General features: G+C 52.4%; 31 protein-coding genes, 1 tRNA gene and 1 riboswitch. Of the genes, 14 read left to right on the forward strand and 18 right to left on the reverse strand.

Translation table 11 applies throughout. From position 1 onward, the window contains the following. Positions 1–197 precede the first annotated feature (197 nt). The 8 genes from ACG2F4_RS12965 to ACG2F4_RS13000 form a co-directional block, all read right to left on the reverse strand. On the reverse strand, positions 198–8,873 hold the full coding sequence (locus ACG2F4_RS12965) for a GH36-type glycosyl hydrolase domain-containing protein (RefSeq protein WP_395261303.1): 8,676 nt from the start codon (positions 8,871–8,873) through the stop codon (positions 198–200). An 89-nt stretch (positions 8,874–8,962) separates the two neighbouring features. Continuing rightward, positions 8,963–9,289: a DUF5335 family protein gene (locus ACG2F4_RS12970; RefSeq protein WP_395261304.1), complete on the reverse strand. Its 327-nt coding sequence runs from the start codon at positions 9,287–9,289 to the stop codon at positions 8,963–8,965. A 76-nt stretch (positions 9,290–9,365) separates the two neighbouring features. After that, on the reverse strand, positions 9,366–9,620 hold the full coding sequence (locus ACG2F4_RS12975; protein WP_395261305.1) for a hypothetical protein: 255 nt from the start codon (positions 9,618–9,620) through the stop codon (positions 9,366–9,368). 704 nt (positions 9,621–10,324) lie between these two features. After that, positions 10,325–12,823: a heavy metal translocating P-type ATPase gene (locus ACG2F4_RS12980; RefSeq protein WP_395261306.1), complete on the reverse strand. Its 2,499-nt coding sequence runs from the start codon at positions 12,821–12,823 to the stop codon at positions 10,325–10,327. 295 nt (positions 12,824–13,118) lie between these two features. Continuing rightward, positions 13,119–13,694 carry an AraC family transcriptional regulator gene (locus tag ACG2F4_RS12985; RefSeq protein ID WP_395261307.1) on the reverse strand — a complete coding sequence of 192 codons (576 nt, stop codon included), beginning with the start codon at positions 13,692–13,694 and terminating at the stop codon, positions 13,119–13,121. 127 nt (positions 13,695–13,821) lie between these two features. Next, positions 13,822–14,451: a hypothetical protein gene (locus ACG2F4_RS12990; RefSeq protein WP_395261308.1), complete on the reverse strand. Its 630-nt coding sequence runs from the start codon at positions 14,449–14,451 to the stop codon at positions 13,822–13,824. Between the two features lie 565 nt (positions 14,452–15,016). Then, positions 15,017–16,567, reverse strand: coding sequence for an acyl-CoA carboxylase subunit beta (locus ACG2F4_RS12995; protein WP_395261309.1), 1,551 nt, complete (start codon positions 16,565–16,567; stop codon positions 15,017–15,019). Positions 16,568–16,579: 12 nt separating this feature from the next. Further along, the gene (locus tag ACG2F4_RS13000) at positions 16,580–18,244 is read right to left on the reverse strand and encodes a hypothetical protein (protein WP_395261310.1); all 1,665 of its coding nucleotides are present in this window, start codon (positions 18,242–18,244) and stop codon (positions 16,580–16,582) included. A gap of 157 nt (positions 18,245–18,401) precedes the next feature. Between ACG2F4_RS13000 and ACG2F4_RS13005 the strand changes: the two genes are divergently transcribed. Continuing rightward, positions 18,402–19,016, forward strand: coding sequence for an ATP-binding cassette domain-containing protein (locus ACG2F4_RS13005; protein ID WP_395261311.1), 615 nt, complete (start codon positions 18,402–18,404; stop codon positions 19,014–19,016). 414 nt (positions 19,017–19,430) lie between these two features. Here ACG2F4_RS13005 and ACG2F4_RS13010 read toward each other — a convergent pair whose 3' ends face one another. After that, on the reverse strand, positions 19,431–19,808 hold the full coding sequence (locus ACG2F4_RS13010) for a co-chaperone GroES (protein ID WP_395261312.1): 378 nt from the start codon (positions 19,806–19,808) through the stop codon (positions 19,431–19,433). A gap of 149 nt (positions 19,809–19,957) precedes the next feature. Here ACG2F4_RS13010 and ACG2F4_RS13015 point away from each other — a divergent pair, with 149 nt between their 5' ends. Beyond that, on the forward strand, positions 19,958–20,818 hold the full coding sequence (locus ACG2F4_RS13015) for an SDR family oxidoreductase (protein ID WP_395261313.1): 861 nt from the start codon (positions 19,958–19,960) through the stop codon (positions 20,816–20,818). Positions 20,819–20,838: 20 nt separating this feature from the next. Here the strand turns inward: ACG2F4_RS13015 and ACG2F4_RS13020 are convergent, their stop codons facing one another. The 3 genes from ACG2F4_RS13020 to ACG2F4_RS13030 form a co-directional block, all read right to left on the reverse strand. Beyond that, positions 20,839–21,339, reverse strand: a complete 501-nt coding sequence (locus ACG2F4_RS13020) for a hypothetical protein (RefSeq protein ID WP_395261314.1) — start codon at positions 21,337–21,339, stop codon at positions 20,839–20,841. A gap of 190 nt (positions 21,340–21,529) precedes the next feature. Next, entirely contained in the window at positions 21,530–21,694 is a 165-nt protein-coding gene (locus ACG2F4_RS13025; protein WP_395261315.1) for a DUF1328 domain-containing protein, read from the reverse strand. 49 nt (positions 21,695–21,743) lie between these two features. Beyond that, a complete protein-coding gene (locus tag ACG2F4_RS13030) occupies positions 21,744–21,941 on the reverse strand; it encodes a hypothetical protein (protein WP_395261316.1) in 198 nt (65 codons plus the stop codon). A 314-nt stretch (positions 21,942–22,255) separates the two neighbouring features. Here ACG2F4_RS13030 and ACG2F4_RS13035 point away from each other — a divergent pair, with 314 nt between their 5' ends. From ACG2F4_RS13035 to ACG2F4_RS13045, 3 genes are all read left to right on the forward strand, one after another. Next, complete coding sequence (locus tag ACG2F4_RS13035) at positions 22,256–22,411, forward strand: zinc ribbon domain-containing protein (RefSeq protein ID WP_395261317.1); 156 nt, start codon at positions 22,256–22,258, stop codon at positions 22,409–22,411. A gap of 409 nt (positions 22,412–22,820) precedes the next feature. Further along, positions 22,821–23,915: a Gfo/Idh/MocA family protein gene (locus tag ACG2F4_RS13040; RefSeq protein ID WP_395261318.1), complete on the forward strand. Its 1,095-nt coding sequence runs from the start codon at positions 22,821–22,823 to the stop codon at positions 23,913–23,915. Positions 23,916–24,037: 122 nt separating this feature from the next. Next, positions 24,038–24,925 carry a sensor histidine kinase gene (locus ACG2F4_RS13045; protein ID WP_395261319.1) on the forward strand — a complete coding sequence of 296 codons (888 nt, stop codon included), beginning with the start codon at positions 24,038–24,040 and terminating at the stop codon, positions 24,923–24,925. A 144-nt stretch (positions 24,926–25,069) separates the two neighbouring features. Here the strand turns inward: ACG2F4_RS13045 and ACG2F4_RS13050 are convergent. The 6 genes from ACG2F4_RS13050 to egtD all read right to left on the reverse strand — a co-directional run bounded on the left by ACG2F4_RS13050 (position 25,070) and on the right by egtD (position 30,650). Then, a tRNA-Pro gene (locus ACG2F4_RS13050) sits at positions 25,070–25,143 on the reverse strand. A gap of 102 nt (positions 25,144–25,245) precedes the next feature. After that, positions 25,246–25,644, reverse strand: a complete 399-nt coding sequence (mce, locus tag ACG2F4_RS13055; protein ID WP_395261320.1) for a methylmalonyl-CoA epimerase — start codon at positions 25,642–25,644, stop codon at positions 25,246–25,248. A 15-nt stretch (positions 25,645–25,659) separates the two neighbouring features. Beyond that, complete coding sequence (gene serA / locus ACG2F4_RS13060) at positions 25,660–27,249, reverse strand: phosphoglycerate dehydrogenase (protein WP_395261321.1); 1,590 nt, start codon at positions 27,247–27,249, stop codon at positions 25,660–25,662. 21 nt (positions 27,250–27,270) lie between these two features. Further along, a complete protein-coding gene (gene yihA, locus ACG2F4_RS13065) occupies positions 27,271–27,861 on the reverse strand; it encodes a ribosome biogenesis GTP-binding protein YihA/YsxC (protein WP_395261322.1) in 591 nt (196 codons plus the stop codon). Next, entirely contained in the window at positions 27,861–29,363 is a 1,503-nt protein-coding gene (gene purF / locus ACG2F4_RS13070) for an amidophosphoribosyltransferase (protein WP_395261323.1), read from the reverse strand. Before purF ends, yihA begins: the two co-directional genes overlap by 1 nt. Positions 29,364–29,705: 342 nt before the next feature. Next, entirely contained in the window at positions 29,706–30,650 is a 945-nt protein-coding gene (gene egtD / locus ACG2F4_RS13075) for an L-histidine N(alpha)-methyltransferase (protein ID WP_395261324.1), read from the reverse strand. A 486-nt stretch (positions 30,651–31,136) separates the two neighbouring features. Between egtD and ACG2F4_RS13080 the strand changes: the two genes are divergently transcribed. From ACG2F4_RS13080 to ACG2F4_RS13120, 9 genes are all read left to right on the forward strand, one after another. Further along, positions 31,137–31,895, forward strand: coding sequence for an alpha/beta hydrolase family protein (locus tag ACG2F4_RS13080; RefSeq protein WP_395261325.1), 759 nt, complete (start codon positions 31,137–31,139; stop codon positions 31,893–31,895). A 98-nt stretch (positions 31,896–31,993) separates the two neighbouring features. After that, complete coding sequence (locus tag ACG2F4_RS13085) at positions 31,994–32,827, forward strand: TIGR02757 family protein (RefSeq protein WP_395261326.1); 834 nt, start codon at positions 31,994–31,996, stop codon at positions 32,825–32,827. Between the two features lie 40 nt (positions 32,828–32,867). Beyond that, entirely contained in the window at positions 32,868–33,125 is a 258-nt protein-coding gene (locus ACG2F4_RS13090) for a hypothetical protein (protein WP_395261327.1), read from the forward strand. Positions 33,126–33,178: 53 nt separating this feature from the next. Continuing rightward, positions 33,179–33,338, forward strand: a riboswitch (SAM riboswitch). Between the two features lie 140 nt (positions 33,339–33,478). Next, positions 33,479–33,976: a CoA-binding protein gene (locus tag ACG2F4_RS13095; protein WP_395261328.1), complete on the forward strand. Its 498-nt coding sequence runs from the start codon at positions 33,479–33,481 to the stop codon at positions 33,974–33,976. A 22-nt stretch (positions 33,977–33,998) separates the two neighbouring features. Continuing rightward, entirely contained in the window at positions 33,999–35,333 is a 1,335-nt protein-coding gene (locus ACG2F4_RS13100; RefSeq protein WP_395261329.1) for an O-acetylhomoserine aminocarboxypropyltransferase/cysteine synthase family protein, read from the forward strand. 161 nt (positions 35,334–35,494) lie between these two features. Continuing rightward, positions 35,495–36,547 (forward strand): homoserine O-acetyltransferase, encoded by a 1,053-nt coding sequence (gene metX, locus ACG2F4_RS13105; RefSeq protein WP_395261330.1) that lies wholly within the window; start codon positions 35,495–35,497, stop codon positions 36,545–36,547. A gap of 9 nt (positions 36,548–36,556) precedes the next feature. After that, entirely contained in the window at positions 36,557–37,780 is a 1,224-nt protein-coding gene (locus ACG2F4_RS13110) for a hypothetical protein (RefSeq protein ID WP_395261331.1), read from the forward strand. A 156-nt stretch (positions 37,781–37,936) separates the two neighbouring features. Then, entirely contained in the window at positions 37,937–42,544 is a 4,608-nt protein-coding gene (gene gltB, locus ACG2F4_RS13115; RefSeq protein ID WP_395261332.1) for a glutamate synthase large subunit, read from the forward strand. A 131-nt stretch (positions 42,545–42,675) separates the two neighbouring features. Further along, a complete protein-coding gene (locus tag ACG2F4_RS13120; protein WP_395261333.1) occupies positions 42,676–44,160 on the forward strand; it encodes a glutamate synthase subunit beta in 1,485 nt (494 codons plus the stop codon). The last annotated feature ends 239 nt before the right edge of the window (positions 44,161–44,399 follow it).

The following is a 44,399-nucleotide window of genomic DNA, read 5'->3' on the forward strand; positions in this document are numbered from 1 at the left end:
TTTCGAACGTATCGAAGGGGAAGGTCATATTAACGAGCTACAGCAACATTCCGAGACCGGAAAAGTTTCAGCTTGACGAAGGAGGGGATAAAAATATAAATCAGTCTTTTCCGGTCTTCAATGGGGCGGGGATGGCAGTACGCTGCGCCCTTTCTTTTTTCACTTTATGCCCTGCCTCCATCGGCGGACCTGTCGGCTCAGGAATCCCGATCACCCGGAATAATTTTAAGCTTCACTTCGTGGTTCTTTCCATCCTTCCGCATTCGGAAGGAGAAAGAGTCTGACGGCGGCTCCCCCGGAGCGCCGTCCACGCTGCCGACAACGTTACCCTTTTCGAGGCCTTTTTTATTCAGGACATGAACCCGGTAACATGTTTCTCCATCCAGCTCTCTAATTCGAACCGAATACTCCCTCCACCCGGATGAAATTCGGGGAACGATCCTCACCCTGTTGCCATCACGGATATCGATTCCAAGTATCGATTCCACCAGTACCCGGTACATCCATCCCGCCGACCCGGTATACCAGGTCCAACCGCCCATCCCCGTAAGTGGCGGCTCGCCGTAGATATCCGCTGCAACCGCAAACGGTTCCACTTTATAACGCCTGGCCAGCTCATTGGATGAGGCGTGCCGCACCGGCGTCAGCATCCGCAGCAGTTCCACCGCCCGCTCTCCCCGGCCCAGCTCCGCCATCGCCCTGATCAGCCAGAGCGCCCCGTGCGTATATTGGCCGCCATTTTCCCTCACTCCGGGGATATAGCCCTTGATATATCCCGGATCCCGGCTCGTCTTGTCGAACGGCGGAGTCAGCAGCCGGATGATTCCCTCCTGTTGGGAGACCAGCAGCCGATCTGCCGCATCGATCGCCTGTTCAGCCTGCGTTCCGGGCGCTGCTCCAGATATCACCGACCACGCCTGAGCAATGGCATCGATCCTGCACTCCTCATTTTCAGAGGAGCCCAATGGCGTTCCGTCATCATAAAAAGCGCGCCGGTACCACTCCCCGTCCCACCCGTTGGTGTTGAGGTTGGTCTTCAATTCTCGCCGGTAGGAACGGTACCGTTCCGTGCGATCGCGATCTTTCATCATCCTGGTGACGGGTATAAAATCACCCAAAATTTTATAGAGAAAAAATCCCAGCCACACGCTCTCTCCCCTGCCCTCTTCACCAACGCGGTTCATCCCGTCGTTCCAGTCACCGGTACCGATCAGGGGAAGCCCGTTTTTACCGGCTGTCAGCGACCGATCGACTGCACGGCAGCAGTGCTCATACAGACTGCCGGTGCTTCCCGACGATTCCGGCACCAGGTAGGCTTCATCTTCACCCTCTTCGAGCCCCCGCGCTTTAAGAAACGGTACCTCCTCCTCAAGGATGGATCGATCACCGGTTCTTTGGAGATAGAGGGCTGTGATAAAGGGCAGCCACAGCAGGTCATCGGTGATACGGGACCGAATACCGCGGTCGGTGGGCGGGTGCCACCAGTGCAGCACATCCCCCTCGACAAACTGGTGGGCGGCATGCAGCAAAATCTGGTTGCGCGTCAACTCCGGATCCAGGTAGAGGGCCGCGCCGGAATCCTGCAGCTGATCCCGGAATCCAAAGGCGCCGCCCGACTGATAGAAGCCGGAGCGCGCCCATATCCGGCAGGCGATATTCTGGTACTGCAGCCAGCCGTTGGCCAGCAGATTCAGCTCCGGCACCGGCGTTTGAACCTGGATTCGGTCCAGCTTCTGCTGCCAGTATCCGCGGATCTCCTGCAAACTCGACTCCAGCACCGCTTTATCCCGGTATTTGTTAATCAGCGCTTTGGCCTGCTCTTCCGATTCCGCCTCTCCCACCAGGTAGCAGATCTCGACAGTGCTGCCGGACTCCAGAAAGAAGGTGGATTGCAGGGCTGCGCAGGGGTCTCCGGCCATCCCCTCACTCTCCCGCAGGCGCTCCCGGTTCGTTACGGCCAGCGGTTTGCACAAGTCGCCGTTGCGCCCGATAAACGCCTCCCGGTCCGCGGTATAGCTGTCATCGGCACTCTGCCCGAGGTACTGGGCAGCAAACGCCACGCGCCCGGCAAACTCGTTGTTATAGTAATTTTGAGCAAACACCGCCTGCAGCTCCCGGTCAATTCTGGTGAGTACATGTTTTGCCGACTGCTCCCGCTGTACCCCGAGCACCCAGTCCTGGTAGCGGAACAGCGAAAGGTGCCGCCTTGCCAGGTCTGAATTGTGCAGCCGCACCTTCACGATTTTTACCGGATCGTCCAGGGCAACCCACTTTGTTACCTGCTGGGAAAGGTTCATCACCCGGCTGTCCGTCGCCGTATACCCGAACCCGTGGCGGACGGTGTACTGCCGGCTGCCCGGCACCGGTCCCGGGGTCGGGCTCCAGAATAGCCTGTGCTCCTCATCCCTGATATAGATCGCCTCCCCCGGCGGATCAGTGACTGCATCATTTGACCACGGGGTAAGGCGGTTTTCCCGGCTGTTTTGGCTCCAGGTATAGTCGGAGCCTCTCTCGGAGGTGATAAATCCAAATTCCGGGTTGGCGATGACGTTGATCCAGGGAGCCGGCGGGTACTGCAAGCGGCCAGTCTGCTCATCCGCGTTCAGTGTGATAACGTACGTTTTCCCATCCTCTGCAAACCCTCCGAACCCGTTATAAAACTGCAGCTCCTGTTCCAGAGGCTGCCCGGCACGTTCCTCTCCCTGGAGGTCTACCGGCCGGTAGTACTCCGCCCCCGATTTTTCGGCAACCGTATCGCTGGCCGAAAAATCAAGGTTTGCCAATTTCCCGGTCAATACCGCCCCGGCTACGCTCTCCAGCAGTATCCGGTCCTGGTCCGGCAGGTCATCGCCGCGGAGCAGGAAGACGCCTCCCCGTTCATGCTGCCACTGGTTTGCCGCGGACGACTGAATGTGCTGCTGTATCGCCTGCTGCAGCTCATCCACGTAGGAGGGCGGGTGGTCGTTGATAATAACCAGGTCTACCTTGAACTGCTTGAGACGCCACAGGGAGTGTGCCTTCAGGAGCTGATCGATATACTTGAGATAATCGGTATCCGCGATGCTGTAGACGAGGATCGGCAGATCGCCCGAAATGCCATAGGTCCAGAGCCCGGACTGGGTTTTGCGATTTTTGCGGAGGACCTGCTCCGGCGCTCTCAGACTCGGCTCGCCGTAGAGGAGTCCCCCGGCCAGCTTTTGAAAATAGTGGGCCCGCTGCCCGTCCAGCCCGATATGTTCGAGTTCCACACGGCCGTAAATGGAGGCCAGCTCAAACACCCGATCGGTGGCATAGGGGTTGTCGTAACGGTCGGCCATCGATACCGCTTCTTCGTGACTATCCACTTTGCCGAGCCCGAAGGTGACGCTTTTTTTCTCCCCGGGACCCAGTTCAATAACGCGCCGCATGCTCACGATGGGATCGGGCACGTTCCCGGTGGACCCACTCAGGCGGGCACCAGGGTCCATCACCTCCGGTTCAGCAAGATTTCGTCCCCGTCCCACAAATTTACCGCGGTCAGTCTCATACTGCAGCGGCTCCGGCAGGTTGTTGAGATCGTCGCTGGCCAGGGTGTGTACAAGCCAGGTCTCATTCTCCTCCTTACTCCGGGGCCGGCGCCTGGCAATGAGGGCGTGATGTTCAGGTACGTGGTCGGTCTGGACAAAAAGGTTCGAAAAGGCGGGATGTGCTTCATCCGCCTGCCGGGTGTTGAGCACGACCTCTGCATAGCTCGTCAGCTCCAGCCGGCGGGACCGGTCCGAATAGTTGGTCAACGTAATTTTACGGAGCTCAATATCGTCATCCGGCGAAACGCAGACCTCCATAAACGATTCGATCCACTCGTCAACGCGGGCCGTCTGGACCTTTCCCTCGTGGAACCAGCTGTCATACCGGTCGGCCTCGCGCCTTACGGGCTGGTGTCCCATCGACCAGAAGTTGTTTGTTTCCAGGTCCTTAATATAAAAGAAAAAGCCGCAGGGATCCTGTACCCTGTCTGCTCTCCACCGGGTCAGGGCGGTATCCTGGTACGTCGAATACCCCGTGCCGGCATGGGTGATAACCGTGCTGTGCCTGCCGTTGGAGAGGATATGCGTTCGGGGGGTGGTGTCGCCAAGCGCGTCCTGTCCGGCATGGTCCACCGCCGCCTCCAGCTTCTGTTCCTCTCCCGGCTCCAGTTCCACGTCGATCGGCCTGGGCTCCTTGATCGGCACTCCTTTGGGAATGCGCTCCTGCAGCAGCAGTTCACAGGACTGCACAAGCGGATCGCGGTGAAAAAGCTTCTGTATGGCGTTGCCGTCCAGGGCGTTGGTGATGGCCAGAATCCCCATGCCCTGGTGATGAGCCATATACATTTTGATCACCAGCTGCTCCTCTCCCTGCTCCAGGCGCGAGGGGGTGTAGTCAACCGCCTCATAGAACCCGTTCATCCCGTAGGCCCCCTTTTGGCGGAGTAGTTCAAGGTTATCCAGCGCCTCCCGCGGCCGCACCATCAGCGCCAGCATACTGGCGTAGGGAGCCACCACGTAGTCCTCTGCAAGTCCCCTGCGCAGGCCCAGTCCCGGGGCCCCGAATGCCCGGTATTGGTAATGCATCTCCAGGTTCAGCAGCCCGTAGGCACTTTCGGAGACGCCCCACGGGTAGCCACGGTCGCGGTTTTCGCCATACTCCCTCTGCCACCGCACCACATTATCATAGGTAAGGCTGAGAAGCGTGTCATCATACCGGCTCATAAAAAGGAGGGGCATCAGGTATTCAAACATCGTGCCTCCCCAGGAGAGAAGAATCTCGTTTCGGTCGATACTGGTCAGGCGGCGGCTCAACCGGAACCAGTGCTCGGGCGGCACCTCCCCCTTGGCGATGGCAATATAGGAGGCCAGCCGCGCCTCGCTGGAAAGAAGGTCGTAGGTCCCCTTGTCGTTGGCAGCACGATCTGCATTGTAACCGATACTGAACAACCCTCGTTTTTTGTTGTAGAGGATGCCAAAATCCATCTGCCGTACCATAGCCTCGCACCAACCGGCCAACTCATTAGCCCTCTCAAGCCAGCGGTCAACAGGCTCCACGCCTGCCAGATCCCGTAAAAGGGGTCGTTCCCCGTCGTCAAACAGACCGGGGTTGCGCTCCCCTTCTTGCCACAGGGCCGCCCGTACTGCACGGACCTCCCGGAGCTGGCTTTCAATTTGGACCAGGGGCCGGCCAAACCAGTCACGGATCTCATCAAACTCGATATCCTTTACCCTGTCAGAAAGGCTGTCGAGGTTCATCCCATGCAGCTTTTGTGCGGGCCTGAGGAGCTCCACCAGCTTCTTTTCCCAGGCCTCCGGGGTGCTGGGAACCGGTCTCTCCAGCGCTTGTTCAACCGTGCCGAGCAATCTCGTTATTTTCTGGTATGTATCGCTTTCCGCCTTGTTATGGCTGCAGCACTCCTCCGTGAGATCGGAGAGCGTGTCGATCGTGTCTTTCAGCCCCTGCCAGAACGTCTCATTCGGCCATCGCCTGTCGGGCAGATCCAGGAGCGCCTGTTTCAGTACCAGCAGCGAACCAGCCAGGTTCCCGGAATCCACCGTCGAGATATAGCGCGGGTTGAGCACCTCTCCCAGCCTGGTGCTGTACCAGTTGTAGAAATGACCGTTATAGGTATCCAGCATCTTCATCGATCCCAGCGTATTGCCGACCCGGTCCAGGAAAGAAGAGACGTTCAGGTATCCAAACCCTAGGGCCGAAACCGTTGCGGCCAGGCCCAGGCCCATATTTGTGGGAGACGTCCGCCCCACTGCTCCTATGTAGGGATCCTCCTGCACGTTGTCAGGCGGCAGCCAGGAGTGTTCTGCGGTCATGTACCGCTCAAAAAAGTGCCAGGTCCGACGAAGATAGCCGCGCAACTGCTGCTCGTCAGCCGCACTCAGCTGCCGTTTTACCGGTTCAAAGTCGTGACTTATATACCATCCCAGCATAGGCGCCAGCAGCCACCCAACTCCAAAAGGGGCCGCCAGCAGCAGTATAGTCGGCTTAAAAAACCAGGCGGCGGCGATCACCAGCAGGGCCCACACCAGATTTGGCATCATGGTCAGGTAGTAGCCCCGCAGTCCGCTGCCGGCCTGCTGTTCGGCATGCGAAGCGGAGGTCCACTCCAGCAGGTTTTTGTGGGAGACCGCCATTCTCCACAGGGTCCGCAGCACGGCATCCAGCGACAGGTAGGCCTGGTGCGGCATAAACAGCAGTGTAGTGACCGCCTGCACCGTATTTATTTTCAGGTCATCCCGAATCTTCTCAAGGTACAGTTTCCAGGCCACCCGCGGGGGACGGTTGAAGATTTCAGTGGAAAAGCTGGAGTAGATCGGAAACGCCATGATCCCGAGTACGGCCGCCGTCCACGCCAGGGCCGCTCCCGGCAGGATAGTCCACCCGAGCAGCAGAAACAGGAGCAGCGCCGCCGGGTTGAGAGAGCGGCGCAGGTTGTCAAAAATCTTCCACTTTGATACGACGTTGATCGGATTGTGGTCTTTGCCGCTCTCGCCGGAAGAGGGGACCTTCCGAAACAGCCACTGCAAAATCTGCCAGTCGCCCCTTATCCAGCGGTGGTTCCGCTTCGAATAACTCAGGTAGGTCGTCGGGTAGTCGTCAAAAAACTCGATGTCGCTCAACAGTGCCGCCCGCAGGTAGGTGCTCTCCAGCAGGTCGTGCGACAGCACTTTATTATCGGGAAACCGGCCGCCGAGCACCTCGTCAAACACCTCCACGTCATACAGCCCCTTGCCGGTAAAAACTCCTTCCCCAAAAAGGTCTTGGTACACATCGGAGACGGCGGTGGTATAGGGATCAAGCCCGACGTTGCCGGAATAGATCTTTGCGAACCAGGTCTTGTTGGCCGACTTCGGGGGGATCGATATCCGCGGCTGGAAGATTCCATATCCCTTGACGACCCGTTCCCCCGACTCGTCCAGCCGGGCGTGGTTGAGCGGATGAGCCGCCGTGCGAATCATATCGACGGCACTGCCGGGCGGCAGCTTCGTGTCGGCATCCAGGGTGATGACATACCTCACAGGCGTCCCGGCAATCGACTCTTCAAACGTTTCCCCGATATGGGTATAGGTCGACTCCGCCCCGGGATTCAGCAGCAGTCGGTTAAACTCCTCCAGCTTTCCCCGCTTCCGCTCCCAGCCCATCCACGCATCCTCCTTTTCATTCCAGCACCGGCGGCGGTGCAGCAGGAAAAAACGGTCGCCGTACCGGCTGCCGGTGTGGCGTTCGTTAAGCTCACGGACCTCCCGGCGTGCCGCCTCCAAAATTGCGTCATCACCCGGCATCTTCTCCTGGGGAGCATCGGTAAAATCAGAAAGGATGGCGTACTGCAGTCCCTTGTTGGGATTGGCCAGCGCCCGAATTTCGAGCAATTCAAACTGCTCGCACACATCCTCGGGGGAGCTGAAGAGGGTCGGGACCACCACGATGGTCCGGTACTCGTCCGGCACGGTACCCTTGATATCCAGTTTGGGCAGGATGCGCGGCGGCAGCAGCAGCGTGAGAATCCGGTGGGTTGAGACGATCGACATATCCAGGGCGGGCAGTAGAGCCGCGGCAAGCGTAAGCAGCAGCAGCCAGAGCGGGGCCTGCAGGAAGCCGGTCACCCAGGTGGCGATTCCAAGCAGCACCAAAAAATGACCACCGATCATCATAAAATAGGCTGAGGCGTGCCGCCTCGCCCAGTCCCGCGCCCACTCATCGAACGGGGCCCGGTAGCCGATGCGCCGGGCGAGCTCACCGTACCCCTCATCCATCAGGTAGTAGCCGATATGGTTTTCTACCGGGTCTTCCTCCTCTTGCCCGTTCTCCTGATTTCGTTCTTCGGCCATCTCCAGCACCTTCTCCGCCACCTGCTGTTCCGAGAGTGAAGTGTGGGTGCTCAGCTTTTCGATCTTCTTGCGGTAGGTGTCGCGCGTCTGAAAATCCATCTGCCCGTAAAAGCCGGAGGGATCCAGCCGCAGGATGCGCTCCACGACGGCGTTCTCCTCCACAAAGTCAGACCAGTCGGCCTCGGCAACCTCCCGCAACGAGCTTATCGCATTCTGGATGCTGAGGTGCATGCGCGAGGTCTCCTGCGCCTCGGTGCGGAGCTCCTCTTCAAGAGTGGTATTCCACCTGCCAAGCTTATAGTCGAACCAGCCCCGTTCCATGTCGGTAAGCATGCCGCTGTTTTGCAGCCGGCGGGCCAGGGCGATCAACAGGGGCTTGCCATCCCTGCCGTCCACAAAGAGGGAGGCCAGCTTCCGCAGCAGGTAGCCGGGTTCCTCGGTCTCCTCCCCGCGAATCGCCTCTATTTCCTGGTCGGCCCGATTCTTTATCGCCCTCATTCGGAGCAGCTCTTCGGCCCGGTCGGAGAGGCGCAAAATGAGCGCCAGCCGTATCATGATCGGAACCGCCCACAGCTCTCCCAGCTTCAGGGTTTCCACCCTCTGAAATGCCTGGACCACGGTCTTCGCATTTTCCTGGTCTATCGTATTGTCACTGAGGACCGCCAGCTTGAATACCGGCTCATAGATCCTGGCAAATCCAGCGTACTCCCCGCTCTGCAGACGCGGCAATTTCTTGTAGTAGGAGACCGGCAGATCTTCCTTTAACTGGACAATCTGTTCCTGGATGATATAAAAATTATCAATCAGCCATTCCCCGGCTACCGACAGATCACGATTTTTGCGGGCGGCCCGCGCCAGCGCCCGGTAGGTTTTGGTAAGCGTCTCCCTGGATGATTTGAGCAGGGGAGCGATCGGCTGGAGCGGTCGTGCCTTGAGCGTTACGCGCTGTCCCCGGGCGATATTTTCAATTTCGTGCTCCAGGTGCAGCTTATTGTAATGCACCTGTGTTTCTTCGGGCATAGCTTGTCTCTTTCGTTTGCTTTAATCGCATTTGCGTTCTCGTTGCGCTTCTCCTGTTTCCCGTCTGTTATTCGATGCGCCGGCCGGAGCTACCGTATCTCAATGATATCTTTCGTTCCGTCGGCCTCGATAACTTCTATGGAAGTTACCCATCCGTCTTCTTCCTGGTCTACGTAGATCTCTTTGGGATGCAGGATCATCCGGTTCAGCCGCTCTACATTGATATCCAGAATATCATCCTTGGGATCGTAGCTGATCCCCTTTAGCGGCGACCAGCGGGTCTCCTGCTGCACCCCGATATCATTGGACATGACCCGAATTTCAGCATATTCAGGTTGCTTGTCTTTGAGGAATTTTTTGGAAAAGGTATCGAAGTAGACCATCCATTCTTTTTTGTCGATTTTTTTTACTGCCATCGTTGATCTCCGTTTTCTTTAAAGAGGGCTTTAGGTGAATTGATCCTTGGATTAACCATAAACCGGTACACGGGGACTACCTTTTGATCCTGATACCCAGGTCTACGTGACCGTGCAGGTCTTCCTGGTGGTGCTGGTGAAACGCGTTGGCGATGAAAAGCACGCACAGGCTGCCCACAAAGGAAAACAGCAGCCCGTCCCCGAATCCCAGTCCGATGGCGATGGATCCGACTGCCACTGCCCCCACGGTTCCCCATGTCAGGTTCGCGACGAGGCTACGCCCTTCTCGCTTTATGAAGTATGCGAAAATGTATCCGACTGTCAGTCCCATGGCTATGAACCAAAATATTGCTGTTGCACTGAGTGTCACCATAACTGCCTCCTGCTGCCGGGTTGAGGTTTATTTCATTACAAATGCCTGGCTTTTACGTCTCCTGCCTATTCCTTGTATGCTTAACGTAATGATAGCTATTCTTGTATAAACTGAAGTAGGGGATTTACCTATTTCTGCTGCCGGGGATTTGGAATAGTCTCCTGTTTCATGTTGGGATTTCTTTACGCCCGGTTCTGGGAACTCGAGTCCTTAAATTTCAAATTTCTATAGGGCAGAAAGTGAATTATAAATTTAGAATAAGGAGCAAGAGGACGGGGGGAAGTGCGGACCGTCCCCCTTTGTGGCGTTGTTTATTTGAAGAGCTTGAAGTGAAGTTTGGAGGAGATCCAGGGAAATGATTTTTTTCAGTCCTGAAACTACAAACCTGAGGCGAATTACCTCACCAAGATTTTTTTAGTCATTGTGCGGGCTAACCCGGATTTCTCGCCAAAAAATTGGTTTTTCAGCAAGGCGAAGGGCAAAGGGCCGCGCAGACGTACGTTGGTACGTTGAGCCAATGATTTGTCCTTCAACGCAGCTGAAAGGCCAATTTCGCAGCCTATTACAGGCTGTAATGATAATTTGGCAGTAAAAGATGGCGTAAGTTACTGCCATCCATGAAGTCACATGATTTTATCCAACATACTCGTGAGAAATCCGGGCTAATACTCCGGCTGGAGATCCACGTTGTTCAAGCGCCGTGAGTTGGTAACCACGTTGATGGAGCTAAACGCCATCGCGATCTCCGCCAGTACCGGGTGCAGCATGCCGAAGATGGCGAGTGGAATCATCACCACGTTGTAGAAAAACGCCCAGAACAGGTTCTGTTTGATTTTGGTAAACGTAGCGCGACTCAGTTTTATAGCCTTCACCACCGCGCTCAGGTCGCCCTGCACCAGCACAATGTCGCCCGCCTCAATCGCCACATCCGTTCCGGTTCCTATGGCGATCCCTACATGGGCGCGTGTCAGCGCCGGGGCATCGTTAATGCCGTCGCCGACCATCGCCACGACCTTGCCCTGTTGTTCAAGCTCAGCTATTCTATCGGATTTCTGATCGGGCAGCACCCCGGCAATCACCTTGTCAATGCCCACTTCTTTAGCTACTGCGCGGGCCGTTCGCTCGTTGTCGCCCGTAATCATCACCGGCGTCAGGCCGTACTTCTTGAACGTGGCAATCGCTTTCTTGCTGTCCCCTTTTATTTGGTCGGCCACCGCTATAATGCCGGCAAGCTGATCACCGACGCCGACCATCATGGCTGTCTTGGCCTGCTCTTCAAGGGATCTCATTTCCTCGCGTGCCGATTCACTCAATGTTATCCCGGATTCCTCCATCAATCCGGGAGTTCCGATCCACACCTGCTTTCCGTCAACCAACGCTTTAATGCCCTTACCGGTCACAGCCTCGAACCGCTCCGCATGCTCCAGCTGGCCGTTGTGCTGCCTGGCGTATTCCACAATCGCCTGGCCCAGCGGGTGCTCGGATCCGGTTTCCGCCGAACCGGCCATGTGAATCAGCTCATCTTTCCCCATTCCATTCAGTGAGATTACATCCGTAACACCGGGCTTGCCCTCAGTGATGGTGCCGGTTTTATCGAGCACAATGGTATCAACGTCCTTCATCATCTGGATCGCCTCCCCTTTGCGGATGAGCACGCCATTTTGAGCGCCCATGCCGGAACCGACCATCAGGGCCGTGGGCGTAGCCAGACCCAGCGCGCAGGGACAGGCAATCACCAGCACCGCGATAGCCGCGTAGAACGCCAGTGCCACCGCCCCCATTTCGGGATTAATCCACGGGATAAAGTCTGCCGCCCACGTGGCGATTTCCCCGAAAAAGCCGGGAAATACCAGCCAGGCTGCAAGGGTCAGCAGCGCCGTCCCGATCACCACGGGCACAAACACACCGGTAATGCGGTCGGCAAACTGCTGGATCGGTACCTTGGAACCCTGGGCTTCTTCCACCATGCGAATCACCTGGTTCAGGAAGGTGTCCTGCCCCAGCTTGGTGGCTCTCACTTTCAGCACGCCGTTCTTGTTGATGGTGGCGCCGATCACTTCATCGCCCGTACTCTTGTTGACCGGCATCGATTCGCCGGTGGCCAGCGACTCATCCACGCTGCTTTCACCCTCCACAACTTCTCCATCGGTCGGGATTTTTTCTCCAGGACGAATCACCATCAGGTCGCCGATCTGAAGTTCATTGACCGGTACCTTAACTTCTTCACCATCGCGCTCTATGGTTGCCTCTTTGGCTTCGAGCGTCAACAGCTTCTGTATCGCCTCAGAAGCGCGTCCCTTGGCTTTGGTCTCCACATAGCGACCGGTCAGGTGAAACGCCATGATCATGCCGGCAATTCCGGCAAAGCTGTGGAACCGGGGCGCCAGCCCAAATTGATGCAGCAAGGTTACCACTCCCGTTGAGAGCGCGGCCAGCGTACCCATCGCAATGAGCACGTCCATGTTGGGCGTCCGGTTGCTGGCCGACTTCCACGCGCTTTTCATCGTTTCCCGGCCGGGTCCAAACATCACAAATGCCGAAAGCCCCAGCATGCCGATCTCCATGCCCAGGTGTCCCAGGAAGGCGTATCCCCAGATCATCTCGGGCAGCATCCACAGGATGATCGGGATCGTCGCCGCCCACGACCACCACATACGGGACTGGGCCTCGTCCACCTTCTTCTGCTCGCGCTCCAGCTTTGAATCGGCTTTATCCTGAGGAGACTCTGCCTCTTCCCTGAGCAACGTATAGCCGGCCCGCTCAACGGCCTCTGCGAAATCGTCCAACGTTACTGAGGCCTTTCGATATGTCACCTTGGCGCTTTCGGTAGCCAGGTTTACATTCGCCTCTTCCACTCCCTCCAGCGCCGCCAGCTGCGTCCCCACCGAATTTACACAGCTGGCGCAGTGCATGCCGTCGATTTTCAGGGTCTGGGTGACCAGGTCCGGCTCTACCACCTCATAACCCGCATCGGCGACCGCCTTTTTCAGATCATCACGGCTCACCCTTTCGGCGTCATATTCCACCGCAGCCGATTCACTGGCCAGGTTAACGGTGGCACCTTCTACGCCATCCAGCTTGTTAAGATTGGTTTCCACATTGTTCACGCAGCTGGCACAGTGCATGCCTTCAATTTGAAGGGTCTCTTTGGTCGTTGTCATATCGTAATCTCTTTCAGTTGAGCATTTTTCAAAATCTGTTCCAGTATAAAAAAGAGACGGAGCTGATCCGTTATAATTTTGTTGGGGATGGTTACAGAATTTTTACTGGTAAGCAGTACCATTGCAGAACAGCGGGGTAATACAATTTATTAATCATACTAAAAATCCGGGGAACAACTTTCTTCAATGTTCTTTTCATGCTTGGAAGCGCAGCAGAAATCCGGCTCCTATCTTCAATTGCTAATTTGTACCGCTGGTCCGATATATTTACCAGGTAGCATTGCCACCCAGGATTTCATTCAATAGAATCCAGAGATTTTCGGAAACTATTACTGGCTTTTTTGTAGTCGGTGACTGACATTCCGGTGACTTGCCGGAACTGGTTGGAGAGGTACTGCACGCTGCTGTAGTTAAGCCGCCAGGCGATCTCGCTGAGGGTGTGTTCATCATACGAGAGCAGTTCCTTGACGCGCTCAATCTTCAGGTGGATCAGGTACTTTTCAATGGTAGTATCCTCCTCCCCGGAAAACAGCTTGCTCAGGGATGCGTAATTCCGGTGTATCTTTTCCGACAGGTACTCCGAAATTTTGGGGACCTCCTGCTCGGCTTCCAGCTCTTTTACGTAGTTGATCAGGTGAGTTTTGATCTGTTCCACCTTCTGCTGTTCCCGTCCCTTGAGGAGTTCAAACCCCAACTTATTGAGTGCCTTTTCCACCTCTTGCTCGTCAATGTCCTCATTCTGCTCAACCACTGCTTTCCCCAGTTCGACATTCCGTACCTCAATGCCCAGGTTTTCAAATGCATTCTGCACCGCCATCACGCAACGGGGGCACACCATGTTTTTGATGTAATATTGATTTGTACTTGCCATAGGTAATTTTCTGTGCGCTAGTCAGTGCTATGAATCTCAAAATATATTAATGAAGCAATCGCTTATTCTGTTCCCAAGCAACCGTTAAATAGGTATGTTTTTCATTTTTTTTCCACCGGGGGGATGACTAAAACAGGGGTTTATTCCGTATAATTTTCAGGATCAGTTTGTAGAGCTGCTCCTTGTGATTGTTGTATCGAAATTCGCACTCCTTGAGATGCAGGCGGTAGGTGGAAAGGTGAAGCCCCTTAAACTTTTCCAGACGCGACTGGGCAAATCCCCAGAATCCCTCCATGCGCCGGAATTTTCGCGCCTGCTGTTGATGGCGGGTTTCACTGCAAAGGTATATTCTGCGTTTTTGGATTGGGTCAATCACCATTTTAAATTCCTGGATCGAAACGCCGGATAAATACCACTTGAGGGAAGCGTGATCAATCCCGGACCGGATCTTTTGCACTTCCTCCGGCTTCAATATATCCGCAAACACCTGCCGCTCATGTTCTCTGAGTCCGACCAGTTTAAACTTGGGGGTTGCACTGTTCAAATCGCTCCGGGATGAAAATACAAGGGGCTCCGTAACGGAACAATACTCCGCGATTCGCTGCCGGATCCCTTTCAAATATCGGTTTACGGTATTCCGGTTCAGCTCCGTCAATTCCGCAATCTGTATTGCCGTTAAATCCATTGAAAAAAGGCGGACTATTTCTCTGAATTTGGCTTCTGAAATTTTTGAACGGTTTACGTACTTGTTATTCATTGATGCACAAACAGTTATAGACTTTTCCTTATTGTTAACTAGTCAAGACCCTCTGATTCCGCCTCACGCCGAAGCAGAAGGCAGCCACAATCCTTCTATTTAGAACAAGTCTAAATTATATGGTCGCCATCTATTTAAACACAGTCTAAATTAAAATCAAATTCTGTATGTGCGTTTTTTTCCTCTTTTCCGGGCTTATCTCGGCAGTCTCACTGCAGGTGCAAGGATCAATGGTTCAACAGTGTTTACAACTGAGCAAGTAAGAGATTCAGCGTAACCCGGGGCTGGGATAGGCAATTTGGGCTGGATGTACTGGTGAAACGCCCGGCACTTTCCGGGCGGTGATTATGAGGTGGGTCGTCACACGGCCAAAATGTCCTGGTAGTCCCTTCCTTCAGCATAGACGTACTTTTAAAAAGGGACCTTTGCAGAACCTACTATCTTGTTGGGGGGGGGGTATACCACCGACCGTATTGATCTTTAATCGGGAGTACAACTCCCTCAGAAGAGGAATTGAGTGTTTTGAAAAGCCCTCTAAAAAATACCGTTAAATTACAGGCGGATGCTATAACGGCAGGTTGTCATGTTTTTTCTGGGGAATGGAATCGACCTTGTTTTCCGAAAATTCCATCGCCCTGATCAATCGTTTACGTGTCTCGCGGGGAAGTATCACATCATCCAGGTAGCCCCGTTCGGCAGCTTTATAGGGATGGGCAAACTGCTCCTTGTAATAGTCAACCAGTTCCTTTTCTTTGGTTTCCGGATCATCGGCATTCTTTATCTCTCTGCGAAAAATTATTTCCACTGCTCCCTTGGGTCCCATAACTGCAATCTCGGCCGTTGGCCAGGCTACATTAAAGTCGGCCCGGATATGTTTTGAATTCATCACATCGTACGCTCCCCCATAGCCTTTACGCGTGATAACCGTCATCTTGGGGACCGTCGCCTCACAAAAAGCATATAACAGCTTGGCCCCGTGTTTGATAATGCCTCCCCACTCCTGGTCGGTTCCCGGAAGAAATCCCGGGACATCTTCAAACACCAGCAATGGGATATTGAATGCGTCGCAAAAACGGACAAAGCGAGCACCTTTCAGGGAAGCATCGATATCGAGCACGCCGGCCAGTGACAGCGGCTGGTTGGCTACCACCCCGATACTGCGCCCGTCTAGGTGGGCAAAACCTACGACAATGTTGTCGGCGTAGTGTTGATGGACCTCCATGAATGAGTCGCGATCCACAATCCCCTCGATCACCTCTTTTATATCGTACGGTTTGTTCGGGTTGTCGGGGACGATTGTATCCAGCTTCTTTTCTTTTGCCGGGTCCGGTTCCCTGGACTTTTGGCGGGGTGGTTTCTCCTCGCAATTCAGCGGTACATAATCCATGATGCTGCGGATATTCTTCAGGCACACGGCATCGTTTTCCTCTGAAAAATGGGCGACACCCGATTTTGTGCTGTGGGCACTGGCTCCCCCCAGCTCTTCGGAGCTAACCTCTTCGTGCGTTACGGTCTTCACCACATTCGGACCGGTGACGAACATGTAACTGGTGTTTTTCACCATAAACACAAAGTCGGTGAGCGCAGGGCTGTAGACCGCTCCACCGGCGCAGGGTCCCATAACGGCCGAAATCTGTGGAATGACCCCGGAAGCCATGCTGTTGCGCCAAAACACTTCCGCATATCCCCCGAGTGAAGACACGCCCTCCTGGATACGCGCCCCTCCCGAGTCATTGAGCCCGATGACCGGAATCCCGTTCTTCATCGCAAGGTCCATCACTTTGCAGATCTTCTCGGCATGTGTCTCAGAAAGTGAGCCTCCAAAAACCGTGAAATCCTGGCTAAACACGTAGACAGGCCGCCCCTTGATTTTTCCCTGGCCGGTCACAACTCCATCGCCCGGTATCTTCTTTTTGTCCAGGCCGAACTCGGTACTGCGGTGCGTGACAAAGGCGTCGATCTCGTCAAACGAATCCTCGTCGAGCAGCAAGTCGATCCGTTCGCGGGCGGTCAGCTTTCCCTTGTCGTGCTGTTTTTGTATCCGCTTTTCGCCGCCCCCCTTTTTTGCCTCTTTGCGTCGTTGATTCAGCTCTTCGACTTTTTCGTGTTTGCCCATTACATCCGTCTGCTAATTCTGATTCAAGATTTCAATAAAATAGTTGTGCAGGCTGTCGGTGAAGTCAACCGCCACCTCGGAGTACATATCCACCAGGTTCCGATTAAAAATCTCTTTTTCAATAAACTGGCTGGCGTTTCGCCAGTTGTCCTTTCTCGACAACTCTTTCAACGCCTCTTCATACGCTTTTTCCGATCCCCTGAAAATCTCCTCTACAAACCGTGAGCGGTCGGGGCGGAGCATCCTTTTCAGCTGTTTAAGCTCCTCGGTGTCCATCTCATTATCGGTGGTAAAATCGACGAGGGGTTCACTCTGTACCCGGCCCGTATCATCTTCAGAATTCTCTTTTCCGCGTTCCAAATACACCTCGGACTGCTCCTCTTCAGGATCCAGGAAACGGAGCCACATCGGTTGTTCCTCCTCTTCCTCATCAAGGTGCTCCTCCCTTTCTTCTGCCGGTTTGCCGGACTCCGCGGGTTCTTTCGGAACTTCTGGTTCTTCCGGTTTTTCTGCCGTACCGGTCGGTTCGTCCTGCTGCTCTTTTTTCTCGCGCTCTTCCGGTTGAAATACCCGGGGTGCCGGCTCATTCTCTTCTTCTGCGGGAGGCTCGCTCCATACAAGCTTCACAGGTTCGCTCCCGGCATCTTCATCCGGGTCTCCCGCATCAGCAAACAGCTGGTTCAGGGCGTTCTCCGCTTCTTCATCCTCCTCTTCCTCCATCTCCTCAAACTCTACATCGGTCTCCTCTTCACGATACAGTGTATTGATGGATGCAGCAGCATTATCATCCTCGCCTGTCTCCTCCTGCTCTATACCTGATTCAGCCGGGCGATAATCCTCTTGTTCGCCGGCCTCTTGATTGTCTTTCTCCACCGGTTTCACCAGTCCCTCCCACCCCGTTGATATATTCGATTTCCTGGAAATCTGAAGGAAAAATTCATTTTGCTCATCCTCTCCCGGGAGATCGGGCGTGGAAAGCTGTTCGATAAGCTCCGAACGGTTCAGGGATCGGTTCATATTATCAAATTGACGTGCAATGCGCGGCATGCGTTTATCCTCGAAAAACATCCGCAACAGGCTGGAATCGATCTCCTCTCCCATCAGTAAAAAGAGCGGCTCCAGCATCTGGGCCCAATTCAGCGACGTGTACCGGGCGGTCAGCTTTTCATCGGCCTGGATTATCAGTTTCCGGCACTGTTCTTTGGAGAGCTCAATATATCCCTTCCGCTCCATATACCGGGGAATAAGCGATGCGAAATGGCGGTAAACCACGATACTGTCCATTCTCTCTGCCACTTCTTCGTAATCAAGCATTTCAGCAGCTCCAAAAATCACATCCGGCAAGTTTCTTCGGGGCTGGACCAGGATCTCCAGGATATCGCTTATCGCCGTTTCCAGCACCGGGCTGGCGTAGCTGGCGGGCAACCGCGCCTGTGTCCTGATGACCTCAACAAACTGTTTCCATGCGTGCTGTACGGTATCGGATTCCATCTCGGCCCATTCCGTTTCGGGCAGAACAATAGATTCAGCAAGGTTGCGCTGCAGCTCCACCTCCACCCGCTTTACGACGAACCGGGGCCAGCCGCTCTCGCGCAGATCACTCAGGCTGTAGGAATCCGCCTCTTCAGGGAGCAGGTTGACAAGCCGTTGGGTAATATGTTTTATCGTTTGATCCATAAAACCAAGTTTGAAATATATAGTCTCAACAGAGGTAACACAACCATATTTACCTCTCATCTACCAGGATATCCAGCTGTTGAAAACGAGCACATACACCGCCGGATTTTCAATATTTGTGATTTGGGATTTATCTCTGCCTTGTTACCTTTGATGCATGTTTTCAGTAGAAGTACATAACCTGTCCAAGCGTTACGGGGCCACGAGAGTGCTCGAGAATCTTTCGTTCTCATTCGAACCAGGTATAACAGGCATTGGGGGCTCCAACGGGTCCGGCAAATCCACGTTGCTGAAGTGCCTGGCCGGGCTGCTGAATCCCACTACCGGAACCATTACCTGGAAAAATGGAACGACTCCACTTGCCAATGATGTCTTCCGATCTCATCTCGGTTACGTTGCGCCGTATATCAATCTCTACCACGAGCTGAGCGTCCGGGAAAATATGGAGCTCATTTTAAAGCTTCGGAAAAAAAACTATTCCCCGGCACAGCAAAAAGAGCTCTGGGAACGGTTGCAACTTGCGGGTTTGACTGACAAGCCGTTCGGAGATCTTTCAACCGGCCAGCAGCAACGGGCACGGCTGGCATCTACTCTCAGCTATCACCCCTCCATCCTTTTCCTGGATGAACCCGGGGCTAATCTTGACAAGCAGGGCCGGGCAACCATCCGGCAGATCCTGGACAACTTCCGGGACGAACAAAAAATCGTGTTACTGGCGTCAAATAATCCCTCCGAGCTGGACCTTGCAGATCAAATTTTTTCCGTAGAATAAGCGCGGCAAACCCGTTACGAACCATCTCGTTTTACCTGCTCTCCCCTGCAGCATTCTTCTACGTTAATACCGCAGTTCGCACACTGTCCGTGGCCGTGCACCCAGATCAACGGTGCCTCAGATCCACAATATGTACATCTTCCACGCCCTGCAGGTCTACAGCTGTTTGTGCCCACTCGCTGTTTTCTGTTTGGTTGCTCTGGCCTATTCAACGATTTCCACTTCCATTTCTTATTCAAAATTCAGGCCCAACATTGTGCAGTGGTACTACCGCCACAACCTGCTTCCACCAATTCCAAATCTGTAAGCCTCTCCGCGTAATGCTTTGCTCCCCAAAATGGACAACAAAAACACAGCCAAGTTTAATATAATCAGCAACTTAACAACTTCTTCATCAAAAACAATACCCATGGATCACCGGATCTCCATATCCTCCCTGATCAACAGCAGGATCGCCCCGTGGGGCACAATAATATATTTCTCATTTTCGAACTCAATTTCATGAGACTGCCCCTTTAAATAGATCGCCAGGTCTCCCTCCGCCGCCTGCATACCGATATAGCGGGTTTCGCTGTTATCCTCTTTCCAGGGTTCGTCCAGTTCCTGTGAAGGGATGGGATATCCCGGTCCCGTTTTTATCACGTACCCGCTCTGGATATCCTCTTTCTCCTGTACCGTTGCCGGCAGTACGAGACCGCTCTTGGTCCGCGCTTCCATCTCACGAGGCTTGATTAATACTCTGTCGCCAACTACAATAAATTTATCTACCGAATTGAGATAATCCTGAATCATATTGATGATTGCTCTTTTAGATCTTACTTAAAAACGTATTTTGATTAAACTTGTATATGTTATTTTCCGTTTCATATAACCCAGGGTATCGTTCCTGGCATATATAATCTTGTCCGGTTAGAAACAGAATGCGAATATAGATTCTTTTTATGGAGAACACCAACCTCGATAATAAAGTATGCCTCATTACGGGGGCCAATTCAGGTATTGGAAAAGCCACGGCCATAGAACTGGCCGAAAGGGGAGCCTATATTGTCATGCTGTGCAGGAACGAGAAAAAGGCGGAGCAGGCGCGGGAAGAGATTATTAACAAAACCGGGCAAACGGGGATCGAAATTCTGCTGGCCGATCTTGCCGTTCAGCACGATATCAGGAACGCTGCCCAGACATTTCTCAACACGTTTGATCAGCTCGATCTGCTAGTCAATAATGCCGGAATTATTGCATCCGGGCGACAGGAAACGGTCGACGGTATTGAGAAAACGCTTGCCGTGAACCATCTCGCTCCTTTTCTTCTTACCCATTTGCTGATGGATTCCCTCAAAGCAGCACCCTCCGCGCGGGTCATCAATGTTTCTTCGGAAGCACACCGGACCGCTGCCCACGCTTTTGACCTCAATAACCTTCAGTTGAAAGAGGGATTCAGCCCGATGAAAGCCTATGGTGTTTCCAAGCTTTGCAACATCATGTTTACCCATGAGCTGGCGAAACGGACTTTGGGCACTCCCGTGACCACCAACGCTCTCCATCCCGGGGTCGTGCGGTCCCGGCTCACCAGCGAAGCCAGCTGGTTTATGTATCTGCTGTTTGCAATCGGACGGCCATTTATGAAATCTCCCCAAAAGGGGGCGGAGACCACCGTCTATCTGGCCACCTCTCCCAAGGTCGAGAATACAAGTGGAAAATATTTCAAAAACAAAAAAGAGACCCAGCCGGCGGATATCGCTTATAATGATGAACTGACGGAAAAACTGTGGGAGATCAGTTGCCAACTAACAGGAATAGAATAGATTACCGGGCTGGGGATTTCTTACCAAAAAATGATACGCTTTTTGAACAGCACTTTGCGGATTCGCCATACCATGCTCTTTAACTGCTTCTCGTCGAATCCAAAATCCTGAAACTCGTAACCCAAATTTTTAAACGTTTTTTCATACTCCCTGATGCCTATCTCGCTCAAAAAAATCTGAAGCTGCGACCGCTCATACTCCCGGTACTGTTTTTCAATAATGCCAAGAACATGATCCCACTTGTGCAGATCCACTGAAAGTTCCACGCCCAGCCCCCTTGCGTCATCTTTGTTATCGCTTTTAAGGCACACATCCAGGCGCTCCTCCAGCTTTTCAGGAACCGGTTCTATGCGCATGACTTTCGGTCCCCGTTTTTCGCCGTTGGCCTGCGGGAAAAAACTTTTCCACATCTCGTTGGTCGAAGGATGGTGATAATAGGCCTCCCATTTTTCATCATCCTTCCGCAGCTGAACCATCTCTTTTATGAGCGCCAGCTGCCTGTGATAGTCTAACACATACATGACATTAACGGTTGGGTTCAATATTGTTGATCATTTCTCCAGTGCAGATTACTGCAGTTTGTACTCCAATAACTACCTCCTGGTCAAATTCGTACCCGGCGTTTATATCCCCGCAATGAGAATTTCCTATTCCAGAAAATCCAGAAATTTAGCAAAACAACAGGGTTACAAAAGCCCTATTATAATCGCCTTACACGCTCGGGCGCCTGCCAAAAATCAACGAAACCACAAACAGCACCAGGAATATGTAAAAGAGTATTTCGGCGATTCCGGCCGCAGTTCCTGCAATGCCTCCAAAACCGAGTACGGCGGCAATGATGGCAATAATTAAAAATGTAATACTCCAGCGCAGCATCTAACCTCCCGTATTTATGTCACTGTCATGTTCATTTTGTACCGCTGTGTTATTTGCCACGCAGCAGCACCACACCCACCACAAGTACAACGGCGGATACCACCACCGGCACAATATTTCCCTGGCTCACCACCACATCCATCCCGAAAACGCCAAAGCTCTCGGACTCATTAAGATAGTTGACTCCGGTGTAAATAAGAGAGGCCAGGCCACCGACCGTTAGTATAGCTCCTATTGCTTTTCCCATTGTTCAACAATCTTGTTATCGTTTTGATACCTTATAACGGTTATCGACAGATTTGTTCCCCGCTTCCGGGGATACTCAGCACCGGTTACCGTTCCTGCATGCTCATGGCACCATAGAAATCGCGTTCATGAAAATTATAAAATCATATAAACTAAACTACTGTTTTTATTGATTATAAAACAAATGAAATAAGATCTGTACGATACATTTTTTTGGTTGCAGTTTTTGGCAGGTACCATTTACTTGTAATTTTAAAACCAGGAACCACGTGGTGTTGAGTCCAATCTCCGACACCCCGCCAACAATTCAGCATTATGGATAAAAGAGAATGCCCCGGTTGCGCAATGAAAGTAGACGCTGATGCAGAAGCATGCCCTGTCTGCGGATACGAATTCCCGCGTCAGCCTCTCAGCGTACAGATTGCGGCCTGGGTTATGATTGTGCTTCTTATTTTGTGGATGGTTCTGTAGTGCAGCTTATCGTGGTGTGAAGGTCATGCGATCGGTTTTGGTAATTCTCTAAACCCCACCTTTTGTTTTCACGAATCCCTTTGAAAAGCGATTAACATTTCTATTTTATTTAACAATGGGCTTTAAAAAGCCGGGATGTTGCCTGAAGTCAATCCACAGGCGTATTCGAAATCCCGGGGTAATATCGATGATTGAGGATTTCGAAGTGAACATATGTTTGAAATCGGGCAAACATCACATCCAGAGACCTTTGCAGAACCTGCTATTTTGTTGGGAAGTGGTTGTACCACCAACCCTTATTGACCTTTAAACGGGAGTACTACTCCCTCAAAACAAGGAATTGAGGTTATTACAACACCCTCTTTTATACAGTCTACTTAAAATCTTTTTATACAAATCCAGATCAATTATGAGTGAGAACATTTCCAGAAAAAGATTCCTAAAACGAGCCGGTTCCGCCCTGGCCCTTTCCACTATCGGGTTTCCCTCCGTTATACTCTCAAACAACCAGGAAAAACTTGGAGTGGCGCTGGTCGGCCTGGGAAACTACAGTACGACACGGCTGGCTCCCGGACTTCAAAAAACCGATCACTGCGAACTTCGTGGCATTGTAACCGGCTCGCCGTCAAAAATACCGACATGGCAGGAAAAGTATGGAATCCCCGACAGCAATGTTTACAGCTATGAAACGATGCACGAGTTGGCCAATAATGATGACATTGACGTGGTATATGTTGTGGTTCCCACCGGTTTGCACGCCAGGTATTCCATCATCGCGGCCGAGGCAGGCAAGCATGTATGGTGTGAAAAACCGATGGCCATGAACGTCAAGGAGTGCCAGGCCATTATCGATGCCACGAATAAAAACGGGGTGCAGCTGGCAATCGGCTACCGTATGCAGCATGAACCAAACACCAGGACCATCATTCGATATGGCAAAGAAGAAACATATGGAGCCGTCACAGGGGTGAAAACCGGGGCCGGTTACGACGGGAGTCATCCGGAGGGCAACTGGCGAAGAGATGCGGAATTGGGAGGCGGCGCCCTGTATGACATGGGGGTGTACCCGATCAACGCCGCCCGTTACTCTACCAGCATGGAACCGATTGCCGCAAGCGGCATTCAAAGCTCTGAGCGCAAAGATATGTATGACGAGGTGGATGAAACCACCGTCTTCCAGCTCGAATTTCCCGGAGGGGTTATTGCCGACGGGGAAACCAGCTTCGGTAAATCGATGAACTACCTGGACGTGGACTGCACCGACGGCTGGTACTATTTGCGCCCGTTTCAGTCTTATTCCGGCGTCAAGGGAAAGACCAGCGACGGAAAGATACTGCCGCCGGACCCCCATCACCAGCAGGCGCGCCAGATGGACAATGAAGCCCTGGCCATTAAGGAAGGCCGAAAACCGATTGTACCGGGATCAGAGGGGCTGAAAGATATCCGCATTGTGCAGGCCATTATGGAATCTTCCCGAAAAGATGGAGCAAAGATCCAGCTGTAAGACATATTTGAGGAAGAAACCCGGGCCCAGGCTATTACCTCTTTTAATTTGTAACAAGTCCGCACCGAGAGGCTCTTGACATATTAGTTGGCAAATTTTGGGTTTTTATCATGGAGTGACATATGAAAGCACTATCTCTTCCACACCGGCATGGTTTGAAGATCACCTCCATATACCTCATTATATCGGCGGGCTGGATCTTTTTCAGCGATTTAATTATCGTTGAAATATTTGAAGATCAGGCCATTATGGCGCAGGTGCAGACCTACAAGGGTCTGTTTTTTGTAGTTGTCACCGCCGCACTCCTGTATTACCTGATTGGTAAAAACACCGCTTCGATACTAAAAAGCAGAGCCCGCCTTGAAATGCTGATAAAGCAGAAGCAGACCTTGTTGAGTGAATTGCACCATCGCGTAAAAAACAACCTGGCAATTGTTACGGGCCTCATTGAGTTGCAAGCGAATACAATGGATGAAGCTGACACAGAGGCCCTCCAGGAAACGCAGTTTCGCATATATACGCTCGCAAATATTGAAGAGTTGTTATACAAGGAAAAAGACTTTACCAAAATACCATTTCACGAGTGCATGAGATACCTGGTATCAAATCTCGAGCAGAGCGTCAACTCCCCATCCTCTATCCAGGCCAATATTGATGAGGTGAACCTTAATATCAACCAGGCGATACCACTGGGACTGCTGATCAATGAAATTTTTACCCAGCTCAGGGTTAATGGATATAAGGGGAAAATAGGTTCCGTCCGTATTGACCTGAACTACTACCTGCCCAACAAAGTGAAGTTTAACCTGCAGCTGGTAGATCTCCCTGAAAAAGCCATTACCAAACTGGTTGAAACGGGTCATATTGAATTAAAATTGGTCGACCTGTATACAAAACAGTTAAAAGCCACCTCCGGATGGGAAACCACCTCCAACGGGTATAACTTCCACCTGGAATTCAATAAATCCGATCGTTCCGGCTCTGCGGCAACCATGGCCCAAAGCATGTAACCCGGAAACCTGCAGGGTAACGCTTAAAAACTCATATAAATGCGCTGGTGCCGAACACCAAGGTGATAAGAGGTTCCAGGAACAGCTGTAAAACAGAAAAAGCCTCCCAACAGCGTTTAAAAGCTATCAGAAGGCTTGATTATGTCGGGAAGACAGGATTTGAACCTGCGACCCCACGACCCCCAGTCGTGTGCGCTACCGGACTGCGCCACTTCCCGAAAAAAGTCGATTCTGCGGCGGGCCTGCCAACGCTCACCTTACAGGCTACCACAGTTGTATTAGTTAATCGATGTCAAAGGTAAGAGTGTAAGACTCAAAACTCAACTTTTGCTTTGACAAATCTCAACCAGTACTCCACGGTTATCTTTTGGGTGGATAAACGCCACCAATTTGTTATCCGCCCCCTCCACCGGTTCCTCATTTAACAGGGCAAACCCTTTTCGTTTCAGCCTTTTCAGTTCCTCATCGATGTTCTCGACCTCGAAAGCGACATGGTGCATTCCCTCTCCATGCTTTTCGATATACTTTTGTATGACCGAATCCGGGGCTGTGGAGCCCAGCAGCTCGACTTTCGATTCACCGGTCCGGAAAAAGGCAGTCTCTGTCTTCTGGCCTGCCACCACTTCCCGCTTATAGCATTCGGAATCCAGCAGCGACTCGTAGGTCGCAATTGCATCCTCCAAGTCGCTGACTGCTATCCCGATGTGATCGATACGCATGGTGGTCTGTATTGGTTACGAAAGACTGATATAGCGCAATCCGTCTACCCCGTCCAGATTAAGGATCGGCTGCAGCTCCTCTTCGGTCAACGGCTTATCCACCGCCACGGCCGTAATGGCCTGCGATCCCTTTTGGGTGCGACCGAGGCTGAGCGAAGCGATGTTGATGCCCTGCTCCGCCAGTGCGCCACTTACCGATGCCAGCATACCGGGCTTATCGATGTTGGTATACATCAGGATGTCACCCTCCAGGCGCAATTCAATACCGAACCCGTCGATTTTCACAATGCGGTAATCCCCCTCACCAAATACCGTTGCGGCAATCTCTTTGTACTCGGCATCGCCGTCAAATTTAACGGTAATCAGTTCATTGAAGGTCTTGGTTTCTCCCCCGGTCGTCTCCTTGATTTTGAATCCCCGCTCTTCAGCATAGTGACGGGCATTAATCAGGTTGATCGCTTCGCTCACATGCTCCGAAAGCATTCCCTTGAGCATGGAATCAGTAAGCACATCAGAATACTTGGCGCATTCACCGGAATACTCAAAAGAAAAACTGCTGGTGTGTTCGGGTGCAATCTGGATCGCCATCTCACCCAGTTTTTCCGCGAGCTCAAGATAGGGCTGTACCTCTTTGTTGGTGATAAGAGAGATTGACTTGCCGTTCAGGCTGCCCTTGAAACTTTTCTTTTCCAGGGCATCCGCCATCTGGTATGCAATCTGTTCAGCTACTTTTTCCTGGGCCTCCTCCGTAGAAGCGCCTAGGTGGGGCGTACTTATAATCTTCGGATGCTTGAGAATCTCATACAGATCTTCCGAAGGGGGCTCCTGTGAATAGACATCCAGCGCAACACCCGCCAGTATTCCGTCATCCAGCAATTTAGGCAGGTCCTCCTCTTTATAAATACCGCCGCGGGCACAGTTCACCAGGAACATTCCTTTCTTCATCTTGTCGGCCTTTTCAAGTGAGACCAACCCCTTGGTTTTTTCTGTGAGCGGCGTGTGTACCGTTAAAAAGTCGGCCTGGCCCAGCAGGTCATCCAGCTCCAGCAGTTCAACCCCGATGCTCTGGGCTTTTTCGTGAGACGCAAATGGATCATACGCTTTAACCGTCATCCCGAACTGCTGCATCCTTTTGGCAACCTCGCTGCCGATCTTGCCAAGACCAACGATCCCCAGCACCTTGCTGTGGACTTCGGTTCCCATATACTTTTTGCGATCCCAACCGCCGCTCTTTACCCTGTCGACAGACTGCGGGATATTCCGGGCGATTGCCAGAATCATGCCGCAGGTATGCTCGGCCGTTGAAATGGTGTTGCCATCGGGGGTGTTCATCACCAGTACCCCGCGCGCCGTGGCTGCAGGAATATCGATATTGTCAACCCCGACACCCGCCCGGCCGATCACTTTCAGGTTGTCAGCATGTTTTAACAGCTCTTCAGTAATTCTGGTGGAACTGCGAACAACGATACCATCATAACCGGCGATCTCTTCAAACAGCTCCTCTTCTGAAAGACTGGTTTTCCGAACTGCCTCGATACCTCGATCGGAAAAGACTTTTTCACAACGTTCATCTACGTTATCTGCTAGTAATATTTTATAGGACATGATTTTTATTGTTGTTTATTTTTATGCTTCTGAAAATTCGGAAATAAGATCTTTAAGCTCCTCCATTCCGGTACGTTCGCTGGATGAACTCAGCAGGATCGGCACCTCAATATTCATCTCCTCCAGAATTCTCTCCAACCGGAATTTTGACTGGTTTTGCTGGTTTCGCGATAATTTATCGCTTTTCGTCAACACTACACAAAACGGCAAACGGTTGACCCCCAGCCAGTAAAAAAAATCTTCGTCCAGCTTTGTGGGCTCATGCCGGATGTCGACCAGGTGAATTACCAGCCGAAGTGTAGTCCGTTCAAGCAGGTATTCACGGATATCCCGCCCCCAGCGCTCACGCTCCTTTTTCGGCACTTTAGCATACCCAAACCCGGGCAAATCCACAAAATAGGTCTTGTCATCTACCAGGTAGTAGTTCATCTGCTGGGTTTTGCCCGGGGTGTTGCTGGTTCGGGCCAGCCCCTTGTGGTGCATTAAAGCATTGATGAGGGACGATTTTCCCACATTTGAGCGGCCGGCAAAACAGATTTCGGGGCAGGCCGGTTCAGGACACTCGCTCAGGGAGGGGGCGCTGGTTATAAAACGGGCTTTCTTAAACTCCATCAAACAATCTCGTTTTCTTCCTTGCCAACGCCAAAATTGACCGGCACCGGGTATTTCTCTGTAAAGCAGGCAGTACAATACCCCTTCCCTGAAAGGTTCGCCTCCTTCACAGCGTTCACCAGCCCGTCCGGCGACAGGTACCGCAGGCTGTCAACACCAATCTCTTTGGCCATCTTCTCAATATCCCGGTCAAAACGGTTGGCCATCAGCTCATCGGGACTCGGAAAATCCATTCCGTAAAAACAGGGACTTATGATCGGGGGAGAACTCACCAGGAAATGAATCTCAGCAGGATTGGCATCGCGTATCATATCCACCAGGTAGCGGGAGGTAGTGCCCCGCACAATGGAATCATCGACAATGATGACCGACCGCCCCTCGATGACGCCCCGAACCGTGTTAAACTTGGTGCGCACCTTCTGGTCGCGCGATTTTTGCCCGGGCGAGATAAACGTCCGGCCTACATAGTGATTCCGAATAAGCCCGATCTCGAACTTGCATTCATGCCCAAGCTTCTGGTTCTCATGGACATATCCCAAAGCCGCCGTATTGCTGGAATCCGGTACAGAAATCACAATAGGCTTCTTGTCGGGCGGCACTTTATTGCATACTTCAGAAATAGGATGCTCCTTGGCAAGATACTTCCCGAGGTTCCGCCGCACCTTGTCCACATTTTCCCCAAAAATTTTGCTGTCGGGGCGTGAAAAGTAGACATATTCAAATATGCACTGGCTGGTTTCTGTTCCATGCTCCGGCTCTAAAAAGTAGGAGGTCGGCTCATCGGTTTCCAGCGTATTTTGATCAATCACCAGCACTTCACCGGGCTCCACATCACGTACATATTCCGCATCGATAATATCGAACGCACAGGTTTCGCTGGCCACGCAGTACGACCCGTCCACCTTTCCCAGCGCCAGCGGACGGAAGCCGTTGGGATCACGTACGGCGATAAGGCGGTTGTCGGTCAGCATCATCAGGCTGTAGGCCCCCTCTATCCGGGACAGCGCATCCAGGATCTGGTCGATCTGGTTTTTCTGCCTGCTGTGGGAGATCAGGTGAAGAATCAACTCAGTGTCAGAAGTACTTTGAAATATAACCCCCTTCTCCCGCAGGCGCTCCCGGATTTGCCTGGCGTTGGCCAGATTTCCGTTATGACCCACCGCCACATTGCCATCGCGGTAGTGAACACGAAACGGCTGAATGTTGGCCGGATTCCTGGAAGCCCCGGTCGTAGAATAGCGATTATGACCTATGGCGGCCTTGCCCTTGAGTTCCCTTTTCAAAATCTTGTGATCGTCAAACACATTGAGTACCAGTCCAAACCCCTTGTGCATCGGCATTACCCAGCGTTCTTTCTGGCTGTCATAATGGGTTGTCACAATGCCAGCTGACTCCTGGCCTCTGTGTTGGAGGGCGTGCAGCCCGTAATAGGTGAGCAAAGCGGCGTCAGGATGGTCATAAACACCAAAAATACCGCAATAATCGCGTGGTTTATCGGTCATGAAACTGATTCACATTCCTATTGTTTTTAAGGCAGTGGAAAATAAGAAAATCAATCGCTAATTGACAGAGTTTATTATAAGGAATAATCTCCTCCCTATAAGAAATGAATCCTGTTTAAGCTTTGCCCCGCATCTGAAACGATGTGTGGGACCCGCTGTTTCCACAATATTGCATTGTCACGCAGTCGTTATGTTCCCAGCGGAATCTGCCACTCGTGGCATGTTCGCAACATCACATCCTGTCGCTAAGGGTGTTGATGAGGCGACCGGTCGCCGGCAGATTTTTTGCCGGACAATCTCTCCTTCGGCACAGCCGCTCGTCAGTTCCCGGGTATCTGATACCTACCGTTTTACCAGGTACTGCAGGGAGAAATAGCGGTTTTCATCCAGCCACACCTGTTCAACGGAGAACCAGTCCTTCACCAGGTCTCCAAACTCCTCTACCGAGTATTTATATGAGTTTTCGGTATGGATCGATTCCCCTTCGTGGAACAATATCCGTTCCCCGTCGATTTTCACCTCTTGTTTATGCTTAGAGACCAGGTGCATCTCTATACGTCCTTTCTCCTCATTGTAAAAGGCGTTGTGCCGGAACTTGTCAGGGTCAAAATCAGCGTCCAGCTCGCGGTTCAGCCGCACCAGAATGTTTTTGTTGAACTCAGCTGTAACACCGTTCTCATCATTATAGGCGGCCTCCAGGATAGTGCGGTCCTTCTTCAGATCCACTCCAACCAGCAATGCGGCTTCCTGGTCCGCCCTCGCAGCTACATTCTTTAAAAAATCGTGTGCCTCTCCGGGCCGAAAGTTGCCGATAGTGGAACCGGGATAGAAGAATACCTGCTCCCGGTAATCCGACGGGGAATCGGGAATTTCGAAACGGGAGGTATAATCGGCACAAATCGGCTGGATGCTTAGGTCGGGATAATCCACGCTTAGCTGCCGGGCCACCTCCTCAAGGTATTGCTCGGATATATCCACGGGATGATACGAGACCAGCGACGGGAGCCTGTCCAGCAGCAGTCTCGTTTTCCTGCTGCTGCCGCTACCCAGTTCTATCAGCACCGCCCGTGACCCGATGGCACGGGCAATCTCGTCAATGTGGGTCTCCAAAATTGAAATTTCCGTCCGCGTGAGATAATACTCCTCCAGCTCTGTTATCTCTTCAAAAAGCCGGGAACCCCGCCTGTCATAAAAAAATTTACTGGGAATCCTTTTCTGCGGTTTTCGTAATCCCCCGAGAACCTCATCCAGCATGGTATGTTGCCGCGCAACTGCCTGGTCTTCCATTACATCTCCCACTGTTTCGTTTTAGATCAAAGTTAACGTTTAAAAAACTGTGTTTGTCATCAAACCGCAGCCAGAAATACAATTACCCAATTCCGGGCTTTATAAACCGTTTTACCGGGTGGCCAACAGGAGGCACACCTGACGCCCCGGGCGCACTCCTGACTATAGCTGTTGACCCGCAACCAACACCTCTTACCCGGATACTCCGCTCCCGTAAGAAAACGATAACAGAATACATCCGATACGATGGCGGTGGTACTTTGGGCATAGGGAAATCTGGTTATGAAAAAGCCCCTTCAATTCGACAATTGAACGCAATTTTATACCTTAACCTTAACCTCAACCTTAACCTTCAACTTTTAACTTTTAACCTTCAACCTTTAACCTTCAACCTTCAACCTTTAACTTTCAACCTTTAACTTTCAACCTTTAACTTTCAACCTTTAACTTTCAACCTTCAACCAGTAATGAAGTACAAAATAAATCATGAAAAGTGAAAAGATAACTTTCCCGGGAAGCCAGGGAGAAGAGCTGGCTGCAAGAATTGACCGGCCGGACCAGCACACCAGCAAAGGATCCGTGCTGTTTGCCCACTGCTTTACCTGCAGTAAAAACCTGCGCGCAGTGGGACACATCAGCCGCACCCTCACCGACCACGGGATGAGCGTATTCCGGTTCGATTTCACCGGTCTTGGAGAAAGCGAGGGCGATTTTTCCAACACGAACTTCTCCTCCAACGTGGATGACCTGATTGCTGCCGCCACCTATATGAAACAGCATGAAATCGTCCCGCGCATGCTCATGGGACATTCCCTCGGTGGGGCGGCCGTCCTGCAGGCAGCCGACCGAATCGCCTCCGTTGAGGCCATTGCCACGATCGGCGCCCCCTGCAACCCGGAACATGTGCAGCATTTGCTTACTGATAAAAAAGAGATCATTGAAGAAAAGGGAGAAGCCGACGTCCGGCTGGCAGGGCGCACCTTCACCATAAAAAAACAATTTCTCGATGACTTGTCGGCTCAAAAGATGGACGGTATTATTCGTAACCTTGGCAAGGCGCTGTTGATCTTTCATTCGCCGGTTGACAATACGGTGGGGATCGACAATGCGGCGCATATCTACAAACTGGCCAAACATCCCAAAAGCTTCATATCGCTTGACGACGCCGATCACCTGCTAAGCAACGAAGAAGACGCCAAATATGTGGGATCGGTTGCCGCGGCGTGGGCAGACCGCTACCTGTAGCAGCCGGCTGTTCTCCCGCAGGAGTTTCCTTTTATCATTGAAGATGATTCTTTTCTAAAACCCCAGAACGCCCGCTACAAACTTGTATTCAACAATATATGCAGCAACAGCTTCTTTCCGAGTCAGAAATTATTGAACTCAAGCCGTGGCTCGACCGGTGGGTCGAGCGCATGGAAAATCCGGATTATATTGATGACGACCCCGTTCTTTTTATGCACGCCTTCGAGGGCAAGCTGGACCGGGAACTGGCCGGTTTTTTTGCTGCACTGATGGCCTGGGGTCGACGCGATATTGTCATTGCCAAAGTCAGGGACCTACTAAAACGGATGGGTCACCGGCCGGCCGAGTTTATCGGCAATTTTTCGGAGCGCGACCGCCGACGGTTCGAAGGCTTCAAGCATCGCACGTTCAAGCCGGTGGATATCTACTGGCTTACTATGATCCTGCATAACATCCTGCAGGAGTACGGGGGATTTGAACCTTTCTGGAAAGAATGCCACCGAGAGGCCAACCGTACCGATCGCAATCTGCTGGCCGTGTTCCATGAACGCTTTTTTGAAACCTGTCCCGATGCGGCCCGGCGTACACGCAAGCATATTTCCAACTCCGAAAAAAACAGCTCCTGCAAGCGCCTTTACCTCTACCTTCGCTGGACCATCCGCAAGTGTAGTCCGGTAGACCCCGGAACGATGACCTTCATGGCCCCGTCCGAGCTGATGCTGCCGCTGGACGTACACGCAGCACGACAGGCACGGGTGCTCGGCCTCCTGGAGCGCACCTACAACGACTGGAAAGCCACCAGGGAACTCACCTCGAAGATGCGGTTGCTGGACCCTGACGACCCGGCAAAATACGATTACGCACTGTTCGGCATCGGCGTGACGGAAACAGGTCCCGGGGATGAGAGAATCCTGAATCCACAGTTTTTATGAGCTGGGGCGCTCCTGATGCTGCCCCGTCTTCACACAAATCATGAGAAAAGGTGGCGGCACCTGCAGCAACAGGGATGAAATTTTTGTGAAAAAAGCTCTAAAAATATTATACTTTGCATTCAATTGTGAGAAGAAAGAATATGTCAAGCATGATTATATTCAACTGCCGCATTCCGCTTATTTTCAACATCTGTTGTATTATGGCACGGATGCGGCTCCCAAAGCATTGAAGGGTTTAAGTGACTGTACCACCATTAACATGGATGAAATTCACAAAGCCCTTCGAAAGATTAATTGAAGGGCTTTTTTAATATAAAATTCGTTCTTTTTCACTCTTGGTTATTGAACATACTCTTATCGAGAAAGGCGGAGGGATCAGGCCCGATGAAACCTTAGCAACCGCTTCTTGCACAACCATCATATGTAGCTGCAGATGATGTGCAGGAGGGTTCAGGTGCTAAATCCTGCTTTTTCCAGGTGATTTACCGCCCGGAAAAAGGGAAGATGAGATTGAGGAATCGCTTCAAAACATGAGCAAAGCCTCTTCTGAACTTCCGCGATCAATCATCGATGAGGTAGTTCGGAAGAGGCTTTTTTGTTCCTGCTGCATAACAGCGGGGAACGAAGAATAATATAGCTTTAGATCACGCAATGAAATCAACATTTGACAGCTGGTATGCCGAGAAGATGCGGGCGAATCCGGAAATATCCGAAGAGACCGACCGGGTGGAGGAGCTGCTTGACACCATCCGGACGATCGCCGTCGTCGGAATATCGCGGAATCGGCACCGGGACAGCCATTTTGTGGGCCGATATCTCAAAAACGCCGGCTATACCATCATCCCCGTAAATCCCGGGGCCGACCAGATCCTGGGGGAGCAGGCATACCCCGATCTTGAAAGTATTCCCGTTCCTGTTGACGTAGTGGATATTTTTCTCCCGGAAACACTGATCCCGGATGTTGTTGACCAGGCCCTTGAGATCGAACCGGAGGCGATATGGCTTCAGCTGGGAACGGGAACACATGACAAGCTGAAGAACAAGGTCGAAAAAAGAGGAATCGATTTTTTCCAACACCGGTGCATGAAGGTAGACCATCAGTTTCTTATTCGTCCCAAGAAAGAGCGAAACGAGCAATCTGTATCCTAAACTTAATTAACAAGGTGACATTATGAGCAATAACGAAAACGGAGAAGAACGCAATTATCGATTTGAGACCCTGCAGCTACATGCCGGGCAGGAGCCGGATCCCACCACGGGTTCCCGTGCAGTACCTATTTACCAAACGACCAGCTACCAGTTTGATGATACGGAGCATGCGGCCACCCTGTTTGCCCTGAAAGAGTTCGGCAATATTTACACGCGGATTATGAATCCCACGACGGATGTGTTTGAAAAACGTATTGCGGCTCTCGAGGGGGGCGTCGCTGCGGTGGGAACGAGCTCGGGACAGTCTGCTCAGTTCATGGCGATAGCCACCATTGCTCAATCGGGCGACAATATTGTCTCCACCCCGTTCCTGTACGGCGGCACCTACAACCAGTTCAAGGTTACGCTGCCACGCCTCGGAATTGACGTGAATTTTGTGGAAGAGGACACCATCGAGGCCTACGAGGCAGAAATTGATGATAACACCAAGGGTATCTACGTTGAATCGATCGGAAATCCGCGCGGCAATGTTCCCGATTTTGAAGGACTTGCGAAACTGGCCGACAAGTACGGCATCCCCCTGATAGTGGACAACACATTTGGCGTGGCGGGTGCTGTCTGCAAGCCGATCAAGCACGGGGCCAACATCGTAACCGCCTCCGCCACCAAGTGGATCGGAGGGCACGGAACCAGCATCGGCGGTGTCATAGTGGATGCCGGTAATTTCGACTGGGGCAACGGTAACTTCCCCGTTTTCACGGAACCTTCCCCTGCCTATCACGGGCTCAAGTTCTGGGAAGTATTCGGCCCGGAAGGTCCGTTTGGCAATATCGCGTTTGCAATTCGGGCGCGGGTGGAAGCGCTCCGCGACTTCGGATCAGCCCCGTCTCCGTTCAACAGCTTTCTGCTGCTTCAGGGACTTGAAACCCTTTCGCTGCGCGCCGAACGCCATTGCGAAAACACCCAGAAGCTGGCCGAATGGCTGCAAGATCATGACAAGGTAACGTGGGTCAACTATACCGGCCTGCCCGATCATCCCTATCACGAGCTCGGCCAAAAGTACCTGGAGGGCGACCGTTTCGGAGCCGTTCTCACTTTTGGCGTGGAGGGCGGCTATGAGCCTGCTCGCACTTTTATCGACAATGTAGAGCTGGCAAGCCACCTGGCAAACGTGGGAGATGCCAAAACACTGGTTATCCATCCCGCTTCAACGACGCACCAGCAGCTTTCGGATGAAGAACAGGCCTCAAGCGGCGTAAAGCCCGACCTGATTCGCGTATCCGTGGGAATTGAACATATCGATGATATCATCGAAGATTTCGAGCGGGCATTTGCCAAGCTCGGTGTAACCGCTTAACACCTGCCTGTTGAACAGATGACACCCGGCTTACAAAGCCGGGATTGACACAGGTTACAGCGACAGATCATAAAACGGGTGTGGAACCTTCTGCAACGTTCCACACCCTATCCTTAAAGTCTTGCGGGCTAAGACCCGCAACGGCATTACAAACAGAAGCAATGAACGAAGGTGTAAAACAATATCAATTGCAACAGGAGTTTGTAACGGAGTCGGGTTTTACATTCCCCGATCCGGTTATCGCCTACAAAACGTGGGGCAAACTCAACAAAGCACGTGACAATGTCATCTTGATCTGCCACGCGCTTACGGGCAATGCTGCCGCCGACGAGTGGTTCCCGGGGCTTTTTCAGCCGGGGGGCATTCTTGATACCGACCGCTACTATGTTATCTGCACCAACGTGCTCGGCAGTTGTTATGGAAGTACGGGGCCATGGACTACAGATCCCCGGACCGGCAATCCCTACCGCGCCGATTTTCCCGATATTACCATCCGCGACATTGTCCGTTACCAGCAGCAATTTCTGGATGAATTTGACATCCGCGGTATTGAAACCGTCATCGGAGGTTCGATGGGCGGCATGCAGGCGCTTGAGTTTTCAATTATGGACGAACGCGTGCGCAGCGCAGTACCGATCGCAATGGGAAAAGCTCATACAAGCTGGCAGATTGGCATTAGCCACGCCCAGCGGCAGGCGATATTTGCCGATCCCAACTGGAACGACGGATATTACGAAAAAGGAGACGGGCCCTCCGAGGGACTTTCTGCCGCCCGCATGATGGCGATGATCAGCTATCGCTGCCAGCAGGATTTTGAGAATAAATTTGGGCGTGATCTCCAGGAGGGGCATGACGACCTGTTCCAGGTGGAGTCGTACCTGAACTACCAGGGACAAAAACTGGTTAACCGCTTCGACGCGCTCACGTATGTTTACCTGACCTGGGCAATGGATACGCACGATGTGGCTCGTAACCGCGGAAGCTACTCTGAAATACTGGGTGAGGTCGACATTCCGGTACTCGTTATCGGCATCAATTCCGACCTGCTGTACCCGGTAAACGAGCAGAAAGAGCTGGCGCAGCTCCTGGGAAACGGACATTACGAAGAGATCACATCTGAGTATGGCCATGATGCCTTCCTGATCGAATTTGACCAACTGAACAATATCATAAAGCCCTTTCTATCAACATATAAAACTCATCACGCAGTATAAGTAATCCCTATGTCAGAATCGTCACTATTAAAAGAAGACAACAGACCTGGTAATGGTACAGGTCTCAAGCTCCTGAAGAATGAACAACTGCCGCTGCTGGAGCAGCTGGTGGATTCCAGCCGCCGGCTCAACGAAGCCGCACACAAATTGATTGACCGCATTCAGCCGGCTGAACAGGCCGTGCCCCTGTTTATAGCGGGCACAGGCGAAGTTGGAGGCACGTTGATCCGGCTGATTTCCGAACTGGATACCGAGGAGTTCACCCTGGATATTATCGGAGCCTGCAACAGCGAACACTATATCTGGAATGAAGAAGGCATTGATCCCGCACAGGTTATTGAAACACTCCCCGGGGGAGAAGAGACCAATTGGAACCATATTTTGGACAAGCTGACCAAGGAAGGTCCCGAAAAGCTTGTCTTCATCGATGCCACCGGCAGTGCCGAGGTGGCACGACTCTACCCGCCGATACTGGAATCAAATATCCATATTGCCACCCCGAGCAAGCGAGCGAATACATTTGAGCAGGAGTTCTACGAACAGCTTCAACACATAACACAGCACAAGGACGTTGAATTTTGCTACGAACCGACCGTGGGCGCCGGTCTGCCAATCTTATCGACCGTGACCCGCCTGCTTGAAACCGGCGATACCATAACAGAGATATCCGGAGTGGGTTCCGGAACCATGACCTATCTTTTTAACGAGCTGGAGCAGGGCACCCCGTTCAGCAAGGCCGTCATCAAAGCCCGTAAACTAGGATATGCAGAGCCCGACCCAAGGGATGATCTTTCTGGTGAGGATGTGGCCCGAAAATTTCTTACATTAGCACGAACCTTGGGTTTAAAGGTTGAGCGGAGCGAACTGAACATTCAAACTTTGGTACCAGAACATCTTACATCGGTCGACCGGGACACATTTCTCACTGAACTGTCTGAGGTTGATGAGTATTGGAAGTCTAAAATAGAACACGCTAAAGAACGTAATGAAACACTCCGCTACGTCGGCAATCTTACAAATCATGACATATCCGTCGGAATAAAATCGGTACCTCTCGATTCCCCCATCGGGCGTTTAAGTGGTACGGATAATCTGTTTCAGATTACAACAAAACGCTACTCAAACTCCCCTATCGTTATCCAGGGACCAGGCGCCGGAAAAGAAGTAACAGCCGCCGGGGTACTGTCCGATGTCCTAAAAATTGCTCATAAGATCATCGTGTCGAAACATTAAAGGTTCAGGAGCTTTTTTGCTCCTGAACGTAATTGCGGTTCGCTCATTCTCAGCAATGGGTGTATGCAACTCCGGACGGATTTGCAACGAAACCTGTCTGGTATTTACGTTTATAAATTGAAACAACTGTAAGTAAACCGAAACAATTTTATGCACATGTCTGGAATGAACATGCCTCCCAAACAGGGATTGTATGATCCGAAGCACGAACGCGACGCCTGTGGTATCGGGTTCGTGGTGAACATCAAAGGAAAGCAATCCAACAACATAATCAATCAGGCATTAACTGTTCTGCACAACCTGGACCACCGGGGTGCCACCGGCAGTGAAGCCAACACCGGTGACGGAGCGGGAATACTGATCCAAATTCCCCACAAGTTTCTGAAAAAATCCTGCGAAGGACTCGGCATGGACCTGCCGGAACAGGGGCATTATGGAGTAGGAATGATCTTTTTCCCGGGAGATCGTGAAGATCGCCGGCCCTGCGAAAAGATTGTTGAAAAAATCGTTAAAGAAGAGGGGCAGGAAGTGCTTGGCTGGAGGAAGGTGCCCACCGACAATTTTTACCTGGGTAAATCAGCCAAGGAAACCGAACCATCCGTACGACAGATTTTTATTGGCCGAAGTGACGACCTGGAAACCGAACTTGATTTCGAACGCAAGCTGTATATCATACGTCGACGCATCACCCGGGCCATAGAAGAGACGGAGATGGATATTAAGGAAAAAGATTTCTTTTATATCGCCAGCCTCTCCTCGCGTACCATCATATACAAGGGGATGTTGACCTCCACCCAGCTCCGGGAGTTTTATCCCGATCTGCAGGACTCCGAAATGGAGTCGGCCCTGGCACTGGTGCACTCGCGTTTCAGTACCAATACCTTCCCCAGCTGGAAGCTGGCCCACCCCTACCGCTACATGATCCACAACGGGGAGATCAACACCCTGCGGGGCAACCAGAACTGGATGCACGCACGAGAATCGCAGTTTGCATCCGACCTTTTCGGGGATGATATTGAAAAAGTACACCCCGTCATCCAAGAAGACGGAAGTGACTCCGCCAAATTTGACAACGCCCTGGAATTCCTCCGCCTCAGCGGGCGCTCACTACCCCACGCCATGATGATGATGATTCCCGAACCGTGGGAGGGGTATGAAAACATGGATGAACACAAAAGGGCGTTCTATAAGTATCACAGCTGCCTGATGGAGCCGTGGGACGGACCGGCCTCCATCGCCTTTACCGACGGGGTTCGCGTCGGGGCCACTCTCGACCGCAACGGGCTGCGCCCATCCCGCTACTATGTGACCCGCGACGACATGGTGGTGCTTGCCTCTGAAGCCGGGGTGCTGGATATTCCACCGGAAGATATTATCCAGAAAGAACGACTCCAGCCCGGCCGGATGCTGCTGATCGACACCGAAGAGGGGCGTATTATCAGTGATGAAGAGATAAAACAGGAGATTGCAACCGAACATCCCTACAAAGAGTGGCTCGAGGAGAACTTCGTTACGTTTGATAAAATCACAAAGAACCTGACCCTTGAGGAACCGAAGGTTTCTCACGAGGCGGTCGTCCACCGGCAAAAAGTGTTTGGCTACACGTATGAGGATCTCGAAGTCAACGTGGGTCCCATGGCAGAAAACATGCTGCAGCCGGTGGGAGCAATGGGGAACGATGCTCCACTGGCGGTGCTCTCCAATCAGCCGCAGTTGCTGTACAATTACTTCAAGCAGCTGTTTGCACAGGTCACCAATCCCCCGATCGATCCTATCCGCGAGGAGATGATCACCTCTACAGAGACTACGCTCGGTTCACAGGGCAATATTCTTGATCCGACTCCTGAAAGCTGCCGGCAAATTGAGCTAAAAACCCCGGTATTGAAAAACGAAGAGCTAAAGGCGCTCAAAGATCTGGATATCAAGGGTTTCAAAAGTGTAACCCTGCCGATTTTCTTTGAATCCGGTAGCGGAGGCGAGGGGCTGGAAAAGGCGCTTGACGACCTTTTTGAATCAGCGGATAAAGCGATTGACAACGGTGCCAACATCCTGATTCTCTCTGATCGCGATTTCAGTCGTTCCAAAGTACCGATTCCCGCACTTCTGGCGGTATCGGGGCTGCACCATCACCTGATCCGCACCGGCCAGCGCACCGAAGTCGGTATTGTGCTGGAGTCCGGTGAGCCGCGCGAGACGCACCACTTCTGCCTGCTGCTCGGTTACGGGGTGGAAGCGGTTAACCCCTACATGGCCTACGAAAGCCTGCACGACCTGATCCAGGAAGGCATGCTGGATCTCAGTTTCAAGCGGGCGGTCAAGGGATACAACAAGGCGGTCGTCAAAGGCATCGTCAAGGTGATGTCGAAGATGGGGATCTCGACGATCAAGTCGTACCGAGGTGCCCAAATTTTTGAAGCGCTGGGCATCAACGAAGAGGTGATCGACAAGTACTTTACCTGGACCGACTCCCGTATCGGGGGCATCGGACTGGATACGATTGCCGAAGAAGCCCAGCTGCGACACCGCAAGGCGTTCCCGGAAATTCAGACCAACGGCCAGGTACTGGACGAAGGGGGACAGTACAAGTGGCGCCAGAACAGCGAATACCACATGTATAATCCCGAGACCGTTCACACGCTGCAGTTGGCCAGCAAGACCGGAGACTACAAGCTATACAAAGAATTTGCCAGCCTGGTCGACGACCAGTTTGATCCCCCGCCGACGTTGCGGCACCTGTTGGACTTCAAATACAGCGAGGAGGATGCGATTCCGCTCGAGGAGGTAGAATCGGTGGAATCGATCTGCAAACGATTTAAAACCGGTGCAATGTCATACGGCTCTATCAGCCAGGAGACCCACGAAGCACTGGCTATCGCCATGAATCGCATCGGCGGGAAAAGCAATACCGGTGAGGGAGGCGAAGATCCCGCCCGGTACACCATCGATGAAAACGGCGATGACAGAAACAGCCGGATCAAGCAGGTTGCTTCCGGTCGGTTTGGCGTTACCAGCCAGTACCTGACCGAAGGCGACGAAATACAGATTAAGATGGCCCAGGGCGCCAAGCCCGGCGAAGGAGGCGAGCTGCCCGGACGAAAAGTCTATCCGTGGATCGCCAAGGTACGACTTTCCACTCCGGGCGTGGGACTTATCTCCCCGCCGCCCCATCACGATATCTACTCGATTGAGGACCTGGCTCAGCTTATTCACGATCTTAAGAACTCCAACAAGAATGCCCGTATCAATGTTAAACTCGTCTCGGAGGTCGGCGTCGGTACGATTGCGGCCGGGGTTTCCAAGGGACATGCCGACGTCATCCTGATCAGTGGAAATGACGGCGGCACCGGGGCCTCTCCGCAGACCAGCATCAAGCATGCCGGTTTGCCGTGGGAGCTCGGACTTTCCGAGACCCACCAGACGCTGGTGCTCAACAAGCTGCGCAGCCGCGTGGCCCTCGAGACCGACGGGCAGATCAAAACCGGGCGCGATATCGCTATTGCGGCGCTGCTCGGTGCGGAAGAGTACGGCTTTGGAACCAGCGCGCTCATTACGCTGGGCTGCATCATGATGCGGGTCTGCCACCTGGATACGTGTCCGGTGGGTATCGCCACGCAAAACCCCGAGCTGCGTCACAACTACAAGGGAGATCCACAAAACGTGGTCAACTTCATGAAATTTGTTGCCCGGGATCTCCGCGAGCACATGGCCAGACTCGGCTTCCGTTCTGTTGATGAGATGATTGGCCGCACCGATAAACTGAGACAGCGGGAAACCGACCACTGGAAAGGCCGGTATCTGGATCTTTCTCCCATCCTGCATCGACCCGAAAATGCCGACGAGGTAGGAACACGGAAAATGATCGACCAAAATCACGGGCTGGAAAACTCCCTCGACGTTCAGACGCTGATGGATATCGTGGAACCGGCGCTGAACGACAAGGAGCCGGTCAAGGCAAAACTGCCGATCAAAAATATCAATCGGGTGGTCGGCACAATTGTCGGCAGCGAAGTGACGCGCCGATACGGTGCGGAGGGACTGCCGGAAGATACCATCCACCTGCATTTCAAGGGTTCCGCCGGGCAGAGCTTCGGAGCGTTTATCCCCAACGGCATGACGCTTGAGCTGGAAGGCGACGCCAACGACTATTTCGGCAAGGGCCTGTCGGGAGGAAAACTCATTCTCAAGCCTTCTGCGGGATCCCTGTTTACGCCGGAAGAGAATATCATAGTCGGTAATGTTTCGCTGTATGGAGCGACCAGCGGCGAAGCCTACATCCGGGGAATGGCCGGAGAACGTTTCTGCGTGCGAAATAGTGGTGTGCATGCGGTTGTTGAAGCAGTGGGTGATCACGCCTGTGAATATATGACCGGCGGACGTGTAGTTGTGCTCGGTCCCACAGGCCGTAATTTTGCGGCCGGCATGTCTGGCGGTATCGCCTACGTGCTGGATCTCGACAACACATTTGAGGAACACTGCAATACCGAAATGGTATTCCTGCAACAGCTCGAAAATGAAGATGAAATCCGAAATGTAGAACAAATGATTCGTCGCCACGGCGAATATACCGACAGCAACAAGGCCTGGAAAGTGCTCGCAAAATGGGACAAGATGGTCCCCCACTTCGTAAAAGTTCTGCCCAAGGATTACAAGCGGATGCAGGATTCTATCGAAGAAGCTGAAAAGCAGGGACTTTCCGGCGAAGAGGCCGCACTTGAAGCCTTCTACACCAACAAAGAAGACAAGGCACGTGCAAGCGGAAACTAACTGATATTCCAAGCCTGCAGAGGATAGATGAGGACGCCATGTGCTGTACTTTTCGTGCGATCTCTGCGGCTGACACAAAATTTCATAACGAAATTTCTAAACGGTAAACGATACAAATATTATAGATTATTATGGGTAAACCGACCGGATTTATGGAATATGATCGTCAATCGATTCCATATAAAAAACCAGAAGACCGGATTAAAGACTGGGACGAGTTCTATGTCGAACTCAGTGAAGAAGAACTCCAGAAGCAGGGAGCCCGCTGTATGGACTGCGGGATCCCGTTTTGCCACACCGGCATCGAGCATAACGGGAAAGCGCTCGGCTGCCCGATCAACAACCTGATTCCGGAGTGGAACGACCTGGTCTATCGCGGAAAGTGGAAAGAAGCCCTTCACCGCCTGCACAAAACCAATAATTTTCCCGAATTTACCGGCCGTGTTTGCCCCGCTCCCTGCGAAGGCTCCTGCGTGCTCGGCATTACAGATCCCCCGGTAGCGATCAAAAGTATTGAGCAGGCTATCATCGACAAGGGGTTTGAGGAGGGATGGGTCAAACCGAATCCCCCCGAAAAGCGGACCGACAAAAAAGTGGCCGTCGTGGGATCAGGTCCCGCAGGACTGGCCGCAGCTGCCCAACTTAATAAAGCAGGGCACAACGTAACGGTATATGAGCGCGACGATCGGATCGGCGGATTGCTCACCTACGGTATTCCGAATCCAAAGCTGGACAAAGCTGTTGTAAAACGCCGTGTTGACCTGCTGGCAGAAGAGGGCATCGAATTTATCACCAATACCGAAATCGGTACCGACATCCCCGCACCCGAACTTACAAAGAATTACGATGCTGTTATCCTGGCCGGGGGAGCTACCAATCCCCGGGATCTGCCTATCGAGGGCCGTGAGCTTAACGGCATACATTTCGCCATGGAATTTCTCCACGCGAACACCAAAAGCCTGCTCGACTCCAACCACGAAGACGGTAACTACATATCAGCAGAAGACAAAAATGTGATCGTCATCGGCGGAGGCGATACCGGTACCGACTGTGTGAGTACCGCAATGCATCACGGCTGCAAAAATCTCACCCAGTTTGAGATTCTGCCCAAACCACCAAACAGCCGCGCCGAGGACAATCCCTGGCCCGAATGGCCCAACATCTACAAGATTGACTACGGGCAGGCGGAAGCCAAGGAGAAGTTCGGCGAAGACCCCCGCGAATATCAGGTGATGACCAAGAAATTTGAAAGTGACGGCAACGGAAATGTAAAAGCACTTCACACCGTGCGGGTCGAATGGAAGACGGGGGAAAACGGCAGTATGAAGCCTGTCGAAATCGAGGGTACGGAGAAGGTCTGGAAAGCCGATCTCGTGCTGCTGGCCATGGGCTTTCTCGGGCCGGAAAGTCCCGTACTGGAACAACTGGAGGTGGAACGCGATGATCGCTCTAACGCCAAGGCGGAACACGGCGACTACCATACCAACGTGGAGGGCGTGTTTGCCGCCGGAGACATGCGCCGAGGACAAAGTCTCATCGTGTGGGCCATCAACGAAGGCCGCGGAGCCGCCCGCGAATGCGACCGCTGGCTGATGGGACATACTGAACTTCCCTGAGAATTAGGAATGAAAAATGAAGAATTGGGAATTGGAGCCCGGAATTTTGTTTCCGGGCTTTTTCTATCAGTGACCCTTATCTCGTCGCGCCCCTCTGGTGCGTAACATCTGCGCCCGGGAGCTCCGAATTCTTAAATACAAGCAATTTAAACCGTGATTTCGGGGATTAATGTGATGAACCGTGATGGGCAACGAAAAAATCAAAGTCCATCCTACCAATCACCCTAATCATGGTTCAG

Source organism: Halalkalibaculum sp. DA3122 (assembly GCF_043951865.1).
In the GTDB taxonomy this organism is placed as follows: Bacteria; Bacteroidota; Rhodothermia; order Balneolales; family Balneolaceae; genus JAMQKA01.

Coding starts and splice junctions, on each gene's coding strand:
- ACG2F4_RS13110 (WP_395261331.1), top strand. CDS start 36,557: ATGTCAGAATCGTCACTATTAAAAGAAGACAACAGACCTGGTAATGGT.
- purF (WP_395261323.1), bottom strand. CDS start 29,363: ATGACCGATAAACCACGCGATTATTGCGGTATTTTTGGTGTTTATGAC.
- ACG2F4_RS13025 (WP_395261315.1), bottom strand. CDS start 21,694: ATGCTGCGCTGGAGTATTACATTTTTAATTATTGCCATCATTGCCGCC.
- metX (WP_395261330.1), top strand. CDS start 35,495: ATGAACGAAGGTGTAAAACAATATCAATTGCAACAGGAGTTTGTAACG.
- ACG2F4_RS12980 (WP_395261306.1), bottom strand. CDS start 12,823: ATGACAACGACCAAAGAGACCCTTCAAATTGAAGGCATGCACTGTGCC.
- ACG2F4_RS13080 (WP_395261325.1), top strand. CDS start 31,137: ATGAAAAGTGAAAAGATAACTTTCCCGGGAAGCCAGGGAGAAGAGCTG.
- ACG2F4_RS13005 (WP_395261311.1), top strand. CDS start 18,402: ATGTTTTCAGTAGAAGTACATAACCTGTCCAAGCGTTACGGGGCCACG.
- ACG2F4_RS13035 (WP_395261317.1), top strand. CDS start 22,256: ATGGATAAAAGAGAATGCCCCGGTTGCGCAATGAAAGTAGACGCTGAT.
- ACG2F4_RS12985 (WP_395261307.1), bottom strand. CDS start 13,694: ATGGCAAGTACAAATCAATATTACATCAAAAACATGGTGTGCCCCCGT.
- ACG2F4_RS13095 (WP_395261328.1), top strand. CDS start 33,479: ATGAAATCAACATTTGACAGCTGGTATGCCGAGAAGATGCGGGCGAAT.
- ACG2F4_RS13120 (WP_395261333.1), top strand. CDS start 42,676: ATGGGTAAACCGACCGGATTTATGGAATATGATCGTCAATCGATTCCA.
- ACG2F4_RS13030 (WP_395261316.1), bottom strand. CDS start 21,941: ATGGGAAAAGCAATAGGAGCTATACTAACGGTCGGTGGCCTGGCCTCT.
- ACG2F4_RS12970 (WP_395261304.1), bottom strand. CDS start 9,289: ATGGCAGTAAAAAAAATCGACAAAAAAGAATGGATGGTCTACTTCGAT.
- ACG2F4_RS13010 (WP_395261312.1), bottom strand. CDS start 19,808: ATGATTCAGGATTATCTCAATTCGGTAGATAAATTTATTGTAGTTGGC.
- mce (WP_395261320.1), bottom strand. CDS start 25,644: ATGCGTATCGATCACATCGGGATAGCAGTCAGCGACTTGGAGGATGCA.
- ACG2F4_RS13045 (WP_395261319.1), top strand. CDS start 24,038: ATGAAAGCACTATCTCTTCCACACCGGCATGGTTTGAAGATCACCTCC.
- ACG2F4_RS13000 (WP_395261310.1), bottom strand. CDS start 18,244: ATGGATCAAACGATAAAACATATTACCCAACGGCTTGTCAACCTGCTC.
- serA (WP_395261321.1), bottom strand. CDS start 27,249: ATGTCCTATAAAATATTACTAGCAGATAACGTAGATGAACGTTGTGAA.
- ACG2F4_RS13015 (WP_395261313.1), top strand. CDS start 19,958: ATGGAGAACACCAACCTCGATAATAAAGTATGCCTCATTACGGGGGCC.
- ACG2F4_RS12990 (WP_395261308.1), bottom strand. CDS start 14,451: ATGAATAACAAGTACGTAAACCGTTCAAAAATTTCAGAAGCCAAATTC.
- ACG2F4_RS12995 (WP_395261309.1), bottom strand. CDS start 16,567: ATGGGCAAACACGAAAAAGTCGAAGAGCTGAATCAACGACGCAAAGAG.
- ACG2F4_RS12975 (WP_395261305.1), bottom strand. CDS start 9,620: ATGGGACTGACAGTCGGATACATTTTCGCATACTTCATAAAGCGAGAA.
- ACG2F4_RS13085 (WP_395261326.1), top strand. CDS start 31,994: ATGCAGCAACAGCTTCTTTCCGAGTCAGAAATTATTGAACTCAAGCCG.
- ACG2F4_RS13100 (WP_395261329.1), top strand. CDS start 33,999: ATGAGCAATAACGAAAACGGAGAAGAACGCAATTATCGATTTGAGACC.
- ACG2F4_RS13040 (WP_395261318.1), top strand. CDS start 22,821: ATGAGTGAGAACATTTCCAGAAAAAGATTCCTAAAACGAGCCGGTTCC.
- gltB (WP_395261332.1), top strand. CDS start 37,937: ATGTCTGGAATGAACATGCCTCCCAAACAGGGATTGTATGATCCGAAG.
- egtD (WP_395261324.1), bottom strand. CDS start 30,650: ATGGAAGACCAGGCAGTTGCGCGGCAACATACCATGCTGGATGAGGTT.
- ACG2F4_RS13020 (WP_395261314.1), bottom strand. CDS start 21,339: ATGTATGTGTTAGACTATCACAGGCAGCTGGCGCTCATAAAAGAGATG.
- yihA (WP_395261322.1), bottom strand. CDS start 27,861: ATGGAGTTTAAGAAAGCCCGTTTTATAACCAGCGCCCCCTCCCTGAGC.
- ACG2F4_RS12965 (WP_395261303.1), bottom strand. CDS start 8,873: ATGCCCGAAGAAACACAGGTGCATTACAATAAGCTGCACCTGGAGCAC.
- ACG2F4_RS13090 (WP_395261327.1), top strand. CDS start 32,868: ATGAGAAAAGGTGGCGGCACCTGCAGCAACAGGGATGAAATTTTTGTG.